At 63.0% G+C, this 57,671-nt stretch carries 50 protein-coding genes, 2 pseudogenes and 1 CRISPR repeat array (1 of these 53 running past the window's edge); of the genes and pseudogenes, 27 read left to right on the top strand and 25 right to left on the bottom strand.

Annotation, left to right across the window (positions count from 1 at the left end; all coding sequences use genetic code 11):
- From J7E80_RS07870 to J7E80_RS07845, 6 genes are all read right to left on the bottom strand, one after another.
- Positions 1-1,040, bottom strand: the 5' portion of a protein-coding gene (locus J7E80_RS07870) for a type IV secretory system conjugative DNA transfer family protein (RefSeq protein ID WP_215050921.1). Its footprint begins 730 nt before the window's first position; the window shows 1,040 of its 1,770 coding nt (coding positions 1-1,040); it begins with the start codon at positions 1,038-1,040; its stop codon lies beyond the left edge, outside the window.
- On the bottom strand, positions 1,037-2,647 hold the full coding sequence (locus tag J7E80_RS07865) for a helicase HerA domain-containing protein (protein WP_251036620.1): 1,611 nt from the start codon (positions 2,645-2,647) through the stop codon (positions 1,037-1,039). The genes J7E80_RS07870 and J7E80_RS07865 overlap by 4 nt, the downstream gene beginning before the upstream one ends.
- Positions 2,648-4,156, bottom strand: coding sequence for an SCO6880 family protein (locus tag J7E80_RS07860; protein WP_215050920.1), 1,509 nt, complete (start codon positions 4,154-4,156; stop codon positions 2,648-2,650). It lies immediately after the preceding gene.
- Positions 4,143-5,405, bottom strand: a complete 1,263-nt coding sequence (locus tag J7E80_RS07855; RefSeq protein ID WP_215050919.1) for a hypothetical protein — start codon at positions 5,403-5,405, stop codon at positions 4,143-4,145. The genes J7E80_RS07860 and J7E80_RS07855 overlap by 14 nt, the downstream gene beginning before the upstream one ends.
- A gap of 767 nt (positions 5,406-6,172) precedes the next feature.
- Entirely contained in the window at positions 6,173-6,445 is a 273-nt protein-coding gene (locus J7E80_RS07850) for a hypothetical protein (protein WP_215050918.1), read from the bottom strand.
- Between the two features lie 41 nt (positions 6,446-6,486).
- Complete coding sequence (locus J7E80_RS07845) at positions 6,487-7,080, bottom strand: DUF6668 family protein (protein ID WP_215050917.1); 594 nt, start codon at positions 7,078-7,080, stop codon at positions 6,487-6,489.
- Positions 7,081-7,212: 132 nt separating this feature from the next.
- On the opposite strand from J7E80_RS07845, the gene J7E80_RS07840 reads away from it, so the two are divergent.
- The 6 genes from J7E80_RS07840 to J7E80_RS07815 all read left to right on the top strand — a co-directional run bounded on the left by J7E80_RS07840 (position 7,213) and on the right by J7E80_RS07815 (position 13,084).
- Positions 7,213-7,482, top strand: a complete 270-nt coding sequence (locus tag J7E80_RS07840) for an AlpA family transcriptional regulator (RefSeq protein WP_215050916.1) — start codon at positions 7,213-7,215, stop codon at positions 7,480-7,482.
- 52 nt (positions 7,483-7,534) lie between these two features.
- Positions 7,535-8,605 carry a CHAP domain-containing protein gene (locus J7E80_RS07835; RefSeq protein WP_215050915.1) on the top strand — a complete coding sequence of 357 codons (1,071 nt, stop codon included), beginning with the start codon at positions 7,535-7,537 and terminating at the stop codon, positions 8,603-8,605.
- A complete protein-coding gene (locus tag J7E80_RS07830; protein WP_215050914.1) occupies positions 8,602-9,117 on the top strand; it encodes a hypothetical protein in 516 nt (171 codons plus the stop codon). The genes J7E80_RS07835 and J7E80_RS07830 overlap by 4 nt, the downstream gene beginning before the upstream one ends.
- 39 nt (positions 9,118-9,156) lie before the next feature.
- The gene (locus J7E80_RS07825; protein WP_215050913.1) at positions 9,157-10,611 is read left to right on the top strand and encodes a chromosome partitioning protein ParA; all 1,455 of its coding nucleotides are present in this window, start codon (positions 9,157-9,159) and stop codon (positions 10,609-10,611) included.
- A gap of 195 nt (positions 10,612-10,806) precedes the next feature.
- Positions 10,807-11,043: a hypothetical protein gene (locus tag J7E80_RS07820; protein ID WP_215050912.1), complete on the top strand. Its 237-nt coding sequence runs from the start codon at positions 10,807-10,809 to the stop codon at positions 11,041-11,043.
- A 301-nt stretch (positions 11,044-11,344) separates the two neighbouring features.
- Positions 11,345-13,084: a MarR family transcriptional regulator gene (locus J7E80_RS07815; protein ID WP_251036619.1), complete on the top strand. Its 1,740-nt coding sequence runs from the start codon at positions 11,345-11,347 to the stop codon at positions 13,082-13,084.
- 183 nt (positions 13,085-13,267) lie between these two features.
- Here the strand turns inward: J7E80_RS07815 and J7E80_RS07810 are convergent, their stop codons facing one another.
- The 4 genes from J7E80_RS07810 to J7E80_RS07795 all read right to left on the bottom strand — a co-directional run bounded on the left by J7E80_RS07810 (position 13,268) and on the right by J7E80_RS07795 (position 17,536).
- Complete coding sequence (locus J7E80_RS07810) at positions 13,268-13,900, bottom strand: ribbon-helix-helix domain-containing protein (RefSeq protein ID WP_251036618.1); 633 nt, start codon at positions 13,898-13,900, stop codon at positions 13,268-13,270.
- Positions 13,901-13,968: 68 nt separating this feature from the next.
- Entirely contained in the window at positions 13,969-14,910 is a 942-nt protein-coding gene (locus tag J7E80_RS07805; RefSeq protein WP_215050909.1) for a ParA family protein, read from the bottom strand.
- A gap of 1,797 nt (positions 14,911-16,707) precedes the next feature.
- Positions 16,708-17,217, bottom strand: coding sequence for a hypothetical protein (locus J7E80_RS07800; protein WP_215050908.1), 510 nt, complete (start codon positions 17,215-17,217; stop codon positions 16,708-16,710).
- Between the two features lie 49 nt (positions 17,218-17,266).
- Complete coding sequence (locus J7E80_RS07795) at positions 17,267-17,536, bottom strand: hypothetical protein (RefSeq protein WP_251036617.1); 270 nt, start codon at positions 17,534-17,536, stop codon at positions 17,267-17,269.
- Positions 17,537-17,689: 153 nt separating this feature from the next.
- On the opposite strand from J7E80_RS07795, the gene J7E80_RS07790 reads away from it, so the two are divergent.
- A complete protein-coding gene (locus J7E80_RS07790; protein ID WP_215050907.1) occupies positions 17,690-18,091 on the top strand; it encodes a response regulator transcription factor in 402 nt (133 codons plus the stop codon).
- Between the two features lie 113 nt (positions 18,092-18,204).
- Positions 18,205-18,954 (top strand): hypothetical protein, encoded by a 750-nt coding sequence (locus J7E80_RS07785; RefSeq protein WP_215050906.1) that lies wholly within the window; start codon positions 18,205-18,207, stop codon positions 18,952-18,954.
- 33 nt (positions 18,955-18,987) lie between these two features.
- On the opposite strand, the gene J7E80_RS07780 is transcribed toward J7E80_RS07785, so the two are convergent.
- The gene (locus J7E80_RS07780) at positions 18,988-19,191 is read right to left on the bottom strand and encodes a cold-shock protein (protein WP_214838723.1); all 204 of its coding nucleotides are present in this window, start codon (positions 19,189-19,191) and stop codon (positions 18,988-18,990) included.
- Between the two features lie 324 nt (positions 19,192-19,515).
- On the opposite strand from J7E80_RS07780, the pseudogene J7E80_RS23725 reads away from it, so the two are divergent.
- From J7E80_RS23725 to J7E80_RS07765, 4 genes and pseudogenes are all read left to right on the top strand, one after another.
- A pseudogene (locus J7E80_RS23725) lies at positions 19,516-19,665 on the top strand (recombinase family protein); the annotation flags it as partial.
- Between the two features lie 174 nt (positions 19,666-19,839).
- Positions 19,840-20,007 (top strand): hypothetical protein, encoded by a 168-nt coding sequence (locus J7E80_RS07775; RefSeq protein ID WP_215050905.1) that lies wholly within the window; start codon positions 19,840-19,842, stop codon positions 20,005-20,007.
- A 406-nt stretch (positions 20,008-20,413) separates the two neighbouring features.
- Complete coding sequence (locus J7E80_RS07770) at positions 20,414-20,998, top strand: recombinase family protein (protein ID WP_215050904.1); 585 nt, start codon at positions 20,414-20,416, stop codon at positions 20,996-20,998.
- A 561-nt stretch (positions 20,999-21,559) separates the two neighbouring features.
- Positions 21,560-22,794 (top strand): annotated as a pseudogene (locus tag J7E80_RS07765) (IS110 family transposase).
- Between the two features lie 375 nt (positions 22,795-23,169).
- Here the strand turns inward: J7E80_RS07765 and J7E80_RS07760 are convergent.
- Both J7E80_RS07760 and J7E80_RS07755 read right to left on the bottom strand, forming a co-directional pair.
- Complete coding sequence (locus J7E80_RS07760; RefSeq protein ID WP_215050903.1) at positions 23,170-23,577, bottom strand: DUF3618 domain-containing protein; 408 nt, start codon at positions 23,575-23,577, stop codon at positions 23,170-23,172.
- A gap of 858 nt (positions 23,578-24,435) precedes the next feature.
- Positions 24,436-25,230 carry a PRC and DUF2382 domain-containing protein gene (locus J7E80_RS07755; RefSeq protein ID WP_215050902.1) on the bottom strand — a complete coding sequence of 265 codons (795 nt, stop codon included), beginning with the start codon at positions 25,228-25,230 and terminating at the stop codon, positions 24,436-24,438.
- Between the two features lie 327 nt (positions 25,231-25,557).
- Between J7E80_RS07755 and J7E80_RS07750 the strand changes: the two genes are divergently transcribed.
- Positions 25,558-25,734 carry a CsbD family protein gene (locus tag J7E80_RS07750; protein WP_215050901.1) on the top strand — a complete coding sequence of 59 codons (177 nt, stop codon included), beginning with the start codon at positions 25,558-25,560 and terminating at the stop codon, positions 25,732-25,734.
- 198 nt (positions 25,735-25,932) lie between these two features.
- On the opposite strand, the gene J7E80_RS07745 is transcribed toward J7E80_RS07750, so the two are convergent.
- The 4 genes from J7E80_RS07745 to J7E80_RS07730 all read right to left on the bottom strand — a co-directional run bounded on the left by J7E80_RS07745 (position 25,933) and on the right by J7E80_RS07730 (position 28,975).
- Entirely contained in the window at positions 25,933-27,030 is a 1,098-nt protein-coding gene (locus tag J7E80_RS07745; protein ID WP_215050900.1) for a YihY/virulence factor BrkB family protein, read from the bottom strand.
- 75 nt (positions 27,031-27,105) lie between these two features.
- Positions 27,106-27,747 (bottom strand): DUF3618 domain-containing protein, encoded by a 642-nt coding sequence (locus tag J7E80_RS07740; RefSeq protein WP_215050899.1) that lies wholly within the window; start codon positions 27,745-27,747, stop codon positions 27,106-27,108.
- Entirely contained in the window at positions 27,744-28,175 is a 432-nt protein-coding gene (locus J7E80_RS07735) for a phage holin family protein (RefSeq protein ID WP_215050898.1), read from the bottom strand. The genes J7E80_RS07740 and J7E80_RS07735 overlap by 4 nt, the downstream gene beginning before the upstream one ends.
- Positions 28,172-28,975: a hypothetical protein gene (locus J7E80_RS07730; RefSeq protein WP_215050897.1), complete on the bottom strand. Its 804-nt coding sequence runs from the start codon at positions 28,973-28,975 to the stop codon at positions 28,172-28,174. Before J7E80_RS07730 ends, J7E80_RS07735 begins: the two co-directional genes overlap by 4 nt.
- A gap of 385 nt (positions 28,976-29,360) precedes the next feature.
- Between J7E80_RS07730 and J7E80_RS07725 the strand changes: the two genes are divergently transcribed.
- The 5 genes from J7E80_RS07725 (at position 29,361) to J7E80_RS24575 (ending at position 33,136) form a co-directional block, all read left to right on the top strand.
- Positions 29,361-29,981, top strand: coding sequence for a MarR family transcriptional regulator (locus tag J7E80_RS07725; RefSeq protein ID WP_311380780.1), 621 nt, complete (start codon positions 29,361-29,363; stop codon positions 29,979-29,981).
- A gap of 280 nt (positions 29,982-30,261) precedes the next feature.
- A complete protein-coding gene (locus tag J7E80_RS07720) occupies positions 30,262-30,672 on the top strand; it encodes a phosphatase PAP2 family protein (protein WP_311380779.1) in 411 nt (136 codons plus the stop codon).
- 584 nt (positions 30,673-31,256) lie between these two features.
- Positions 31,257-31,721 (top strand): hypothetical protein, encoded by a 465-nt coding sequence (locus J7E80_RS07715; RefSeq protein WP_215050896.1) that lies wholly within the window; start codon positions 31,257-31,259, stop codon positions 31,719-31,721.
- Positions 31,722-31,868: 147 nt separating this feature from the next.
- Positions 31,869-32,201 carry a hypothetical protein gene (locus J7E80_RS07710; RefSeq protein WP_215050895.1) on the top strand — a complete coding sequence of 111 codons (333 nt, stop codon included), beginning with the start codon at positions 31,869-31,871 and terminating at the stop codon, positions 32,199-32,201.
- 482 nt (positions 32,202-32,683) lie between these two features.
- Complete coding sequence (locus J7E80_RS24575; RefSeq protein WP_396020731.1) at positions 32,684-33,136, top strand: DUF6278 family protein; 453 nt, start codon at positions 32,684-32,686, stop codon at positions 33,134-33,136.
- A 640-nt stretch (positions 33,137-33,776) separates the two neighbouring features.
- Here the strand turns inward: J7E80_RS24575 and J7E80_RS07705 are convergent.
- The 3 genes from J7E80_RS07705 to J7E80_RS07695 form a co-directional block, all read right to left on the bottom strand.
- On the bottom strand, positions 33,777-34,346 hold the full coding sequence (locus tag J7E80_RS07705) for a hypothetical protein (protein ID WP_215050894.1): 570 nt from the start codon (positions 34,344-34,346) through the stop codon (positions 33,777-33,779).
- A gap of 1,676 nt (positions 34,347-36,022) precedes the next feature.
- Positions 36,023-36,601, bottom strand: a complete 579-nt coding sequence (locus tag J7E80_RS07700) for a hypothetical protein (protein ID WP_215050893.1) — start codon at positions 36,599-36,601, stop codon at positions 36,023-36,025.
- Positions 36,602-37,023: 422 nt separating this feature from the next.
- Positions 37,024-37,326 (bottom strand): hypothetical protein, encoded by a 303-nt coding sequence (locus J7E80_RS07695; RefSeq protein WP_215050892.1) that lies wholly within the window; start codon positions 37,324-37,326, stop codon positions 37,024-37,026.
- Between the two features lie 916 nt (positions 37,327-38,242).
- On the opposite strand from J7E80_RS07695, the gene J7E80_RS07690 reads away from it, so the two are divergent.
- Together J7E80_RS07690 and J7E80_RS07685 are read left to right on the top strand one after the other, a co-directional pair.
- A complete protein-coding gene (locus tag J7E80_RS07690) occupies positions 38,243-38,719 on the top strand; it encodes a hypothetical protein (RefSeq protein ID WP_215050891.1) in 477 nt (158 codons plus the stop codon).
- Positions 38,720-38,791: 72 nt separating this feature from the next.
- Positions 38,792-39,541 carry a hypothetical protein gene (locus J7E80_RS07685; RefSeq protein WP_215050890.1) on the top strand — a complete coding sequence of 250 codons (750 nt, stop codon included), beginning with the start codon at positions 38,792-38,794 and terminating at the stop codon, positions 39,539-39,541.
- Between the two features lie 378 nt (positions 39,542-39,919).
- Here J7E80_RS07685 and J7E80_RS07680 read toward each other — a convergent pair whose 3' ends face one another.
- Positions 39,920-42,979 carry an SNF2-related protein gene (locus J7E80_RS07680; protein WP_215050889.1) on the bottom strand — a complete coding sequence of 1,020 codons (3,060 nt, stop codon included), beginning with the start codon at positions 42,977-42,979 and terminating at the stop codon, positions 39,920-39,922.
- Between the two features lie 449 nt (positions 42,980-43,428).
- Between J7E80_RS07680 and J7E80_RS07675 the strand changes: the two genes are divergently transcribed.
- From J7E80_RS07675 to cas3, 7 genes are all read left to right on the top strand, one after another.
- Positions 43,429-44,514, top strand: coding sequence for a hypothetical protein (locus tag J7E80_RS07675; protein WP_215050888.1), 1,086 nt, complete (start codon positions 43,429-43,431; stop codon positions 44,512-44,514).
- Between the two features lie 243 nt (positions 44,515-44,757).
- Positions 44,758-46,248 (top strand): type I-E CRISPR-associated protein Cse1/CasA, encoded by a 1,491-nt coding sequence (locus tag J7E80_RS07670; RefSeq protein WP_311380782.1) that lies wholly within the window; start codon positions 44,758-44,760, stop codon positions 46,246-46,248.
- A 41-nt stretch (positions 46,249-46,289) separates the two neighbouring features.
- On the top strand, positions 46,290-46,850 hold the full coding sequence (casB, locus tag J7E80_RS07665) for a type I-E CRISPR-associated protein Cse2/CasB (protein ID WP_215050886.1): 561 nt from the start codon (positions 46,290-46,292) through the stop codon (positions 46,848-46,850).
- Between the two features lies 1 nt (position 46,851).
- On the top strand, positions 46,852-47,931 hold the full coding sequence (cas7e, locus tag J7E80_RS07660) for a type I-E CRISPR-associated protein Cas7/Cse4/CasC (RefSeq protein ID WP_215050885.1): 1,080 nt from the start codon (positions 46,852-46,854) through the stop codon (positions 47,929-47,931).
- Entirely contained in the window at positions 47,928-48,620 is a 693-nt protein-coding gene (gene cas5e / locus J7E80_RS07655; protein ID WP_215050884.1) for a type I-E CRISPR-associated protein Cas5/CasD, read from the top strand. Before cas7e ends, cas5e begins: the two co-directional genes overlap by 4 nt.
- 83 nt (positions 48,621-48,703) lie before the next feature.
- Positions 48,704-49,366 carry a type I-E CRISPR-associated protein Cas6/Cse3/CasE gene (locus J7E80_RS07650; protein ID WP_215050883.1) on the top strand — a complete coding sequence of 221 codons (663 nt, stop codon included), beginning with the start codon at positions 48,704-48,706 and terminating at the stop codon, positions 49,364-49,366.
- A 2-nt stretch (positions 49,367-49,368) separates the two neighbouring features.
- Positions 49,369-51,897, top strand: a complete 2,529-nt coding sequence (gene cas3, locus J7E80_RS07645; RefSeq protein ID WP_215050882.1) for a CRISPR-associated helicase Cas3' — start codon at positions 49,369-49,371, stop codon at positions 51,895-51,897.
- A 426-nt stretch (positions 51,898-52,323) separates the two neighbouring features.
- A CRISPR array of direct repeats spans positions 52,324-54,530; the repeat unit is 21 nt; unit sequence TTTTCCCCGCGCCCGCGGGGG.
- Positions 54,531-55,032: 502 nt separating this feature from the next.
- Here cas3 and J7E80_RS24235 read toward each other — a convergent pair.
- From J7E80_RS24235 to J7E80_RS07635, 4 genes are all read right to left on the bottom strand, one after another.
- Positions 55,033-55,155 (bottom strand): hypothetical protein, encoded by a 123-nt coding sequence (locus tag J7E80_RS24235; RefSeq protein WP_285291826.1) that lies wholly within the window; start codon positions 55,153-55,155, stop codon positions 55,033-55,035.
- A gap of 426 nt (positions 55,156-55,581) precedes the next feature.
- Entirely contained in the window at positions 55,582-55,716 is a 135-nt protein-coding gene (locus tag J7E80_RS24230) for a hypothetical protein (RefSeq protein WP_285291831.1), read from the bottom strand.
- 101 nt (positions 55,717-55,817) lie between these two features.
- The gene (locus J7E80_RS07640; RefSeq protein WP_215050881.1) at positions 55,818-56,102 is read right to left on the bottom strand and encodes a hypothetical protein; all 285 of its coding nucleotides are present in this window, start codon (positions 56,100-56,102) and stop codon (positions 55,818-55,820) included.
- Between the two features lie 376 nt (positions 56,103-56,478).
- Positions 56,479-57,671, bottom strand: a 1,193-nt coding sequence (locus J7E80_RS07635) for a Y-family DNA polymerase (protein ID WP_215050880.1), incomplete at its 5' end; no start/stop codon positions are given.

The raw sequence follows: 57,671 nt of genomic DNA, 5'->3' as shown, positions 1-57,671 counted from the left end.
CGGGGTGTCACCCACTGGCTGACGTCCCGGTCGGTCAGGCAGGACACCATCTGCCGGGACGTGCCGTACACGCCGGCGCGTTGTTTTTCGGGTTCGCGGATGTGCCCGATGACGGTGTCGGCGAGCAGGTCGTACCCGGCGGCGCGGAGGATGTCCGCCGGGGCCTCGTCGTGCGGGCGGGTGAGCCAGGTGTAGACCTGGGTGATCGGGGCGGAGCCCAGGGATGCGGCGAGCAGGAGGGCTTTGAGGAGGTTCTGCCCTGCCGGGTCGAAGTAGGCGTCGGGTTTGGTGCCTGGTTCCCGGGAGCCGGTGGCGAAATGCTGGGCCATGGTCCCTGCTGTCGCTTCGTTTTTTACATAGGACAGGGGGTTCCACCACCAGCCGGGCTGTTCCTCGGCGACGGCCTGGGGATCAAAAACCCAGATGGCACCGGCCTCGGACCGGATGGTGCGGGTGACATCGACGATGTCGCGCTTGTTGGAGGTGGCGATCACGGCCCCGGGGGCGTCCAGGATGGCCGGGACGGCGTAGGAGGTGGTTTTCATGGTGCGGGGCCCGGCGATGAGGATCAGCATGTCCTCCCAGGACGCCCACAGGGGCCGCTTGCCTGCGACGCTGCGGCCGAGCCGGACACCGGTCGAGTCCTTCACCCCCAGCCGCAGGGCGGTGGCGGTGGCGCCCTTGGTGCTCAGATGGTCAAGGTCCCTGCCCCTTCCCATGTGCACGGCGGCCTTATCCACCCGTGTGCGCCTGCCTGCTGTCCGGGCCCTGACCACGAACACCTTGATCGTCAGGGCGACCAGGAGCCCGGCAAGGGCACCGGCGATGATGGTGGACTGTTCGGGCCAGGGCACTTTGCCTTTGGCGAGCCCGGCGACCAGGTCGATCGGATGCGCCGGAGGGGCGGGCAGGCCCGCCATCCGCGAGCCGAGGTGGGCGGCGACCCAGGTCCCGCCGCCGAAGACGGTGGCGGCGCCGATGGCGGCCCAGATGCCCAGGGCGTCGCCGAGGCCGGTGCCTTTGCGGTTCGGGGCGCTCACGCCGCTCCCTCCTCCCCCGGCATTGGATCAGCGGCGGGTTCCGGGAGCGGTTCGGCCGCGAACTTCTCAACGGCTGGGTGCCAGCGTTTGTTGGTGTCGTTCAGGGAGACCTCGATGGAGGTCAGTCCGATCTGGACGGGGATGCCGGGGCGGCCGCCGACCTTGATCAGGAACCTGCCCCGGCCCGGCGGCTCGACGTCGCCGCCGCGGGAGTCCCAGGCGGGCGGGTCCTGCCAGGAGATGAGTTTTTGCTGTTCCTGCCGCGACAGCGGGATCGCGGCGGTGAGCAGGGGCATCTCGGAGGCGGGCAGGCCGCCGCAGATGACCATGCCGGAGCGTTCGACGAAACCGCGGGCCTTCATACGGTCCTCTTCGGCGGGGAGGGCCAGGAGGTCGGACATGGTGTGGGAGATCATGACCTGCCCGACCCCAACGGAGCGGTTGAGGCGGGTGAGTGCGTCCGCGCGGTCGACCATGCCCTTGCCGGAGCGCAGTGCCCGCCAGAGTTCGTCCAGGACGACGAAGTAGTTCCGGCGCGGTTCCAGTCCGGCGTCGGCGAGGGCGTTGGCGACGTTGACGGTGCCGAAGCCATAGGACCAGCAGGCCAGCAGCACCGCGGCCTGCAGGTCGGTCTCGGTTTCATCGATGCTGGAAACGTCGAACACGACCGCCCGGTTCCGGCGCATGGGGTTCGTGGTCTGCTTCGAAAAGATCTCCCCGAGCTTCCCGCCGCCGGTCAGGCCGAGCAGGGTGGCTTCCAGCGCCCGGGTCTCCTGCAGGTAGACGTTCTTGTCTCCCCGGTCGAGGGCGACCTGCCGCAGCTCGGCGGGGGCTGCAGTGACGACGTCGAGCAGGTCTTTCAGGACCGGGACGCCGTCAAAGGTCGCGTCGAGGACGCGCAGGGCACGGTCCAGGATGGTCTGTTCCTGGTCGGTGGGCGGGGAGTTGCGGCTGATCGTGATGAGGGAGACGACCATGTTCAACCGCCGACCGTGCGCGTCGGCGCGGACCCGGACCGCGGCGTCATGGTGGCCCTTCTCCTCCAGAAGCTGCGCGGCTTCCACGGCCTGGCCGGGGTCAAGGATGTTCAGGTAGCCCCGGCCCCGGCCGAGCCGGATGACCTGCCCGCCCAACGCCTGAACGGCGTCAACGTGTTCGCCCTTCAAATCCCCCAGCACGAGGGGGTGCACGCCCATCCCGGACAGGCCCAGCAGCATCCGCCGCACGAGCGTGGATTTGCCCAAGCCGGGTTTTCCGAGGATGAACGCGGACGGGTTGGAAATCAGCCGGGCCCTTTGGAACCAGCTGATCGGGTCGCAGCAGACCGTGGCCTGGGTTTCCTCGTGCCGTCCCAGGGGCACGCCGATCATGGGCGAGGACGTGCCGGAGCTGAACGGCCACAGCCCGCAGACCTGCACGGTGGTCCCCCGGTACTCCCGCACTGCCGGGACCAGCGCTGCGGAACCGCCGCCGCGTCCGGCCCAGCCCCGCGGCCCCGGCCCCCGGGTCCGGGCAGGACGATCACGCGCAGAGCCGCGTGTGCCGGTAGCCGTTTCCCCTGCTGCAGGGATTGGGTTGTCCTTTTTCCGTCCGAAGAGCCTGGGCATTTAGAGGGCCTCCCTGATTTCGCTGGGCAGCAGGATGTGCCGGGGCAGCACCAGGCCCAGCGGCAGCGACGCGGCGAACGCGGTGTCCTGCGACCCGTAGGCCCGGCGCAGCAGGACCCGGGCGGTGCCGGAAGTCTGCTCAATCGCGGCCACCGCGTCAGGCAGCCGGGCCGGGTCGGTGACGGTGGCGGTGACGACGAGGCCGAAGTTCACCAGCCCGGCGCCCTGGGCTTCCTCCGCGGCGGTCTGGGCGGCGGAGCGGGCGTCGACCAGGGCGCGGGCGGAGGGCCGGGTCCCGGAGGTGATGCGGACGTTGGCGTTGTTCTGGTCCCGCTCGACGACGGCGGCCGCCCGGGCCGAATCCATCGGACGGTACAACAGGGACACGCGTTTGCGGTCCACGTCCCCGTGCGGGGCCAGCAGCCGGGACAGCACCGAGGAGTTCACCGACCCGCGCGGGGCGCCGGTCATGGTCCAGGACGCGGAGAACGCCCCGTCGTGCCGGTAGGTGTCCCAGTTCGCCTGCGTCGCGGTGGGGCCGACGTCGCCCCAGGTCAGGGCGACGGGGGTGCCGGCGGAGTGGGCTTCGTCGATGATCAGTGCCGCGGGCGGGTCGTAGGCGATGCGGACGACTTCGCAGAGGTCCTGGGCGGACATGGGCCGGGCGATCCCTGCCCCGGTGGACTGCAGCCGGGCCCCGAGGCCGGGGATGCGGGAGGCCAGGTCGCGGGCGACGTCCTCCGGTTCGCGCTTGCGCGACCCGGCCCGGAGGGAGGCGGTGAATGTCAGGGACACCCAGGCCCGGACCGTGGCCGAGCCCTCGGGGTAGGTTCGGATGACTTCGCGGAGGATCGCCTCGGCCGCTTCCGGGGCGTTGTCGTCGATGTTCATCTCGACCTCGTTGCGCAGCCGGTACCCGGAGTCCGGTGCGGTCTCCACCGTCACGGCGGCGGCTTCGAGTCCTGCTTCGTCGCCGAGCGCGGCGAGCCAGCCGCCCCAGTTCGCGACCCACGCATCGATCTGCTCCGGATCCACCAGCGACGCCCCGTCGGGCTCCGTCGAGAAGACCACGGTGAAGTGGTTCGTCGTCGGCACATGGAGCATAGCGAACGGACGGTTGTAGGAGTCACGGAACTCATACAGCCGGGACTTCGCCGCCAGGCCCGGCAGCTGGTACATCCCCCACTCCGTGACCCCCAGCGGGCCGGAGCGGTAAAGGTTGGTGCCGGCCGAGCGGGAGAGCCGGAAATTCAGCCGGGTCGCGAACCGGTCCACGACGGACTGGCCGTGCTTGTCTTTCACCGACAGCAGCAGCACCAGAGCCCCGGCTGCGCCGAGGACGGCGAGGCCGGGCAGCAGCCCGAAGATCGCGAAGGTGATGATGCCCAGCAGCAGCCCGGCCATCACGATGCCGGTGCCGATCGCGCCCAGATCCCCCAGACCGGCGGAGCGCGGGACGCGCCAGTTGCCGTAGGACGGTTCCTTGTACTCGGTGTTAATTGCTGCCACTGGGGCCCTCCCCCGTTGAATCCTGCGCGGTTTTCTGTGCGGCCTCTCCGGCCCGAGTCGCCAGCTGCACTCCCGTGCTCGCGGCCAGGCCAACCGGCCCCGCAATTGCCCCCGATGAGCCCGCCGAGCCAGACGTTGCCGCGGCGGGTGACGCCGGGGCGCCGGGTCGTCCCGCTACGCCCGGCGTGGGCTTGGCGTTCGCGCCGCTGCTGCCGCCCGGCCCGGTCCGACTGGCTCCGGTGCTGCCCCTCTCCCTCGCTCCGGACGCCGAGGGCGAGCTGGGCGGAGTCGGTGATGCGTTACCGCGTCCACTCCCACTGCGTCCAAGAGAAACCGCCCCCGTCGCCACGGCACCCATCGCTGCTCCCGCAGCCACTCCCCCACCGGACCCGGCAGCAACAGCACCGACCATAGGCGTGACAAAACGCATCAAAGCCGGGAGCGCCAGGACGGCGACGATCATCAGGGAGAGGCCCGTGATCGCACCGAGCAAGGCATCTTTACCGGCGTTGAAGTCCATGAGTTTGAAAGCGGCAGCGTAGACGATGGCAGCTGCGGGCTTGTAGAGGATGAAGGCGATCGTCCATCCCACGGCCTTCTGGAACCACTGCCTGCCCATCTCCGTGTTCGTGAAGGCAGCTGTCGTCGGGAGAATACCGGCCAGGATCACGAGCATCCCACCCCGAACAATCATCAGAACGATCTGCACCAAGGAAGTCAGCAGGCCGATCAAACCTAGGACGATGAGAATGAAAACGGCGTCACTCTGGTGAATGACCGCGATCTTCTTGATGGCAGTAGCAAACCCCTGGCCATCAGTGGCAGCGTCGATGATCGCAGTCGAAAAGGCATCTGCTGCAGTCACGAGAATCGCGATCACGGCAAGACCCATCCCGGAGACCAGACTGAGCGTCAACAACGAGCGAAGCAGATCCTTAAGCGGCGCTCCCCGCTGCTCCCACACCATTCGGGTACCGCCAATGATCACTGACAGAACAGCGAGGGCGAGCGTCCAAGGGGCCAGCCCATTCTCAAGAAAGGCAACGGTTGGGCTGGGCGACGTTCCATCAGCAGTACTCAGGTTGGTAGTCGGCATGCTGACCCAAAAGGTCGAAAGGGTCGTCACCATCTGGCTCAAACCCTCCATAATCGCTTTCGCCAGGTTAGTGATCGCGTCGTCTGTTGCGTCGGCTATGAACTCGCCCGTCTTGCATCCGAAGTCGATCCAACCGCAGTCCTTTTCGGCCATGTCAGGTTCCAGACCACGGAATAAAGCCATTGAGGTCGCTGAGTTGGGCGACGTCATTTATCAGATCCCCGGAGTCCGCGAGCTCCACTTTCCAGTCACCGTTAAGCCAACGCAGCGGCAGAACGCCATGGCCTAAAGCGCCAGTTGATGTTTCGAATGCGAGGTCCACGTGAGCCTGAGAGGGCGAATATGCCTTTATGACAAACCCGCGGATTTGAATTGAGGACGATCCTCCTGCGGGGGTCTTTACATTTTTTAAGGCGGCGTCACGTCCAGGACCCGGAACGACGAGCTCTTCGATCAACTTCCTCTGTAGTGACGTGTCCTCCCGTGCACCTAGGGCGACGAGGTTGGCTGCGGCGTAAAGGGCTCCGGTCGGGGAGTGCGCAAAGCAAGACCTGAACCCTGCGGAATCGGTAACACCGGGCCCGAAGGTTCTTGGGTCTGTCGGCGCTGCGACGCGTCCCACCAATGTCCAGGTCGACTTCGGGGCAGTGCCCAAAGCCGTACTGTCACTGCTCGGAAGTCCGCAGATGCTTTCTTCAGGACCAGCTGTAGTACTAGAGGTGTTGGCTGGAGCTGGCGGTGTAGTGTTTGCGGCAGGCTCCGCTTGGGGAGTCCCTTTTGGTACTAGGAAGATGATCAGGGCCGCGGCGACGATCGCCAGGACGAGCGCCGCTGAGAGGATGAATCCAGGGCGGGTAAAGGAGTTTCGTTCGGTGTTCTCTTGGGTGGATTCGCTCATGGATGGTCTCCGTTAGTCGGTGTTAGACGAATGCGCGGACGATACCTGCGGCTCCGGTGATGATGATGCAGCCGGCCAGGACCCACCCGAGTTTGGCGATGGATTCGCCGCCTTCGCCGCGGCGGAGCTGGATGACCATGCCGATGCCGACGATGATGACGCCCAGGACGCCGAGGACGAGCCCGATCCCGGAGGCCCAGTTCAGGACGGTCAGCAACCCTTTTGCCTGCTCGGGGACGGTGGGTGTCGGGTCCGGGATGACGCTCAGGGGCAAGAGGGAGCCGAGGTTGTGCATGGTGGTGCCTTTCAAGGTTGAGACCGGGTAAAGCAGTTGGGTTAGTTGATGAGGGCCGAGATGTCGGTGAGGAACCGCTGGTACTCCCGCCCTGGCGGGTAGGAGGAGTCGTACCGCCATTCTTCGACCCAGGGCAGCAGCCAGTGACGGGGTGCGCCGCTTCCAACGATGGAAGCAAATTCTTTGAGCGGTTTAGGGAGCTTGCCGGGGGCGTCGGCCATGATGGCCATCCCGAGCAGTTCCACCCGCGGGGAGGTACCCGAGGCCCACTCGATGAGGGCGTTTTGGGCTGTGGTCAGTCCGCGCCTGTCTGAGCGGCAGACGAGGAGGACCAGGGGCGGGAGTCCCGCCTCTTCTTCCGACACGGGCCAGGCGTGCCCGGGCGTGCGGGCGCTTGGGATAAGTTCGGTCAGGCGGGTTTCGCCTGCTCCTCCGTGGGTGCCGATGATCCAGAGGGGTGAGGTGCCGGTGACAGCACGTCGGGGGAGCCTGTCTGTGGAGCCGGGTTCAGGTACGCCGGGCGAAGGGGCGGTGACGCCCGTTGCCGGCGGTGCCGCCTGTGCCGGTTCCGGAAGCGAGAGTGGTATTGACTCGCTGATGACGTCTTCGACCCACGGATTGGTCTGCTGATTCACTGGTCCCCCTCCGGGATCAGAGATGATTCTAATAACCCTTGATTAACCCAAGCACGGAACCTGCGACATTTGCAAACGTACTCGCATTTTCTGGGTGTTCTGATACTGTTGCGACAAATGGAGGTCCTTAGCTTGAGCAGAATCGACGAGATGTTCGAGAAGCTGCCCCGTGTTCTGAGTGTCAAGGACCTCACTGACATTTTGGGTAAGGACAGGGCCACCGTGTACCGGTGGCTGAAGAAGGGTGAGATTCCCGGTGTCCTGATCGACGGGACGACGTGGGTCATCTACCGAGACGAGGTCAGGGACTACCTGCTGAGCAGGCACAACCAGGCCGGCGCCGCTCCGCGGGAGAGCGCACCGGCCGGGGACGACGCCGGGGACGACGCCGAGCAGGGATAAATGCCCGTGCAGAGAAGGTATTGGGGGACATCAGGTGAAGCCGAAAGGTCTCATGACGGTGGCACTGGTCTTGGTGCCCGCCGTCTTCTTCGGCCTGATCTTCTCGATCCTGCTCCTGTTCGGCTCCAGCACCGCCGCTGACGCCAGCTGCGAACCGGCCGAAGCCAGCCTGGATGACGACGACCTTCCCAAAACCGTTGCCGGCTATTCCGGGAAGCAGCTGGCCAACGCCGCCCTGATCATCAATGCCGGCAAGGACCTGGGCCTCCCGCTGAAGGGCCAGATCATCGCGGTCATGACGGCCATGGGTGAATCCGGGCTCCGCGTCCTGGACCACGGAGATGCCGCAGGACCGGACTCCAGGGGACTGTTCCAGCAGCGGGACAACGGCGCCTGGGGCACCTACCAGGACCGGATGAACCCGACGACGAGCGCGGGCAACTTCATCAAGGCCTTGCAGAAGGTCGAGGGTTGGGAGCAGCTCGAACCGACACTCGCAGCCCACAAAGCCCAGCGCAACGCCGACCCGTACCACTACGAACGCCACTGGCCTGCAGCCGTGAAGGTCGTCAGCGCAGTGACCGCCGTAGAGGTTTCCTCGGATTCCGGCAGCTGCTCCCTCCCGGGCGCCTCGGGCGCCGGCGATGACTTGCCCTGGAAAAACGGTCCCACCTGGGTCGACGTCGGTACCGGAAACCCTGCCAGCCATTCACCCCTGGGAATGTTCAACCGCGAATGCACCGACTTCGCACTCTGGCGCATCAACCAGCAACTCGGCAGCACCGGCGCCCCATTCAAGGTCCACAACAGCACCTTCCGCCCCGACGGGCAGAACCTCGGATCAGCGGTGACATGGAAGGACGGCTGGAACACCAAAGGCTGGCCCACCGGCACCACCCCGCGTGTCGGCGCCGTTGTCTGGTACGCCCCCGGCATCGCCGGTTCCGATCCCAAACACGGCCACGTGGCCATCGTGAAAGCGGTCAATAAAGACGGGAGCTACCTCGAAGAGGGATACAACGGCAATCCCGCCCCCGAGGACCACAAGTACTACACCCGCAACGTCAGCAACAACGTGCCCAGCGCGTTCCTGTACCTGCCGGGCATGGAGGAAAAACCATGAAACTAGCCCTGACCGTCCTGGCCGCGGCCTTGCTCTGCACATCCTGCGCACCAGCGGCGGACACCCGGTCCACACCAGAAACGCCCGGAACACACACCGCCGCTGCGTCGGCGCCGGTTTCCCTGAGCGCCGGCGGCCAGCCCCAGGCGCCCGGCGGGACCGTCCCGCCCACCTTGGGCATCGCCTGGGATGAGGACAGCAAGAAAGCCGCCGCCGGCGTCGCATCGAGGGCGATGGCGGACTTTGCCCGCCCCGCATCCGAGGCGACCCGCTGGGCCAACGACTTCGCCCGCTGGCTTACACCTCAGGCCACCGCGGCGTACTCGGCAGTGGACCCCGCCAACATCCCGGCCGCCCGGGTCACAGGACCAGCCACGCTGGATGTGGATGAGACCAACGGGTACGGCGTGATCGCCACCGTCCCCACCGACGCAGGCCCCTACAGGGTTCACCTGCTGCGCACCTCTCGGGACTCCCCGTGGAAGGTCAACCGGCTCACCCCGCCGGCCTAAGACGCCAACCCTCGACACCATGAAGCAAAGGAAAAACGTATGGGTCTCACTCCAACAGACGTTCCGGCCTTCCCCAAGATCCAGGCCATCGTCCGCTCCAACGGCACCGCCGAGGTCATCGTCGCCGGGAACACCAAGTACGCCGGGGAATCCGGCAGCCTCGCTGAACTGCGTGAAAACGCCCTCGCCGCCGTCGTCGGTGAAGCCAAGACCCTCAGCCGGCCCGTCCGGGTCCAGATAGAAGACCCCGAGGGACACGGAGAACTCTTCGTCAGCCCCGACGGCAGCAAACAATCCGTCAGCTACACCGCCAGAAGCCGCGGCCGGACAAGCTGTGAAACAACACCCACTGCTGGCAACCCAGCCGGAGAACTCACTGCAGCTCCCCTGACGGCACCCGCTGTACAGCCTGCCCCGGCGAAGGCCCAGACCCTAATCATTCCTGCACCACCAACGGGAGTCCCGGGAGGGCACATGACACAGCAACAAACCCTGGAAGCCCCCGCCGCTCGAGACCAGGACCAAGCGGAACCCCAGGCGCGGCGGAGCCTGAAAGAAACGTCGTTCCTCGTCAGCGCGCCAGTGCTCGAACCCGCTACCCGAGGATGGAGGGGAACTTTGACCCGGATGGGGTTCCGCATGGATCCCTCCGCTGAAGAGCTGGCCGAGCGCGAAGACATCCGCACCGTGAGCCAGCACTGGCCCGGCCCCCGCACCGTCGCAGTGGTCAACCGCAAAGGCGGGGCGAACAAGACACCCACTGTCGTCATGCTCTCCGCCATCCTGGCCCGCTACAGCGGAGCGGCCACCGTCGCCTGGGACAACAACGAGTCCCAAGGCACCCTGGGCTGGCGCACGGAAAAGGGCTCACACGACAACAGCGTCCTGGACCTCATCGACTCATCCCAGGCACTCCTCTCCCCCAGCACCAACGCCGCAGAAATCGCTAAATTCGTCCATCACCAGACCGCAGACAAATTCGACGTCCTGCGCTCGGACGAAAACGAAGAAGGCGACCACGAAGTAACCGCCGAGGAAGTCGACATCGCCCACCAGGTCCTCACCCGCTACTACCGGCTCATCGTCATGGACTCCGGCAACACCGCCCGGGCAGCAAACTGGCGCCGGATGATCCACCACACCAACCAGCTCGTCGTCCCCGTGACAGCCATCGAAGACCGGGCAGAAGCCGCCAGGTTGACCCTGCAGACCCTCGAATCCCGCGGAGGCCACGACGCGGAACTCGCACGCAACGCCGTCGTGATCGTCTCCGAATCAACCGACGCCAAGCGCAGCATGAGCGGAGACGCACTCAAAAGGGCCAAAGACGAAGCCCAACGCATCGCCGACGGCTTCGCCCCCTACGTCCGGGCCGTCGTACGAATCCCCTACGACCCCGCCCTGGTCAACGGACCCATCCGCTACGAGGCCCTGCAGCCCGCCACCCAGCGGGCATGGCTGTCCGCAGCCGCAGCCGTAGCGAAGGGATTCTGACGGAAATGAAAATCGAGCTCAAAGTCACAAACGCGACACGCGGCCGTTTTCTGAAAACAAATCCCCGAAGGCCTAATTACACGGTGATAGTTTCGGAGCAGTCGCAATGACGTCTCAGTCAGTCTGAGCGGCTGGGCAACACAACTATGAAGCTGTAACCGCTATGGCGGGTACAAAGTTCAAAGGACACAGCACATGACGGCAGTAGCAGTAAATCGAGGCGGCGGGCGCCCCAGTAAAGGCCTGCGTAAGTTCATTGGTTTCCGCACACAGGAACACACTGCTGACGGTATCGCCAAGGTGGCAGCCCACAAGGGCCTGACCGTCACTGAATATGTGCTGTCCGTTGTAGAGCCAAAGCTGCAAGAGGACCTGGCCGCACTTGACCGGGATGACTACCAGCAGGAGCTGCCCATCCGCATTGCCTCATAACAAAAAAGAAGGCCCGCACTAGGCGGGCCTTCGAAGCTTGAGACTTACCCTCTGGATTGCTTGCCGGCGGATCAGATTGTAAGTCGTGGAGAGCCTAATAAGGCCATCCTTTGTGTTGCTATGAAACCGATCTGGCAGGATCGGCCCTTTTTCGTACTCAATCCTCGAAAGGATTACCCACATCGTACATCAGCACATCTCCGTGCTGCCAGCACGCCCGGCTACAGGCGTGTCACGGCAGCCAGACGACCCAGCAACCGTTTGGGCTGCGCTAGCACCACTGCTGGCCGGTCAACCCCGTATGCGAATCTCCCGCGACGCAGGCAAGACGTACCCCCAGAAGCACGAACGGAACCTCACCGAATCTCTTCCGTCCTTGCCTGCCGCCGTACGGATTTTCGGCAAAGACGGTACCTGCGCGGCCATTTTCCTTGACTTCGACTCCTCCGTCGGTGGCCCGGACTGGGTCGAGGCTGACGTCAGAGCCGTCCAAAAGTGGCTTCACACCTGTGGGGCACGGTGGATCGAGGACTTTTCCCCCAACGGAGGCCGGCACGTCTACGTTCCCTTAGAAAACCGGGTGACGTTCTCAGAAGCACGGGACCTCGTTGAAGCACTGGGCACTCGCCTCAGGACTCTCGACAAGACACCGCACCAAAACATACTCCACGGCTGCATGCGCACTCCTGGCTCCCCGCACAAACGCGGGGGCCACCAACAGCTAGCTATCAGCCTGACCACGGCGTATGACATCGCCCGCAGACCTAACAAGGCAGCAGTCTGGGCAGCGATGAAGGCCGATCTCAGAAGGGAGATCGAGGCTGTTCAAGCCCTCCGTCTCAATGCACCCTTTATCTCTACGAGCGAAGCCACGGCGTTCCATAGGCCAGCAGGCCGCATGTCCAGAGGCATGCAGCAGATTGCACTCACCGGTCTCTACGATGCCAACCGGTACGCCTCCGATTCCGACGCACGACAAGCAGTGATTACCGCAGCTGCAGCTGCCGGAATGGACCTTACTGATGTAGAGCGCCGAATCATGCAAGGCATTTGGCCAGGGCTCGCTTCCTTCTATGCCCGCTATGCCTCTCGACACCGTATGCCAGCGCTCAAGCGGGACTGGACGAAGGCAATCGAATACCTGCGAAAAAACAAGGGATCCGCAGCACAAAATAACAACGCACACAGATCCCCCACAAGCCAACCAAATACACAGCCCCCAGCACCAACTGGGAACCTCATCTCGTCGGATCCTCAAGCTGAGCATCGCTACATCCGAACCTGGCGTAACGCACTCGCCCTCAGGGAGCACTACTACACAGATTCTAGGAACGGCCTCGCACGAAGGATGGTTCTGAGGGCTCTTGGTGAGGCTGCGCATATGACTGCGTCCCGCTTCATTGAATTTGGAGACAGGTCCATTGCTGTAGCTACAGGGCTGGACCACACGACCGTCGGATCACACCTTAGAGCTCTCCGCACAGAGAGCGACCCTCTGGTCACCCTGGTTGAAGTCGGACGAGGGACCAAAGGTGACCTCTACATGCTGACTATTCCGCAAGATGTACGGGCAGCTGCTGAGGATCTCCCCTGGCGAAAGGGAAAAATTCATGCACTGAGACCGGTTTTCAGGGAATTAGGGTTGCCGGCGGCCTTCGTCTACGAGGCGCTTGAACGCTCCGCGGGTATGAACACCGCAGAGCTAGTGCGACTGACGAAGCTGTCTCGTACTGCTGTAAGTGAGAGTCTGGAGGTATTAGCTGCCTGGAACATGGTGGCGAGGGATACGGCACGCGTTTGGTCAGTGGTATCCGGAACATCTCTAAAGGAATTGGCAGAACATTTTGGAGTCCTGGAAGCTGTAGCGAGACAGCTCTACAAGTACCGCATCGAGAGGATCTTATGGCGGGAATGGCTACTGAAAAACGTGAATACCGTCGCTGAACTGCTCGCTCCCGATGAGGACTACCCTTGGGACGCCTACGAGGGCCCACCCGATGAGTGGGCCCTCGCGGACCTCGCGTTTACCAGCACAGCATGAATGTAGGCGCACGCTCGGCATCAGGGCGTTAGACGCAGCCCGATACAGGCGTCCCAATCGTAGATTGGACGGAGGCACGGAACGGCCAATCGCTTCATGCCATAACGGATGCCATATGTCCTATGGCATGTCCAATGTGATCCGAATGAGTTAAAGGCAGCAGAGCGGCCCCTCCCCCACCGCCTATTGGCTGGCTACGTGCAGTTTGAAGGCTGTCGAGACAAGAGCGCTACGTGAGGGCGCGCCGAACTCAACGACCTTCTCATCGAGCCAAGCGATCTGTTCATCATCCAGGCGCACTTGGATCTGAATCCCAGCTGACCCACGGCGACGTACCGTCCGGCGTGGCATGCCGGAGGCCGTTGGGACTGTCTCCGGCAGGAATTCACGGGCAATAGTGTCCGGATCCAAAGCGTCGAACGCATCCAAAAGGAGATCAGCGTAAGTAACACGCTGGAGGTGGACGGTCTCTTTCACCGTTAATAACAGGTCGGGAGCCAAGTACACACCCACGTTACGCGGCGCGCCCGCGACAGTCTTGGAAGCCTTTGCGGTTGATCCCTTTGGCTTCTTGCCGTTCTGCTGAGAGCTATTCTGGCTTGAAGATGCTGTCTTCGCAGCTGTCGGTTTTCCCGGGGACTCGACTGGCTTCGATCGGTCAGCCTGATTATCTTGCTCTCCGGATTTCAGTCCGTTGTCCTCCCCCTCCAGCTCCACGCGAGATTCCGGCGTAGCGGAGTGCCGCGCCGGTTCGACCGGAGACGCGTTCAGGTCGACGGGGTTCGTTTCTGTTCGTTTGCGCTTCGGGGCCAGCATGCCCTCTAACTTCCCTCCACGAGTCGTGGCAGGAGCGAAAGCGCCCGCTAGGCTGGGTCGGTTGCCGTTCACGCCAGCCCCTCGCTTTCGATTTCGTTTAGACGGGCCAGAATTTCGCCCGTTAGCTGCTCGAACTCCTCCGCGAGCCCTCCGGCATTGCGTGAAAAGAACCCATCTGTCGGCTTCTCCCCCGCCCTTAGGGCCTTAAGCCGATTCTTCTGCGCGTCTGTGACGGCGCCCTCGAGTTCGTGGAAAAGCAGTCCTTTTCTTCTGGCGTCAGCACTGGCGCTTTCGAGATTCCGGATTCTGGTTTCGAAGACCGGTGCAACCGCCCCCAACATCTCCGCCAGGGTCTCTCGGACACTACGTTCCAAACGTAGAGACCGTGGGCCCACACCAAAAAGGACGATGCCGGCAAGCTGCAGTGAAGGGTTCCGGTCCCTCACAGCCATGAACCGCCGGGCAATGCGCTCAACACCATCAATGCTCGCATCGTCTGACTTGGTCGGGATGACCACTGCACTAGAAATGGCAAATGCGCCCTCGACGAGGATCCTCTCCCCCGGCGGAGTGTCAATAAGGATGAGGTCGTAGTCGTCAGCCAGCGGTGCCAGGACCGTGTAGAGCATGTCACCAAAGTCGCTCGCATCAGAACGGCTTGATCGGGAGACCATGAGACCTTGAATGTCCTCGAGGTCCTGGCCGCCAGGGATGACGTCCAAATTCTCTCGCACATTGCGGAGGATCAACGGAGTGGTGCCTGCTACCAGCGCGTGGAACAGCTCACGGCCTGTCTGCCGCTCGTACCCTAAGTCTCTGGCGAGGTCACCCTGTGGATCGAGGTCTATCATCAGTACGCGTGAGCCCGCCAAGGCCACGTATCCCCCGATGTTCGCGGCGGTTGTTGTCTTACCTACTCCCCCTTTGCCGTTGGCAAAAGAAACGACGCGTTCGATGGCTCGTGCCTGGTTCGTCGTTGGGCTTGCTGGTGCTTGTAATGATCGTGCCATCGATAATGACCCCCTGGTCGTCTAGCGCTCTACGTTTCACCGTATGTGAGGTATCCCCGGAGTTCTGGCATCGACACGCGTGACACGGCAAGTTTGTTGTCTAACTGCAGTTTCAGCAGGTGCTTAAGTTTGGTTTCATATGGAGCGCACACCCTGCATGAGGGCATCACTCCTTGTTTGCAATCCAATTGCGTGCTTCATGGGAGCCGACATGGCGTATTCAACGTGAGTAACTGCTTGCGCGGGGATAGGAGCTGATATACGTTCTGTCGTTGATGCTCACATGTCGGCCGCTGTGGGACGGACGGTGTGCGTGTATGCTTGCCCGGATATTGTAGGATCAATGCGCGTTCACGCTATAGCTATGGTGTGGTTTATGGCGTGAAAGCTGACTGGAATCCCTGATTGTTCTCATGTTCTGACCAGCAGGTGCTTAAGTTTGGTTTCATATGGAGCGCACACCCTGCATTAGGGCATCACTCCTTGTTTGCAATCCAATTGCGTGCTTCATGGGAGCCGACATGGCGTATTCAACGTGAGTAACTGCTTGCGCGGGGATAGGAGCTGATATACGTTCTGTCGTTGATGCTCACATGTCGGCCGCTGTGGGACGGACGGTGTGGGTGTATGCTTGCCCGGATATTGTAGGATCAATGCGCGTTCACGCTATAGCTATGGTGTGGTTTATGGCGTGAAAGCTGACTGGAATCCCTGATTGCTCTCATGTTCTGACCGACGGGGCCAACCTGTGCGCTATGTGCCTACGCACATTACTCGAGTTCTGGCTGTCATTCACGTTATAGCTATGGCGTGATTTATGGCATGAATCCTATTGGAACTCCGACAATGCCATTAGGACAGCTGCCACAAAGTAGCTTTCCCGCAACAGTCACGGGTATGGCGGGCGAGGACTTCATCTTTTCCTTCCCGGGGCGGGTCCGGACCAAGCCGAGGCGATAGCAGGGGAGATAAGCCGCCGCTTCGCTGCCGGAGTCGTTCTGGAGGGCATCAGCTTTCCGACCGTCAGCTATGGCACCGCGACAAACGATTCCTGCGGCACCGACCTGCGAATCATGATCGCGTCGGCTGGCTAAGCCTTCTACCGGCGAAATCAATGGGACGAAACCGGCGCCGGGCAGGACAATTGAACGCCGTGAACGTCAAGCGCCTCGCAGGCACAGTACGGCACTGGTGAGTCCACGCGTGCCGGGACAAGTGAGGGGACGTGCGAGTGGAAAGGGAGCCCCGTGCCAGTTCACTGGCAACGTGCCGGGGCTCCCCGACAGTGCATGCAGCCATTGGGGGAAAGCTGCACTGCCTCAGAGAAACCTACCGTGGGTGGCAGGGCCGTCATCACCCTGGGACCCGGATCTAACCATTCTTGAGCCAATCTTGATCCAGCTTCTTCGATGGAGCTGGGGAAAATATCCAGAATGACGCTACACGCGATGCCCTGGCAACCAGGCCCGACGGGGCCGTCCACGACAGCGACGGCAGCGGCCTGCCTGGGACCTAGCGGCCCGATCAAACCGGACATACGGTGGAGGTTTCCTCCGCTAGGGAAACGGGGAGACCGGCAAGCAGCGCGGCCTCCCTTTCCCTTGCCCCTGGCGGCCGGCCGCGCAGGCGGGTCTGTGACAGTCCGATCTGTGCCGGCGGGGCGGGCTGGGATCCGCCCGGCGTGATCGGTACCCACCTTCACCGGTGATTCCATCAGATTGGAATCACTGTGCGGGAGGGCCGGATGAGGTCAACGTGGAGAGTGGAGTCCGTTCCTGGTATTCACCGGGGTTGTTGTCAGATGGCGTCCCTGGGAAGGTCCCCGGCTTGGGCTGCTTCGGGCTCTCCGCTTCCGGTTAGACCCCGCCAGCCAAGTACTATTGCGGCCACGGCCGCAACGAGAAGGCCTGCGGCCAGCCATGCCTTGCCGTGGCCGGGGCGGGTGGGCCTGAGTTTCCGCTCCGCGCGGCGGACCGCCTGTTCGGCAGCCTTCCGTGCCTGTTTCGCGGCCTTCTGATTCCCTGTCAGTGTCAGGACAACTGCGTGGACCACCTCGGGCATATTGGCGTCCTCAAGCCGGGACAGCGCCCAGCGCACAGCGGCGTCCACCTGGGGCGCGGGGTGAGCGGTGTGTCTGGTCCGGCCCGCCGCGCCGTGCTGAACATCATGGGGAATCCTGTTCAATCCGATCATGGTCATCTCCTCCGAACCGATGGCTGCCAGCACCAGACTACGCCGGGGGCCGCCGGCTGACTCCCGCGCCGCAACAACCGCCCGCCCCGCCTTCACTGTTCGGCTGGTTCGCATCCGCCGCCTTCACCCCGCGGCGCACAACGGGAAGGGCGCGGTGTCGGCTCTACGTGTTTTCTCCAGGCTGGGTTGCGTCGAAGAGCCGGTGCTCCGGCGGGGGTGTTTGGGTTTTTTCGGCCTTGGCGCGGATGAAGTCCAGGTCCTCCTGGGAGAGTATTGCCTGGCCGTGCTCGTCACGGTCAACCCTGACGCCGGTTTCCTGGCAGATCTCTTCCGTCATGGTGCGTGGCAGGATCAGGCATCCGGGATTGTCTGTGAGCCACCGCTGCGTTGCGGGGCTGAGTCGGTCCCAGTGGTCCTTGATTTTCATCTTCATTGATGATGCCTTTCTGAGTGAGCCCGCAGGGACGTGGTCGGTCCCGGCGTGTGCTCAGGGTACCTGACGATCTGGGAAGGACAGGGCGGCGATCAAGGGGCTTGAGGTTTCCGTCCTAGACTGTGAGGCACCTACTACAGGCCGGGGGGCACGTTGGGTTCACGGGGGCTTTGCCTGGTCATCGAGGATGACCAGGATATTCGGGATTTGCTCACGCTGATCCTGACGCGGATGGGGTTTGGTGTTCATGCGGTGGGCAACGGCGTTGAGGGGATCGCCGCGGCCTGGGAACACCACCCGGTCCTGGTGACGGTCGACCTGAATCTGCCGGACCTGGACGGTCTGGACGTCGCCCAGCTTATCCGGGCACGGTCCCAGGCGCCGATGCTGTTTATCACCGCGCGGTCCGAGGTCGACGACGAAATGGCCGGCATGGCCTCCGGAGCAGCGGCGTACCTGACAAAGCCCTTCCACCCCCGGCAACTCACCGAGGTAGTGAACCGGCTCTGCCCCGCAGGACCCCTGACCGCACACCAGCAGGACAGACGCGCCTGACGATATCCACTGAGGCTGGGACTGGCTGACGCGTTTGGGCAGGGGAAGCGTACCCCTGGCAGTGTCGGCCCTTTCGGCTGCTGCCTCAGGGTGCCGATGGGTAGACTCGCTGGATGCCCGTCACACGCAATGTCGCCTGGGACGAGGGACTGGAATCCTTTAAGGGCCGGGACACGACGCACTACGTGACCACGGCGGCAGCCATCGCCACGACATGCGCTGCCTGCCGGCAGCCGCTGCAGCCCGATGAACCGCTGTCCTTGAGTGTGGATATCATCGAAAGCACCGCGCCGGACGGAACGGAATACGTCACGTTCACCGACTATGTGTTCCACCGGCAGTGCAGCGAACCGGGCCTCACCGTGGGCACGGCCCCGTGGAGGCCGGCCGAGCTGACGCCTCTCGCGGCCCGGATGGTCCTGACCCAGGAAGCCGTCCCCGGCAGCCCCGGGACGGTTGTTGCCGCGCTGGCGTACACGCTGACGCCGGTAGTCTCCTTCCGTGAACGCGACGGAGAACTGACCTCCGCGCTGGTGTCGATCCTGCTGTCGCGCGGCTTCCAGCTGGCCATGAGCCCGGACTACACCGACATCCTCGACCAGGCCGCGGAGGTGGAGGGCAGCTGCTGCCTGAGAGTCACCGGGGACGGCCTCGTCACCCTGACCATCGGCGGGGAACCCATCTATTCCGAACAGCTCAACCCGGAGAATCCCGACGATGCCCGGTGGCTGGAGGCAGCAGCAAATGGCTCCGCCCTGATTATTGCCGGGGACAACCTGGTTATCACCGACACCATGCTCGACGTGAGCGCAGCCGCACACCTGGGCACGCTGGTCATCGGGTACATCCCGATCCAGACATGACAGGACGTACCCAATCGAACGGAAATTACACCCCTACATTGGGCGGATGTTCTCCGCCTGGGGACCTTTCGGACCCTGGGCTACCTCGAACTGAACTTTTTGGTTCTCTTCCAGGGAGCGGTAACCGCTGGAAGCAATCGCGGAGTAATGGGCAAAGACATCTGCGGACCCGTCGTCAGGGGCTATGAAGCCGAAGCCTTTTTCGGAGTTGAACCATTTCACTGTGCCTGTTGCCATGCCCGCTGCCCCTTGGAACTTTTCATCTCGGCCGCGGGCTTTACGGCACCGGCGGCGCGGAAGTGCTCTCCCGCTCGTCCCAAAACTACGGTTCCCTGCGTATCGGCGCAAGAGCCAGCGCAGTTGGGGGAGTTTGAGACCGGCGGCGGGCTGGGGTCCACTGAGATGGGGGAAACCAGTGGAGCTTCCGCCGTCGGCCTGTTCTAAGGGTACGCCGGGAGGGGCCTTCCCCCGCCGGAGCGGCCTCGGGCGGCCTCTATGTCTCACAACCTTCTGGATGAATCGCTGTACCACCGTTAGTTGAGAGACACATCGGCGCAGCTCATGACGAAACTGATCGGCTACGCACGCGTTTCGACGCGGCAGCAGTCCAATGACCGGCACTAGGCGGACCTTGTGGCCGCCGGCGTCCGACGCGATGACGTCTACGTTGGTCACGGTGTGTCGGAGGCGCGAGCCTCACTACCCCAGTTCGGCCTATCTCAATGCACAACTGGAACGTCGAGTTCTAAGAAAGCAATGGGCGCCTGCCTCCATGGCCAAGGCACCCGTTGGCTGGTGTTGCGCCTCATTTGCCCCTGAGGCAGAACCGCTCCGGGGAAACCCGGGGATCCGGTTGCCCCCAGGCCAGGCGCAAGTACATCCTTAATGATGACTAGGAAGTATCGGTGGCGGGTCGTGGTGACAAATGGCCTCGACCGCACCGCGGTCTGGTTCGGACTGGCCGCCAGCAAGGCGGAAGCCGAAGCGCTGGCCCTTTCCGATCATCCAGGATGGTTCGTCCAAGAAGCCGACCGTGCGGTCGCACCCTACTAGTAGTTGGGCAGGAAAGCGGGAGCCTGCTCGTCCATCGGATGCCCCGTAGTTCCGGCGGGCACCGGTCGGAATCGGGGACGAGCGAAAGCGGCCTCCTGAAAGCGCTGAGGTTGGGACTGGCTGACGCGTTGAGCAGGGGAAGCGTATCCCTTGGCAGTTTCAGCCCTTTCGGCTGCCGTCGCAGTTCATCCTGGCGGTTCCTTGAGGCTCTCGAGACCACCGTCAATAACGACCATTTCTGACTAGTCTTTTCGACTTGCCGGGATTGGTGCCGGAAACTGGCCATTCCAACCGATATTTGTAGTCAGAACCCGTTCCCGCTATCAAAGGTGGTCGGAACACGGGACGGAGGGTTTTTGACGCGTTTTCCGACGACGTGTCGCCCCGAGGATTGAAAGGCGGCCATGTGAGCCGAAACGTGATTGGCTACGCCCGAGTCAGTACCCGCGGGCAGTCCCTGGATGCGCAGGTCGATGCACTTGTGGGAGCCGGCGCCATCAAAGTCTTCATGGAGCACGCCTCCGGTGCGACACAGGCACGGGCGCGGTGGCAGGACTGCCTGGAACACCTGCAACCTGGCAACATCCTGGTGGTCACCGACCTAACCAGACTGGGGCGCAGCACTGCGGACTTATCCGATATCGTCACGGTACTCGGACGCCGGGGGATAGGCTTCCGGTCTTTGGCTGAACCCTGGCTAGATACGACCAGCGCGCATGGGAAGCTGATTTTCGACATGTTCGCGTCCTTGGCCGAATATGAACGTTCACGGCTGTCCGAACGCACGAGGGCAGGGTTAGCGGCCGCTAAAGCCAGGGGCCGGCGCGGAGGCCGTCCACCCGTGATGACCGCGGCAAAACTCGAGACGGCCAAAGACCTGCGGCGCCAGGGGAAGAAACTGCAGGAGATTGCGGAAACCCTCAGCGTGAGCATGTCCTCCTTAACGAGGGCTCTCGGCCCGCGAATGGGGCAAGTCGGCACCGGAGCGTGAGCCCGTCGTTCTGGATGTTGCCTAAGTCAGTTTCCGTACGCGGTCAATGAGAAGTTGCTTTTGGAACAACTTGTGAGACAAGCAGATTACGCAAACCGGGCGGACAGTTGACTCCGACCAGGACGGGTCGTGCGAATGGGTGCAGGGAATCCGGGGCAGCCCGGGGGTACAACGAAGGCCCGCCTATGGGGGACAGGCGGGCCTTCGCAACTAAACGCTACAACGCTCTTATATAGCTATCGAATGGACGAGAGCGGAAGCAGGCGTTCCACTTCTAAGCGGCTTAGTGGCGCTGCCGCGCCGTGAACTGTGAAAATTGGGGCCCGGTTGGCTTTCCCGGCTCTGGTTTTACCGTGGTGGACCGGTGCATGATGGCGGTGTCTATCGCGGATGACGCCGGATTTCCTTGGTGCCGAGTTTGAGCCCGCTTCCAAGCGTGGTGCGAAGGACTCCACGGGAACCGTGGATTGTTGCTTCGAGCACGAGTGCTAGATTCCTGAATTTTTCCCTGTCCTTCCCGCGGTGGGCGTTCCGCCACTGAATACCGGAAGGGACAAGCCAATGGATATTGTGCACGAGCGCGCCGCCGGCATGGATATCTCCAAGCACGACGCGAAGGTCTGCGTGCGGATTCCGGGACACCAGCGCGGCCGGTTTACTTCGACGGTCACCACATGGGGATCGACCACTAACCAGATCCTCCAGCTGCGCGCTTTTCTCGAAGAGCAGCACGTCACGACGGTGGTGATGGAAGCGACCAGTGATTATTGGAAGCGTTCTACTATTTGCTGGAATCGGCCCTGCCCGTGATGCTGGTCAATGCAAAGGCCGCCAGGAACATCCCAGGACGCAAGACCGATGTCTCTGACGCGTCCTGGCTGGCCCAGCTCGGAGCCCATGGCCTGTTGAGAGCCTCCTTCGTGCCGCCGGAACCTATCCGGGAACTGCGGGATCTGACCCGTGCCCGGGCCATCGCTGTGCAGGACAGGACCCGGGAGATCCACCGCCTGGAGAAGTTTCTGGAGGGCAGCGGCATCAAGCTCTCCAGTGTCGTCAGCAACCTGACCGGCGTCTCCTCCCGGGCGATGCTGGAGGCCCTGGTTGCCGGTGAGCGCGCCCCAGAAGTGCTGGCGCAGTACGCACGGCAAAGAATGAGGTCAAAGATTCCCCAGCTGGTCGAAGCGCTCACCGGCAGGTTCGGGGAACACCAGGCGTTCATGGTCCGGGTGCACCTGGACCAGATCGATCACCACACCAGCGCCATCACCGCCTACACCGACCGCATCGAGATGGCGATTGAGCCCTTTCGTGCAGCCCGCGAGGCACTGATCACGATCCCCGGAGTCTCGGTCCTGGTTGCCGACGTGATCATCGCCGAGACCGGCGCCGACATGAGCATCTTCCCCACCTCGGCACACCTGGCCTCGTGGGCCGGCGTCTGTCCGGGCTCAAACGAGTCCGCCGGGCACATCAAATCCACCAGAACCCGGCCGGGCAACAACCATCTGAAAGCAGCCCTAGGTACCACTGCGCTGACGGCAGCCCGGCTCAAGGACACCTTCCTCTCCCAGAAATACCGGCGCATCGCCGCCCGACGAGGTCCAAAGAAGGCTCTCGTCGCGATTGAACGCATCATTCTGACCGCAACATGGAACATGCTCACCAACGGTGAGATCTACACCGACCCCGGCGCCGACTACTACCTCCGACGCGATCCTGAACAAGCGAGGAGACGAGCCATCCGACAGCTCAAAACCCTCGGCTACGACGTCAGCCTGACTCCAGCAAGCGCATAACCCATCGTTAATTTACGTACTAGGAAGTGGGACACACCGTTTCATGGCTTCCATAGCTCCGTAAAGGGTCCAGCGGGGCTAACAGACTAGGGACAAGCGAGTAGATCCAAATCGGCAGCTGAGGGGATGTGGGCACCGGCTGGCCGGCAGGGTTAGGCCGCGTCCGTCCACGCCTTATCTGCAGTGAAGCCATCAGGAAAATGAAGGATAGCCGAAATCCAAGAACCTCGGTGCGGCGTCCGTTCAAGGCTTGAACAAGGCGATGTGCGGTCGGCGGTCGCGTCGTACTTCGTTAGTCACAGGACCCACCGCGGACCGGGCCGCTACCGATCACGGACACCTGCGGGACGCCGTTCCTCCGTCGTCGAACTTGTGTCAGGGGATTAGCGCATCGCCTGCAGCTGGTCTCCTGCGCGTGGTGCGCCAGATGATGGTGGAGATGAGCGCCCCGGCAACCGCGCATGCTCCGGTAATCAGGGCCTGGCTCTGCTGCCTGTTTTCCGCTTGGTAGGTTCTGGCCTGGCGGGCGAGCTGGTCCAGCCTGGCCCGGCTGGACGCCATAGCCGCTGCGGCCTGTTCTTTGCCCGAGGCGAGCCTGCTCGTGGCCTGGTTTTTCAGGGACGCGGCTTTCTTTTTGGCCTGTGCCTTGACGTCGAGTTTCGCGGTGAGGGCTTCGACGGTTTCGCCGAGCTCTTCGCGGGTCTGTTCGATGTCATGTTTGATGTCCTCGATACCGGCGTCCTTGTACGGTTCCGGGTTAGGAGGGGTGACGGAGGTGCTCATTGATGTCTGCTCCTTGACCTCTTGAATGTTTGGCGGCCAATAGGCTCCCGCCGGGCACCGGCGGCCGCAAGAACGTCAGCAGGTCCGCTGGTGTTCTTGCTGCTCTTCAAGGCCTGGTGTTCGGGTTGCGGTGCGTGGAGAACCTGTCGGGGACATTTCGCCCATCATCCAGGTCTGTGTCTGCGCGGGTAATGATGTGGTTCGTTTAGATGGCGGACTGGGTGGCGGCAGGATCGTTGGGGACCGCTCCGCTCTCAGGTGTCTGTCGTTGGAGGCTCGACTGAGGCTTCCCCGCCTGGGCGAAAGGCGCGCCAGAGGGTGGCACAAAGCGCCGCAGCTGCCGCGATTCCGGCAATCCACCACGGCTTCCGGGATGGCTTTTCAGACCGGGCCAACTCCGCGCCGAGGTCTGGAGCGGGAGGGGCAGCCTTCGCTGTGATCCGGGTTATCCGCTCATGGACTCGGGGAGTCACGACCCCAACTCCGCCGGCGAGTTCGTCGGCAATCGTGCGCAGGCTTGCTTGAATCCGCGGAGACGCTGCCTCGAGGCCGCTGTCGATCCCGGTCAATGCCCGGTGTAAGGCAGCTTCGATTCCGGGTGTAGCCCACTCCCTGCCCTTGGCCAGATGGGTGAGGAGATTTTCTTGGAGATGGTGGGCGCGAGCGGTGGGGACGGTTTTTTGTGACGTATGCACGGTTTCCTCCAGAGGGTGGGTGTTCAACGGAAAAGCTGATGTTTCCCTACAAAACAGTCTTGCTCTGCAGAGATGTGCGAGGCGCTGGAAGGGGTTTCCCTTTGCGGGCACCGGGGCCCCGGGCAGAGGCCCTGGCCCCGGTGCCCGCGATCGGGGGGGGCTGTTATCGGCGGGTTTCGCCGGTGTCGGTGTCGATGTTTTCCTTGCGGACTTCCTCCTGGACGGTGACGTCATCGGTCACGGTGTCCTTGTCGAGGCGGACGCGTTCGACCGGGACGGTTTCCTTCTCCACGACGGGGCGTTCCTCATGCAGGGTGACCTCGTGTTCGTCCTCGGTCATGTCCGGTCCGGACATCGCGGCGCCGCGGTTCTCCTCGGTGATGGGTTCGCGTTCGAGCCGGACTTCCTCACGTTCCACCGGGACGGTCTGGGTGACGTTTTCGGTGGTGACGTACTTGCGCAGCCGCGCCCTGCCCGTGGCCTGCTGCTCGGTGCCGACCCGGAGGCGCTCCTCCGAGCGGGTCATCGCATCATCGGTCCCGCCGGCAGAGGTGTCCCTGCCCATCGTTCCGGTCGTTTCCCTGGACGCGTACGTGTCGGTCCTGCCGGTGTCGCGGGTGGTGTCGGTGTAGGTGGTGCCTCCGCCGAGACCGTAGTGCTCGTAAAGGCGGTCTTCCTCGCCCGGTTCCAGGTGGCCGTCCTCGGCGACCCTGGGTGCGTCCTTGACCTGGTCCTTGGTGTACGGGACGAGGATGTCGTTGCCTTCGATGCGTGCGCCTTCGAGCGGGACGAACGATTCGGACGTGCCGAACAGCCCGGTCTTGACGGTCACGAAGGTGGGTTCGCCGCTGTTGTCGTCGGCGTAGACCTGGCCGATGGAACCGATCTTGTCCCCGTCGGTGGTCAGGACGTTACCGCCGGCGTTGAGCACACCGTCAATGTTTTCCCTGGTGAACATGATGTCTCTCCCTTGGATCTTGTTTTCGGTTCGTTGAACTTAGCTATGGGTTTCTTCGTATAGGGGGGGCCGTGCGGTGATGGCTGCGCCGTACCGGTGCGGGTGTCACCACCGGGGGTGTGATGTGAGGGCATTCTGGACTCCGTGAAAGGGGGGCTGCGGGCCGGACCCGCGGCGGAAGCCCTCTGACGGGCCTTCCATACTTATCCATAAGCATACTTACTATTCGGTGTCTGGCACCGGCGAATTTTCGGTGGTGGTCGCTAGGATGGAAGTGTCAGCCGCCGGCGGCAGGCCGGCGGGGCGCGAACCGTAGGGAGAAACACCATGGGTTTGGATGACAAGATTAAGAACGCCGCAGACGAGCTGAGCGGCAAGGGCAAAGAAACCGCTGGCGAAGCGACCGGCGATGAGGGTCTCAGGGCCGAGGGTAAGGGCGACCAGGCCAAGTCGGATCTGAAGCAGGCCGGCGAAAAGATCAAGGACGTCTTCAAGAAGGACTGACCGCAACAGCCAGTGAGATCAGTGAACGACACTCTGCATAAATGAATGGGTGCAGCCGCGCCGGGAGCTGCACCCATTTTTCTTCATCCTCCCGTACGGTTTTCCGAAGCCGTGGACCACACTGCCGTCCATGGATAGGGACGTCCAGCCGGGACGGTCGCGGTGCAGGTTGCAGGGGCCCGACTGTGCCGTGCGTGATCACTGTCGCCGGTTCCGGCCGTCTGGCATGTCCTTGTCCTGGCTGTGCTGCTCGCGGATTTCGCGGCCTTGCCGGATTTCTTCCTCTTCCTTCTCCTGGAGTTTGTCGCTCTTCTTGGTGTCGCGGGGCGGCAGCTGGATGGTTTCCTCCGCCTCGATACCGGCCTGGAGTTGGCGCCCACGCTCCATCTCGGCGTCGAACTCGGCACCAAACAACAGGGACATGTTCAGGATCCAGAGCCACAGGAGCATGACGATCACGCCGCCGATTGCCCCGTAGGTCTTGTTGTAGTTGCCGAAGTTGGCCACGTAGAAACCAAATCCCAGCGAGGCCAGCACGAAGATCATCAAGGCAATGAAGGAGCCGATGCTCATCCAGCGGAACTTGGGCTGTTGGACGTTGGGGGTGGCGTAGTAGAGGATCGCTATGACCGCGATGACCAGCAGGATGATGACCGGCCACTTTGCAATGTTCCAGACGGTCAGGAACACCCCGCCCAGTCCGAGGACGCCCCCCACGGCTTCGGCGACCGGGCCGCTGATAACCAGCATGGCCGCGAGCAACGCGACAATGACCACGGACAGGACCGTCACGCCGAGCATGGTTCCGCGGAGTTTGATGAAGCCGCGGCCCTCGTCGACTTCGTAAACCCGGTTCATGGCCCGGCCGAACCCATTCACGTAGCCGGAAGCGGACCACAGGGCTGTGGCGAGGCCTATGACCAGAGTGAAGCCGGCCGCCGGTGACGTGGTCAGTTCCCGGATGGGTTCGCGGATCATGTCCGTGGTGGTGCCGGGGGCGATTCCCTGCACGATGTCCAGGAGTGCCGCCGTCGTTTTTTCCGCCTGGCCAAAGATCCCCAGGAGCGAAACCAGTGCGAGCAACGCCGGGAAAAGCGAGAGGACAGCATAGTAGGTGAGGCCGGCGGCAAGGTCCGGGCAGTGGTCCTGGCTGAACTCCCGGAGCGTTTTCTTGGCGATGTACATCCAGGACGGTTTGGTGACATCCGTTGGGCTGCCGGGTTTGCGCTCATCGTCCGGGGCGGGCGCCCTGGACGCCTTGGCCGTGCTGGTTTCCGGGGCCTCCTTTTCGGACACGTGACCCATCCTTTCCGGGGCTGTGCAGCGGACCGGGCGTCCCTCCCCGGGAAGTTGCCCGCCCACACATTCGTGTCAGGTGTTCTGGACGTGGTCCTTCGCGTCCGCGGCGCTGGTCTTGACGTCGGAAACGGCGGCCTGGCCCTCTCCCTTGACGTGCTCCGCGGCGTCGGCGGCGGTGGTCTTGACGTTCTCCATGGCTTCCTGGGCGGGTTCCTTCAGGCCCTCGGCCATGTCTTTGGCGGCGTCGGTCAGCTGGGTGGTGACCGGTTCCGCGGCTGTCTTCAGGGCGTCGGCGGCTTCGCGCTCCTTCTCGCTCGGCGGGATCAGGGAGGAGACGAGCAAGCCGGTACCGAAGGCGATCAGTCCGGCGGCGAGGGGGTTGCCCTGGGTTTTGGCGGCGGCCTTATGCGGGGCTTCGGAGATCGCTTCGCCGGCGTCGTGCATGGTGGAACTGACTGCCGAGCCGGCATCGCTGATGGCGGATCCGGCGGTGCCGGTGGTTGAGTGGACCTTGGAGGTGGCGCGGTCCGCGGTGCCCATGACTTTCTCCTTCACTCCGAAGACGGCGTCCCTGACCTTGTGCTTGGCCTTGTCGGTCTGCCGGTGGACGACGTTGGACGGGGTTACCTTGTCGGCGACCGCGTCCACGTTGGTGCCCAGGCGTGCCCGGGTGGCTTCGATGTCGGCGCGGATGGCGTCCGGGTTTTCACTCATCGGTGGTCTCCATTGGGTTTCAGGGTGGGCGGGATTTCCTGGACGGTTTCGACGGTCTGGGGCATGCCCTTGATGGCTTTGAGTTCCTTGCGGCCCACCGATGCCAGGATGGCGGCGATGATGGCCCAGATCACGGCCACCACGACGGCGGACCAGCCCAGCCCGATCAGGGTGCCCAGCGCCCACCACAGGGCCACGGACAGGAAGGCCAGCACGAAGTGCCCGGCCACGCCGGCGCCAGCGAGCATGCCGCCGCCCTTGCCGGCCCTCGTCGCGGACTGTTTCGCTTCGGCCTTGGCAAGCTCCAGCTCCTGACGCATCAGCGTGGAAAGATCCCGGGTGACATCACCCAAGAGCTCCCCGAGGGAATTCGTGTCCGCCTTGGCATGCGCGGCCGTCGGAGGTGTCTCCGGTACCTGGCTGCTCACAGCTGACGTCCTTCACCCTCAACATACGGTTCATCGGGATCGCGCAGCGGCGCGCCCGCCGACCCGGGAGCGGCGAATCCGGGCCGCGCTGGCTCACCATAGACGGTCTCGCCGTAATCGGGAGCGCTGATCGTGGTTTCGTCGTAGAACGGCCCACCGGTTCCCGCTGCAAGGGTGCTTTCCGCCGCCAGCGGGGACTGGACGGGCTGCGCGGGCACGGTTGTGCCGGTTTCCGAAGTGGCGGCCGGGGCGCCTGCCTGAAGACTGCGGCCCAGCCGGCCGGCAAGTACGCCGGCACCGGCTGCGAGGAGCAGGAACGCGCCGGGACGTTGACGCGCGAAGGTCTTGACCTCGTCCAGCAGCGAGCCCGGATCCCTGTTCTCCAGCCAGGATGCGACGGACTGGGAGCGGTCCGCGGCCTGGCGGATCAGGTCGGAGGCGACACCTTGCTGGTCGGGTGCTTCCGCCATGGTGCGCAGCTGCGAGGAGATGTTGCGGATCCCTTCGGCGGCCTTCTGCTGCTGAATGCCTGCCTGGCTCGTCAGACCGGATTTTGCCTGATGAAGGAGATCCTCGGCGTTTGTCTTCACCTCGGAAGCGACGTTGGCAGCCTCGGCCTTGGCCGTCCCGGCCACGTTCTGAGCGGCGCCGGCGGCCTGGCCAGCCACATTCGCCGCTTCTTCCTTGGCGACGTCCTTTTTGGAACCCCCCGACTCAACGGAGAGTCCCGGCGTTCCTGCGCTCCGGTACTGGTCACTGGTGGTCGGCGGCGCAGCCTCGGGCCATTGGTTCTCAGTCATCGTTGCTCTCTTTCAGGAAGGGTCAGCTGGCGATCGAGAACCAGCAAACGGCCGGGTTCGATTAGTAAGCAGGATTACTAACTGAATCGTAAGCACACTTGCTATCTGGTGCGCAAGGACAAATTGGGAGGAAATGCCGCCGCAGTTCCCGCCAGGAGTTTCGGGAGGTGCCCGCGTGCAGTTTCCGAGCCGCCGGACAAGCGTTCATTCCCTTGACGCTTCAAGCTCAGGCGGGGAACCGGCAATCTGCGCAGGCGGGCGCCGGGCAGGCTTTTGGTCGAACCCGCACGGCTAGCTGCGACCAGGCGCGGATTACTAAGCATACTTGCCAACGGGATGCTAAGCAGGCTTATCGTAGTGGGAAGCAATCTCCGTCAGGGAGGCATTGTCCCGCGAAAGCGAACCGATCGCGGATGCCAAACCGCGGAACGGCATGACCGACGAAGTGACCGTTGATGAAGAAGTCGAAAAAGAACCCATCGAGACCGGTTGGGTCGAGGACAACCGACCGATGACCACCGAGCCCCAGCCGGACCTCCAGGCCAGCTACCGGCTGCTTTCCCTGGCAGCCCGTCTGGTCCAGCGCCGCCAGGACGACGCCTTGGCACCGCTTGGCCTGACGCGGGCCGCCGTCATAGCTCTCGATGGAATCGCTACCGGCCCGCGGAACCAGGAACAGCTTGCCGCCATAGTGCACGTGAAAAGCCAGACCCTCGGGAAGGTCCTGACCCGGCTCCAGGACCGAGGACTCCTCACAAGGACACGGCACCCTTCGGACCGGCGCCAACTCATTGTCGAGTTAACCAGTGCAGGGGAGGCGGCCTTGGCTGCTGCCCGCAAGGCAGAGATCGACGCCTTTCCGGCTGACATGGACCCCGAAAACTGGAGAATCCTTCAGGAAGAACTCGCCAAGTTCGTCGCCTCCCTTCACACTCCGCATGGGGCCTCCGAAACATCCTCGGAGCCAACCCGCCTACCTGGGGTGCCGGGAACCGGGACACCGTGAAAGCGCGCCGCGTCGCAGTCTCACAGGGGAAGAGCGTGCGACAACACACGACGTCAGACTCATGAGCCACCGTGCGCCGGTGACCTGAGGTCAACCGGCGAGGCGGGCCGTGATGAAACGTAAGCAGGCCGGTCACATGGCGGGAACCCTCCGGAAAGCCGGGAAAACTGTTTGGGCTGGACCGGGCGGTGGTCGACCGTGTCAGCCGTCTCCCAAGCCGGCGCCGCCGACGATGCGTTGCAGAGGTTGTCTTGGGCCGCAAATTACAGCAAGCTCTGGTTTGCGGCAGCAGCGGCGATGGCGCTGCGAAACGGCCGGCCACGCCGGCCTGGGCCTGATCGCGCTTGCTCTGGCTTCGGGCACGAACGCGGTGTTCAAGACGCTGCTGCCTTCGCGGCCGCGACCCGAGCAGCTGTCTTTCCTGCGATTCGGGCCTCCGGAATCCGGCAGTTCCTCCCTGCCGTCGGGGCATTCGGCGTCCGCGGCGGCTTTTGCCACGGGTGTCGCCCTGGTGAGTCCGGGACTGGGCGCCGCCGTCATTCCCGTCGCCGCGGGCGTCGGATATTCCCGCGTGCACATCGGCGCGCACTGGCCCTCCGATGTCGTCCTTGGGTCTGCACTGGGAATCGGCGCAGCGCTGCTGACCAAAAAGTTGTGGCCAGGCCTCCAGTCGTGCCCACGTGCCGATTGATGCTTTTGGCGGCAGCGGCTCCCGGACCTTTTGGAGGTTGACCGGCCAGAAGTCCAGCCGCACCCTAGGAGGCGTGCGGTGGGACGCCCCCGATGGCCTCCACCTCCAAGGAAATGGGACATCTGAAGGGCGTAGGGGTGGGCCAGTGCTGTGAGTGACGATGGCTACGGCGGTTCACACTCAACGCCCGCGGCCGAACGGGAAAATGACAGCGGGATCGGGGAGTGTCCCAATTGGACTGTCCCGGTTCCAAGGAAATGGAACAGGAACACTTAGCTCGCTGAGTGGGCCGTACAGTGTCCCTTCATCGGACGAGTCACCGGACCGGTCTTACGGGGCGTTATTTGGACTGACACTCCGACATGCAGGTCGGACGGGGCACTTCCCGATGCGGGACCCTCTTTCGGGACGCTATGCGGACAGGCCTCTTTCGGACTTTTTTGCATGGTGCGGCGCGAAAAAATCTTGCCCCTGCAGTCGCAAACAGGGTTTAGCCCTCTGCCCTTCTCCTGGGCAGAACCTGCAGTAGTACCCTGCACAGCGACACGGTAGTGCGCTGAAGCCCCGAGGTGAGACAGTGAAGCATGGCAGCCGCAAACGACAACTCAACCTCCCGTTATGCCCAGCGGCACCGCACTTGGGATGAGTTGCCGCCCAAGCGCAGACGCTTCTACTTCTGGCTGTTTTTGTTGCTCTTTCTTCTCGGTCCGGTAGGTCGCATACCACTCGAGATGGCCGGTGCATCTTCCTTCTTGGCGGCCATGATCATTCTCGGGTTGACCGTTGTGATCTTGATTCCCCTGGGCTGGCAGGCCTGGAAGGAATTGCAGCAGCGGCGCGCCAGCGGTGAGGAGCTTCCTCCACGGCCAGTAAAAGGGAGGACTGTGGCGGCGTGGCTGGTAGCCACACTTCTCTTCTGGGGTGCAGTGGCCTTCGTTGCCACTGGGTCAGGGGGCCCGTTCTTTCCACTTCTCCCCATATTGTGCACTCTTGTGGCCGGGAGAAGATTAATGCAATGGCGGCGCCAGAAGACTAATTCTGCCAACTGAAGCTCATGCCGCCGATCATGCGGCGCGGGTTCCAAACTTAGTCCGGTGATTGCCGGTCCGAATAATGAGGGAGTTGCTATGTCAGACCTGAGACCAAAGGGCAATGCGAACCCGCTATTTTCACGTTCGGAAACTTGGCTTACATCCATGAGCCCAGAGGACGTTAGAAGCAGGATTCTAAAAGCCTTCAGTGATAGGCGCTATAAGGTCACGACGAGTGGCTCCAAACTTGAAATCATGACCGGATCGAAGACGTTGTATAAGCTCTGGGGCGAGCTTATACCGTGGGGAAAGAATAACGTTCCGGTAGGTCTCATGCTGGCTGTTAGCCCAACTGCGCAAGGCGCCGAGGTGGAGGCATTCGCCTATGACAGATTCGGGTGGAGGATCACTGACAAAACGTTCTTCGGGGCGGACAAGAATTTCGAGGTGGAGATGGACCATCTGATCCAGATAGCTCGATCCGCTTCCAGAGCTTAGACCGGATCCTCACGTAGTCGGGTAGAGACGTCCGAGCGGGACCAACTGTTCGCTCCCGCCCTCAGGAGATGTCCCGCAGCACGTCGGTGTTGGTGCGGTCGCAGGGCTTCATCATGTGCCGATGAACTAATACGCGAACAGGAAGGCAGAGACAATGACATCTAATAGCCGGCATGCGCGGGACGGTATCAAGATTGTGTCTAGGTGGTTTCTGTACTCAACGCCAGTGTTTGTGGCCCTCCTCCTAATTCTGGCGCAGTGGATCGGTTGGGGGTATGCGGCGGCGATCGTCCTAGTGCTTGCTTTGACCATTGACATCCCGGTGGTGCTCTCCGCGCGAAAGCGGAGGGATGGCAACTGAGTATCCGGAATCCTGACTAGGTCCGGGCAGACAAAGGTTCTCTACACGACACGAGCCCGCTCAAGGTTCGGCTCCCGGCAATCCGACCAACGATAATGGGGTGTGTGCTTAGGATGACCACATGAGCATCCCTGAGGATCCCAACGAACCTCTGCAGAAATTGCCAGCGGGAATGCCGAGAAGGTACGCAGAATATAAGCCAGTCACGTCGGATGCCGTGGTACCCCCACCGACTAACGTCGGCGGATACGACGCACTCCTCAGCTATTTCCAAGAGCGAGGTCAAACGCTGCCACGCACAGCAGAAAGCCTCGCCACTCTTGATCAAGCCATCAATGATGGTTTAGCGGCCGAGCTTGCCCCCCCTATCGGCATGTTCTACGGAGACGTCCTAACGCACACAGTTCCGGGGGCCCACTGGGAAGTAGTCGAGGAGGGATACCCGCTGGTTCGTATCACCAGGAAGTCTGCCGTCGACGTCGTCCGAGTCGCGCTACGGCGCCTGGCTACGCCGATTCCCACCCTCGAACAAAACTATGCCCACGTTCTAGAACTCGTCAGGCAAGAACCGTAGAAGGTTCGGCCAAGGACCAGACAGCCCAGTTACGGCTAGATTCCAACCTGGAATCGGCCAGCGGTTGGGGAGCCCACTGAAGGCGAAGGAATCGCTTTATCTACCGCCGAGCATTCGTATGACCTCGACGGGCGGCTTGGGCGTGGGGCGGTCCTCGGAGACGGCCACCCAAACGATGCCGTGCTGATCTTGCCGATGCCTGGCGGTACCAATCGGCTCGGCGAGAGTGCCCGCCACGTCACGGGCGAAGCCCTCAATGGTGCCGTCTGCTGAGTTTGCATGAAACTCTAACCTGCAGCCAAGGGTCATCATGGGGTCGATACTCCGGCACTATACGACGCATGCGCTGGCCGGTCCGTCCTGCCATGCGCCGACGATTTGCACGTCCTCAGCCCAGTAAAGGTTGACTGCCTGGATGACGTATCGAGCTAGGTCCCCAACGGAATCGTTAGGATCAGCTCGGTGGTTACGCATAGGCCGAGCCTACGTGCCTGAACGAATTTGATGAAAGCCTCCGACTCAGTCAGCAGGCTATCGAATGTCGCAGAGGGTTCCCGCAGCGGGGACAGTGCTAGAGCCCAGGCTGGTTTCGTCTTCGAAGGAGTCTCGCAGCTGACCGGCTAGGGCAGGACCACTTCGACTAGCCCAGGCTGTACTCCCGGGCGAGACGGAAGGCCGGCGAGAACTCACTGTTAATCGGATCGCCGTTTGGCGCCGGCGAGGATGGAGCATGACGGAGAGCTCCACGAGAGCGGAGGTAATTCACGCGTTCTTCGACTATCCGAAGTAGGTCCGCTGCGTTGGCCAGATCGCTACTTTTCAACTCGATGTATGGGAGGTCGCCTTCCTCGTAGGAGTACTCGATGCCACGCGCGTCAACGACCAGAGTGAACTCGCCATGGATGAACATCTCAGCCACGCCTTCAAGTGTTTCCCGGTCATTGAAGAAGTGAACTGCTCCTTCCTCGTCGACGGCCAGTACGGGGTAGGAAATAAGCACCGGCACCGGGCTGTCCCCGGTCCGACGGCTCGTGATTCCTTGCCAGCGACTCAGCGCCTGTGCCAGGACTGATTCGTACTGGCTGCGGGCGAACGTGATGGTGCGAGGACCCGGAACTGGCTTGACGTCATCGGCGTCGCCGGTGTCATCCTGCCAGCCGGCTTCCGCCCAGATGACGGTGTTTTCTGTTCGGCGGACTTCAACGCTCAACGCTCCGCATCCTGCTTCCAGGCAGCCAGGACATACCAGCAATGCAACCCGCCCGCCCCTGAAATCGGGTTCCGCAAGTCCCAAGAGACGTTGTACCTTAGCCAGGGCATGATCGGGGTTGTCTGTTCTAAGGGCCGTTCCCTCCGCCGGTGGCATTGCTTGATCCAAGTCAAAGACATCCGACAGGATCTGTCCGTCAACCAGGATCTCCTGCACGGATGATGACCGCGGCTCGAGGTGCCAAAAACGTGGAAACTGACGGACAGACCAGTACCGGACCACGTCCCGGAGTTCTAGCGTCGAAAGAATACCATCCATGATCGCAATTATGGCCGCAAGCCTCTCAAAGGCTCGGCAGATGACCCGATAGACGTTCGGCTTCAGGGCATCGGGCCGGCCCCTGTAGGCCCGTCAGAACCAGCGCCAGACGTCCCTCATGAGCCAAACCAAGAAGGCGGCAACGGCGAAGGGTGGTATCAAGTACACCACCCAGTTGTCGCGCATACGCCGCTTCGCCATGTCTGCTCCCTTCCGCTACAAAATCAGTCTACGAGTCCAATAACTGCCCATGCAGTAGGGGGCTTCATCAGCGAAACCATGAAGGCCATCTAGCCACGATTTCTTGTCCCGTTCGAGGTTGGGTGGTTGGTGATGCAGCGGCATCGGTCTATGGATGTGTGGCGCCGTACATTTAGATAGCTTCCTCTCCCCAAAGGCGTAGGACGCTGCATTAATCTTCTATCGAAATGAGTCGAATAGGATGAAACCGAGCAGCCAAACATTAGTCATACTTGCTGCAGGAGTAGCTTTCCTCAGCGTGGGAATCTGGTGGCTCTATCTCCCTGGCATGTACAACGGCGCGATCGTCTTGTTGTTCGCCGGCGCGGCATTTATCATCGGCGGCCTCATAAAGCTCAGGAAAGACACCCGGAGATAAAGCTAGGTTTGGACATACAAGGAGCGCGCAAGGTTTTATGCCCTCGGCGGGTCGCTGCCACTTCTCGGCTTCCTGGGGGTGGTGCGGCTGCTTGTGAACGCTGTCAGCACACTGCAGGCTGTGTCATAGTGACCAGCTAGCGGCATCGAGCTGAAGGGGTGGGCAGCATTGCGCGGACAGTGGCGGGCGTTGCTGGTCTTTATGCTCATAGCGCTGCTCTGGTACGCGGCCGTCCGGCAATTCGATTACGGCATGATAATCCGAAATGCCGACGATTCGTTCCTGTGTTTGGCGGAACGCCCGGCAAGTTCTGTCTACACACCTGAAGGCGGCCGGTATGGTCTGCCGCGTAGTACCTATGCGTGGGTCCCGTTGGGTATTGAGTGTTCGTACAGGATGAATGACGGCAGCTCTTCTACGTCTTTTCACCTCAGATATGCCGCGTTTATCCTGGCGACGCCTCCCATGCTCATCGCCTTGGCCTGGTGCGTGTGGCTTTTCGTCAAAGAAATCCGAGACAGCCGGGAAGGACTGCCTGAGCAAGGGGGTTGGAGGGCTTAGATGAGGGGAAAGTATCAGCTGTGTCCCGATCAGGGGGAGCTGGGTCCCGATCAGGGTTCCTCCGTTGGACCCTCTTTTGGGACGTTATGCGGACGAGCCTCTTACGGGACGTGTGCGGAAGGAATCGTCACTTGGCCTGGGATCAGAGTTGAGGGTTATCCTCCGCCTGCGGCTACCGCTATTCAGGCGGGCTGTTTAGCAGTTGTGGTTCACTGCCGGCCGTGGCACCGGGTGGTCCCTGCCACATCTTTATGAAACGTGGCAGGCTCTTGCCTCGTTCTGATCGCGATGACAGGACAGACACCGGCGATGGTGGCTCCTTCCAGAACTGGACTAGGTGACGCTCAACTGGCGACTCCACGACATCATCAAAGGCGGTGTCGCGGCCGGTGGCGTGAAGCCGGACGCGGTATGTGCCCTTCTCCTCGCCCTCAATGGTCCCTACATCCCTCCTGGCCCGGCCCGTGGGCTCGTTGAAGTACGCCTTGCCTTCAGGGAACGTCAGGGACAACTCATGGATGTCCTCCCAGGCAGTCCCGTTAATCTCCGGTCTCTCGCTGAGGACCTCGATAACCAAGTCGACTGGCCCCACAGCGACGCCGGTGTAAATCAGTGGAACCATCAAGGGAGTTTCCTGCCTCTCACCACGCATCGCCGCCTGCAGGGCGGCTGCGGGATCTGGCGGAGGAAAGGGCTCCACGACGAAGTCCACGACATGCTCGAATGCCTTGATCACGAAAGTTGCTGATTCAATCAAACTGCCACTGCCTCTCATTGGATGTCGTTGAGACGACCTACTGAGGGTCCCCTGTGAACCCCTACCGGTGCGCTTCGCTTCTGCACGATAATTCGTCTATCCGGGCGAAGAGATCCATATTTCTCCGCCCGTGAGAGTCTCAGCGAGACATTCCGCGATGCGTACCGCATCCTTTTCTGTCGACCCAGGCACAAGCCTTATCCCAAGCTGCGAAGCTGGCAGATCATTGGAAACGACTGCTCTTTCAACGCGCGAGTCCTTATCGCAGGGACTCAGCGTGTCATATCTGGGGTGAGTTGCGCCGACGTTCCAGGAGCTGTCGCTGCTGGAGGTACGACGAAACGAATCTGACGGAGAACCAGCACAGCCCACCAGAACGAGAGCTAATACCGGGCAGATAATGTTCGGAAGCTTGCTCATAACTAGTGCATCGACGCGGGCGGGTTCTCTGCACGCTCCACTGGACCCGTGGACCTGGTGTCGAGATAGCGCATGACCAGCGCCGCTGCGACAAGGGCAGCTGAGAAGGGCATGCACGCCACGGTAGCGAGCAAGTACATCTGCGTGAGGACCACAAAGAATGCGTTGGACCCGTTGAAAGACACCACACCAAAGTTTTGCAGGAAGAGGTTCGAGAAAATCATGGCAAGCGCGCCAAACACACCCACGGCGATGCCGGCGCGGAGTGTTCTCGCGTACAGCGAAGGTTTACGTCTCTGCTCCATTTTGTCCCCCTGGCGTTCGATAGTGCCTGAAATTTCAGCTAAGCACGGAGTGAGCGGAGCCACAACAGTCGCGCCGGCCGCCTCATCCGAGCCGTTCTCGATTTCTTTGAATCCGTCTTCGTTCACATCCGGGGTCAGGGTCGCACTACTAACGAGTGCTTTCGTGGGCACCAGCGTAGCCCTCTAACAGACGGTCTGTGACGGCATCGCCGCACGCGGTCAACTCGTCTCGTCCCCTGCCACGTTCAGCGTTCCTCTGCCGTGCGTCCCCGTTAGCTACGGGATCGGCAATGAGCGATCCGGGCCGTTAACTCGAATTGCCCCTAGCGCCCAGTAATGAGGCCGTAAATAGCGAATCCGGCTCCAAGGAGAATCCAGGAAGCTGCGATCAAACGTACTCTTGGTATCTCACGTTGCGTCCACCACGCTATGTCCGCGCTTGAGGAGAACCATCTCCGTATGATCGCGGCCCTCCTTGCCAGAGGCCGCGATATTGCCACGAGGAACAACCCGGCGCCAACGAGAACCAAACCGAACAACGTTGCTGGTGCCATCCTGCATCTCCTGACTTTTTCAGGCTGCTTTCGTGGGCACCAGCGTAGCCCTCTAACAGACGGTCTGTGACGGCATCGCCGCACGCGGTCAACTCGTCTCGTCCCCTGCCCCGTTCAGCGTTCCCGAACGAAACGGGCCAAACCGCCAGTCCTAACTGTGAATTAACCGCCATTCCCAACTAACAGTCACAACATTGTGCCCAACCCGGGGTGTCCCGATTCCAAGGTTGTGACACGTCGCCATCTATCGCAGCATCACGGTCTCTGCAACTCAAGACGGGTTATAACCCCCCTTGACATTGGTTTTCGAGGAAGACACAGTAAGAGAGTCAACCCGTCTTGTAACCTATCTTGGAGTTCGTATGATTATTCCGATTACCGTCCATGTCCCCGAACATCGAGTTGAGGACTTCTACATCCGCTTCGGAGAGTTCATTGCCAATGTCCACGACCCTGAAGCGCCCACCCAGTTGCCATCCGGCACTGTCCCTTCTTGGGTCGAAACAGATGAAGCTCCGGCAATCGCCGCAGCCCTGTGGAGTGAGATCTCGTTGCCGGGGCGTAGGATCCTCCACTACCTGATAGAAGCGGTCCGAGAAGAGACCGTGTACCTCCTTCCAGAGGAGCTTGCCGATTTGACCGGGCATCCGAAAGGCAAATCGGGCGTCGCAGGCATCCTCGGGGGCGTTGGAAAGGCAATTCGCCGCGCCGGCCTTCCGCTGTACACCACCCCTAGAGGCACTTCCTGGCACTACATCTGGGGTTGGGACGGTGAGCGCTACTCCATGACCCCGGAGGTTGCTCGGCTCTTGAGCGTGGCTGAAAGCAATGAGCGTTGACGGCATGGGTGCCGCACCCAGCTCAGGACGTATTCCGCGCTTTTTGTCAGTGCCGCATGAGAACATGCCGGAATGACTGAACTTGCGTACATGATCCGGGAAGATTGGGCACAACGAGGTACGTCGATGGTGCCGCAAAGTGCTCTCATCAGAGATTGGCTAGGTGAACCTCCCTATCTGTTTGCTGCATGCGATCCCCAGAGGCTTCAGGAGCCAGGCAGCGCCGATACGGAATTCATTGACTACGTGGTTGCGGAGAAAGGATCTCGTAAGATCGTTTCCCTCACGCAGCTGAGGGATCTCGAAACCCAGGGCAAGCGCCTAAACCGGACTCTGGCGATTCTCCACCCCTATAAGCCGGACGATTGCGAAGTGATTAGGGAACTGGTCGAGCATGACTCGGTCGACCGCCTCTTTGTCATTGTCTGGTCACCGATGGATATGGTGAGAATTTGGCTTGAGGGGATGGGCGCCCGAGACCTGGCTAAAGGTATCGATCACGAAGCTCCCGACCCCGTACAGCTCGAGGCCGCTAAATGCATGGTTGATGAACAATACAACGGCCTATCGACGGGAAACGGCAAAGCTGCTGTCGTGCAGCTCGTCCGGGTTTTCACCGAGGGCGGCTATCCCCTTGAGAAGGAGCCTTGGCTGAAAGCGTTCTTTGCAGCAGGAGGGGAGTTCCGGCACGCTGAATCGATCAGCAAACTAATTACGGAAATGAAGAACGGAACGAAGCACCGGGTGCAACAGCGGTACCGTCCCAACATCCTTTCAGTGCTTCAAGGACGCACCGGCGCCTCTTCGGAACATTCCGGCTAAACCCCTGGCGTGCAGTCGCTGTGCTTCCTTGCAACCCACCTCTCGGCGGGCGAACTGGCGCCCTAAGAACACTTAGCTGCCAAGGCTTGTCCGTCCTCGTGCGCCAGGGCGTGTTTCACAGTTAAGGAAATGGGACAGCGTCGAGAAGCGCATGTGGCGGGTTCGAAGTAACGTCGTCGGTCACCGTCTCCTGGGTTCGGCATGAGGAATTGATTCGCCTAGGCTCTAGCCGTTGTCACGGCTGCGACTAGGGAGCGGCGGCCGGGACACCCAGGATGCAGGCCGTGACGCGTTTTGCCAGCGGCGCTGCCAGGGGAAGGCCTGTGAAGGCTTCCTCGACGCGTTCGATGGAAAATGGCTCTGCGAGGAGCTTCGGGGTTATTTGTCTGAGTCGAAGGTAGCGCTAGCGTCGGTTTTCTCGCTGAGTGGCGTCAAGGAGCGGCTGGACGAGCGCGAGCCATTGCTCAGCCACGAGGTATAGGTCAGCTGCGGCTCATCGCTGCTTGGGGCGGCGAGTGTGCCGATCTTTCTCCAACGCTCGCTGATCTCGTGGTCTCCTCGCCGGATAGCGTCGGTTGCCCACTGTCTGGTGACTTCGCTCATCTGGTCTAATGCTCTGAGTCTTCGGCGTGGAAGGAGCATCCGTTCCTGGTGTGTGGCGGCGGTGAGATAGCGGTTCAGCCACTCATCGCAGGTTGCGTCATAAGGAAGGCTGGGTGGGTTGTCGCTGAGTTTTTCTCGTAGCGGTTCAACTATGTTCTCAAGACCGATGATCGGTTGAGCGCCGGTCCCCTCGAGCATGATCCAGCGAGGGGCGCCGTGTCCAGCGCCGGTCACGGCAAGGAACGCCCAGGGCGTTGTGGACATGACCGGGCTGATCCGGGCGAGCACGCGGTGCGTGGTGGTGCGGTGCTCCTCGTACACTTGGCGAGAGATCAGCGCATCCGGTCCCTCAACCAGGCGGCGCACGGGGTCGAGTGCGTCGCGGATGCCATCCCAGGCTTCGTGGGACGCCTCCAGGGTGGTGATGTGTTTTTCGATCGTGACCACGTCGTCCCGGTCCGCTGCCAGGTTTGGCACGTTCAGATTTGCGCCCAACAGTGACGTACTTTCCTCTGCCCGTGCCGCAAGGAGGTCATTTGCGCGGGTGGCGAATGCTACGCCATCGCGGGGCCACCAGGCTTCGATCGCGTCGTAGGGGCTGTCCATCCGGTCGACGCGTCCGACTCGCTGCTCAGCAACGCGAAGGGTCGTTGGTACGTCGAGATGAACCATGGCCGCGGCACCTTGGAGGTTGAGTCCCTCGTTCATCGCATCGGAGCACAGTGCAATCGCGGGGACGTTGCTGTCGGGGGCGAAGACGCGCTCCACCTCCTTGCGGTTCTTCTTGTTGGCGCCGGTCGCAACGATTACCCGGGTCCCGCCTGCCTCAATGAGCGGTTCGATCGCCGCGAGCGTGATCAGGTGGCGGTCGAAGGCCAAGACTCGCTCGAGTTTCAGGCTCAGCTCTGTGAGCAGGTCGGCCTTTGCATGCTCCCGTGCCGTCGACAGTAGGAGCGCCGCGTCAAGGATCGCGCGGTATCGATGTGCTTCCTGCTCGCAGGCTGCGCGCCATTCATCGACGTCGGTGAGCCATCGCGGCACCTCGCACTCGAGTAGTATCTCCGGCGGTCCTTCATCAGCGAGCCTCAGGATAGCGTCCAGCATGTTGCCTGTCGGCTTTGGCTTGAACGCGGTCTGGATCGAGCATTGTTTGACCGCCTGCTCCGTTCCGGCCACGTGCTCGACGAGCGCTGCCTTCGATGACCGCATTGCGGTCAGCACATGGTGGTTTGCGAGTCCGCGGCTGGCAGCAAGGCGGCTTTCCAACCAGCGCGAGTCGCTGTACTCGTGAGCCAGCCCCGGTGGAACAGCGAGTTGGCGGCCGAGCAGCGCTACACCGGTCAACTCCGCCGATGCCTCACGCACCTTGCGTGCGGTTAGCTCATCTTCGCCAGTCTCACCGGTTGCGTAAATTCTGGTCTCGTGCCGCGGGTACCGGCATATCCGCTCCGTCACGGGGTGCCGATAGGACTCGGGATTCTCGTCGACCATCCCGTTCAGCATCGACTTTGTGCGCCGAACGGTGAAGCGTTGGATCTCGCGGCGAAGCTGCTCCTGCTGCTGGGATGACAGCTCGAGGTTCTGACCGCGGCGTCGTTCGAGCTGCTCCAAGACGTCTAAGGTCTCGTCCTCGAAGTTGTCCGGGCCCAGCAAGCCGACCAGCTGGAGTAGATCGGCGGGGCCCCTGTTAATCGGCGTGGCGGTGAACAGCAACACATGCTCCGCGAGACTCTCCCGGACCTGGCGAGTACGATTCGCATCTCTGCTCAGGAAGTTGTGGCATTCGTCGACGGCGAGAATCTGAGCGTGCCTGACCGCCAGCTCCTCCGTCCGTTGTCCATCCTCTGACGGCCGGCTGAGGAGGCCATGGGACACCGTGCTGATCGAAACGGCGCAATGCACCGCCTCGCGAGACCAAGCGTTCGCCACCGACGGCGGACAGACCAGCGCGGTAAGATCCCGCCTCACCCGACCTGTGCTCCACAACCGGTCGCGCACAGCGCGTACAAGGTGCGCCCCCATCCGCGTTTTACCGGATCCGGTGGCATCGGCGACGAGCACACTGCCGACATTCTCCGCGATCCAAAGCGCCTGCGCGATCCCGGACATCTGCGACGGCCAGAGCCGCGAGCCTGCACTGTCACTCGAAAGGTAGCGCTCGGCCCACGCCCCATCCAACAGGTCAGAACACGCCCTGGCCAGTGCCTCCTGCCAAGGGACGAACCGAAGCAAGGCGAGCAGCAACTCACGGAACTGGTCATTCCACGGCTGCCCGACACTCCAATAGTTCTCCGCTATCCGGACGAGGCCTCGGTAGCGTCCTTCATCGGTTCGCCGCTCGAACCTCGTGTTGGCTTCAGTTTGGGTGCTGAGGCCGGCATCTGTGAAGTTACTCGAACCAACCGTCGCCGCGTCCGACCCCACATAAATCTTCGCGTGCAGCCGCGTGGACCCATCGACGAAGCGAACCATCAGCCGACCCTCATCCAAAACTTTGAGAACCTGGAGAACCTTCGCCGACAGCCGCAGGGATACCCCCTCCTCCAGCCAGTAACGCCGAACCTCATCTGTGAACGTCACCTCAGCCGAGGCGAAGCTCGACCTCGACGACGTGAACGGCTCTGTGCCGAGTAGCACCGCCGCCTTCGATTGGGCGGCATGCGGCTCCCGATCCCAGTCTGCAATGAGATCTACCAGTTTGGCGATCGAGGAAAACCCGGCCACGATCAGTGGTGACTCCGACTTGATTAGATCGTTCCATACCACCGCCCGTACCCGTGCTCCCGTGTAGTTGACGGGAAACTCGTCAGCCGCAGGCCAATCAAGGCTCGCCAACTTCTCCGATACGAAGCCGTCCGGCTCAACCGAGGAGAACAGGTCTGCCTGCCCCTCCCACTCGTTACGACGTGGACGCCGGCTGACCCCTCGCTGAGTCACTGTCGACCCCGAAGGGACCGGTGCATCCGTCTGCCTGGCCGGCCGCTCTCGGCCACAAAGCCGGCGAGCCCAGCCCTTGACCAGCACTCGCCCATCCCTAAAAGGGGCATAGTCGTCCTCCTCTACGCGCTGCGCCGCAGGTGTACGACGACCAATGCGATGTGGGCGAAGACAAACTAGCAGCACGCACCGACAAAATAGACGATCGGTCCGCCGCCCCCTTGAACGGGGGTCTCTTTTACGCCCCATTCCACGACACGAAATCTGGTTTTCTTTTCGTATCGTGATTTGCGTATTTCGTTATGTTTCGTATTCCGTTTCACAACGAAAGACGATAAAATGAAGCCATGAGTGAAAACATCGTCGAAGAGCGCACCTGTCGGTACCCGGGGTGCCAGCGTCCCGCCATGGCGTCGGAGGGTGGCACCGGTCGGCCTCCGGAGTACTGCGACGACCCTTCCCATAACCGGGCTGCAGCTTGGCGGGCACGACAGAGGCTCAACGACACCGTGCATGCCGCGGAGGCCCGCCCGGTGGATGCCGCACGCCAGAGGGCTGGCGAGATCGCTGGGCAGGTGACCGGCATGATTGAGCACCTCGGGCAGCAGCTGACGGCGCTCGTTGACGAGCTGCGCACGGTTGGTGATCCTGAGGCCGCAGAGGCGCAGATCGAGTCGGTGGCAAGCGAGGCCGCCGAGCAAGTCGCAGGCGCGAATGCGCGGGCCACCCGTGCAGAACAGGCTCAGCGCCGGGCCGAGGCCGAAAAGGACGAGGCGGACGCTGCGGCCGAGGAAGCAACACGCAAGAGCGAAGAACTGGCCGAGGAACTGGCCGTACTCCAAGCCGAGCTGGAGACCGCACGCCAGAGCGGGGAGCAGCTTGCTTCGGAGCTCTCCCAGGTTCAGGCGGCTGCCGCGGCCGACCGGGAGCAGGCTCAGTCCGAAGCTGCGGAGCTGCGGGCCGGCGTTGAGTCCGCACGGGTGCAGCTGGGGCAGCTCCAGCAGGAGCGTGATGCAGTGGCGAAACGGGCAGAGGCGGAGGAGCAGGCCCGGGCCGAGGCGGAACGGCGTGCCGGCGCGGCCGAGAGCCGCGCCCAGGCAGAGGCGGAGCGTGCCGGCCGCGGTGAAGCCGCGATCGAGGAGATGCAGGGCCAGCTTGCGGCCGCCCGTGCCGGCCTGGACCGCGCTCGTGAGGGCGCTGCCGGCCTGCGCGGCAACCTGGCAACGCTGACCGCCGAGCGCGACGCAGCTCGAGCAACCGTGGAGCTTGAGCGCTCCCATGGGGAGCAGCGCGTCAAGGACCTCCACGACACCTACGGCCGCCAAATCGACCAACTGCGCAACGAAATAGCCCAGGCCCGTGAGACACCGACCAAGGAACGCCGAACCTCCCGCCCGCGAACAGCAGGAGAAGGACAAGACGCGACCCCATAATCAACCACGGATCGGCGTGTCTTACCACGCCGGATCTTCGGCCTTGCCGGATAAGCCCATCACAGCGGTTCATCGTGGTTGAGTTCTTGGTTATGGGAACCTCAGAGACTGGCTTGAAAGCGGTTACAATTCAGACCCTTTCGCGCGAGCGGAAGTAATACTGTCAGCGCCAGCTCGTAGGATTCGTGTCAGTTGCGGCAAAAGGGGGAAGCTTTGAAAGAACCATCATTACCGGAAGGCTGCGTGCTGAGGGCTGTCCCTTGGATACGGACCAGCGACGGACTGAGGACCGTCCGTGAGACGCTGCTGGGGGCCCACCGTATTGCAGGCCTGGAGCCCGGCTTGAACGGGATTGAGGTGGGGACGTTTCTCCGCGTCCTCACCTCAGTTGCGTCCCTGGTTCTTCGTCATCAGAGTTCGTCTGCCTGCAGCTTCCAAACGGAATCCGTGGACGCGGTGCTTGAGATGTTGTCTCCGGCGTCCAATCTCTTCGATCCCGAATGGCCCTTCATGCAGACAACCCATGACGGTTCGGGAATCACTTCCGGCCCGAAGGCGCCGGTGAAGAAGTTGTATCCGTGGATGCCGGGGGACCGGGCGGAAGAGTTTTGGACTGGAGGTTCCGTTGCCAAGGAATTCGATACGACCGCGGCCACGTTGGCCCTGGCCGTGCATTATCACTACTCTTTCGGCGGCAACAATCGCATCGACGGGCGGGCCTGTGTAAACGGATCTCCTGGCATCCGTTACCCGGGCGTTGGATATACGGCGACGGAAGTGCTGTGGCGCGGCGAGACCCTGTTTGAGACCCTCCTAATGAATACTCCGCGGTCCTGGGTGGGCGGAGACGGGCTGCCGGCCTGGGCCGATCCCGTGTGCGCCCGGTCCAAGGGAGGACCGGGAGAACCCGAGCACCCCCTCTGGCGGGCTACTTGGGGTTCCAACACCGCTCAATGCCTCTGGGATGGCGGCGTTCTTACCGCCGTGTCGACCGGGGGATCGGTGTACCTGCCGCCCACCATGGGGGCGGGTAAGGAAGCAGCCAAGGCGTGGTGGGACCACCGCAATACTGAAGACACTTTCTATCTCTACGCCGATATTGAAACCAAGAACGCTGCCGGCACGGTAACCTCCGTCCAGCGCAGGGCGCAGCGCCTGGACCTTGGACATCAGGAGACCGACCTCGCGGTGGAATGGAACGCCAAGGGTCTTTCGTCTGCAGTCCGCAGCCGTTCCAAAGGAACGGTGAGGACACCTGGCCGCGGCACCCAGCTTATGTTCCTGCGCCACCTTGTCGAAGGCAGTGCTTCGTCCCCGGTGGTCCGGCGCACGGAGGTCCTTATCTCTTCGGCGAAGAAATGGATGGTCGACGAAGACCGTGCCGACGCCGTTGCGGACGCAGCGTCCCTCGTAAAGGCAGTCTGCTCGGAGTTATCCAAGCCATTCACGGTCAAGGGCCGGCTCACAGCACTGCGCGACCGGAGGACTGATGCGGAGACTGCGTTCTGGTTAAAGGTCTCAGCACCGTTTGAAGACTTCATCATCAACGGGGCCGGTAGTGCCGTGGATCCTGCGATCTGGCCGCTGGTGCGTTCGGCCGCGATTCAGGCCTTTGATGAGGTGGTCTCCTCCGCCCCGGGAGCCAAGCTCGCTCCCTTCATCATGACGGCCAGGAACCGGGTGTCTTGGAACATCTCGCAGGTTCTCGGGCTCACTGGCCAGAGGGCCGCGTAATCGTGACAGGCACGACAACCCAATCCAAAGGAGGCTCGGGGATGACCGAAATCCGGGACAGCATGAAAGAGCTGGTGGGCGAAGTTCTCGCTCGCAGGGACACCGACGTCCGGTACCGCTCCGGCGTCGCCCGTGGCCTGGATAGGACCACGGAGCACTACGCCTATCCGTGGGTCCTGCGTTTCGTGGACCAGGAGAAAGACAAAACAGCATACCTCCGTGCAGCCGGCCTGTGCGCAACCTACCGGGACATCCCTCAGGCCAATAAACCGTTGGGGGCATCACTGCGGGCGCTCAGCCTGCACCGGTCCGGCGCGAAGAGCCTGGACCCGGCCGAACCCGACGTCATCGCCTCCAGGCTGGCCAGCCTGCAGGAGCAGGACCTTGAGCAGGCTGCGGCCACCATCCGCCGCTTCCTGGATTTGGCCCGAGGAACCGGAGTCGGCTTCGACTTCTACCGGATCGGACGGCTCCTCAGCCGCTGGGGCAACGGCTTCACCGAAGCCTCCCAGACGGTTCGTATCAAAACGATCGGTGACTACTACGGCGCATGGACCTTGACGCCGACGGAACCAGCAACGACAACCGCGCAGGAGAACTGAATTGAACAACCTCACCCTTCACATCCTGAACACCGTTCCGTGGAGCAACCTCAACCGTGACGACACCGGCACCCCCAAGCGCGCCGTCATCGGCGGTGTCCTCCGCGGGATGCTCTCCAGCCAGTCCATCAAGCGGGCCGCCCGCAGCGACTACGAGACCCGATCCCTGGATAAGAGCATCCGCTCCACCAACCTCTCCGGAATCATCACGGACCGGGCCCGGGAGATCAACCCGGATCTTGACCCGAAGACCTCAGCGGCAGCGGCGAAAAAGCTCGTCTCTGCCCTGGTCAAGAATGCCGGGGGAGAAGAAAAAGCAGGCAAGGAATCCGGCACGTCCTCCTGGCTGAGCCTGGAGGAAGTCGAAACCGCCGCGGCCGCCGTCGCCGCCGGAGCCACCACCATCACCAAGGACGGCAAGGAAGAAGCAGCCACGTTCGTCGATAGCGGCAAGACCGGCTCACTGTCCATCGCAGCGTTCGGCCGCATGTTCGCGGCCGCGCCCGAGGCCAACACCGCCGCAGCCATCGCCGTCAGCCCGGCGATGTCGGTCCACAAGGCCGTGATTGAAACGGACTACTTCTCCACCATGGACGAGGACCCGAAGGCATCCCATAAAGGGGCATCGTACCTGGGCGTCGCCTCCTACACCTCCGGCGTCTTCTACCGCACCGTCACCATCGACCGCGAACAACTCAAGCGCAGCTGGACCGGAATGAGCGCCGATACCGCACAGGATCAACTCGCGCTGATGGCCGAGGCACTCATCTACAAGCTGCCCTCCGGCAAGCGGAACGCCACCGCACCCTACGTCGCCCCGCTGGTAGTCCTCGCCGAAGAACAGTCCTACCGTCTGGCCTACGACTTCGAGACCCCGGTCCTTCCCGGCAACGACGGAGGCTACGGCGACCCCGCCGTCCGCCGCCTCGCCGAGCAGCGTGCGGCCGCCCTGGACTTCGACAAAGGCAACTTCGGCATCGCCCTCGCCGCCGGAACCGCAACAGGCCTGGACGTTTTCAACGCCGAGACCACTGGGGTGGACGGCGTTGTGGCAGCCGTCGTCGAATGGATCCTGGCGTGACAAGCCTCTACCTCCGCTTCGCCGCGCCCTACCAGTCCTGGGCCGGCCCGCGGGTCACGGGCAACCATGTGAACACGCAGCCGGTCCCGACGCGCACAGGCATCATCGGCCTGTGCGCAGCCGCCTTGGGCGCAAGGAACGGTGAATGGCCCGAGTGGCTGCAGGAGCTCGACATCGAGGTCAGGGTGGACATTCCCGGCACCATCGAAAAGGACTTCCAGACCATCAACCCGCGCCCTGAGGCTCAAAAATTCATCGAACGGATCTGGACGGCCGCGGGGCATAAGGGTAGCGCCCCGACCTCGTTCACCCCCGACGCGCAGAAAGGCACGTCCATCGTCCGGCGTACCTATCTGGCCGGGGCAGAATTCACTGTCCGGCTCAGCCACGAGACGAAAACCCAGGAGCTCGCCCAGGCTTTCGCTTCCCCGGGCTTCAGCCCATATCTGGGGCGCAGGGCCTTCGCTCCTTCATTCCCATTCCTCCTCGGGATCGGAGATGACGGACTGCTGGACACCGCACCAGGAAGGAAGAACCGGCCCTCGGGAATCCATGTCCTGGACGGACGTGACAACACCTACCCGGACAGGACCACCGTGGCCGGGAGCCACCCCCCCCAAGACCTGAGCTGGTGGTCGGAAAACACCACCATCACCGAACGCGCCCCTATACGGAAACAGGCCAGCTAGGTCCTCCCCGCACCAGAGGCTCCCTAGGGAACCGATGGTTCCCCGCCGTAGTCCAAGCCAAGCGTTACGAAACGGAGTCCGTTATGCAAAGTCCGTCCACCATCCTGACCCTGGTCCCGCTGCACAAGATGTTCACCGGCAGGGACGGGATGCCCGGACCCCGAAGCCTGGACAACCCGCTGGCACTGCACTCGACCGTGATGCGTCTCTTCGGCCCCGTGGACGGGGACAGCCCGCGCGCCGCAACGGGAGTCCTGTTCCGGGTTGAACCGGCAGGCCCGGGTAAACCGGGCGCCCTGCTCATCCGATCGGCCGTTCCTCCGGTAACCCATATTGACGGGATGCTGTCCCGCGCTGAAGCCAGCGCCCCCGCCGCGGGCACTCCGGTGGCGTTCCGGCTCAGCGTCAATGCCGTGCGCCGGTCCAGCACCCGTGGCCGCGACGCCACAACCGGGCCCCGTCCGGCGACATACAGTGTTCCCCGCGACGATGACCCGGACAATGATGGCCCCGGCATGACAGAGTGGGTCGCCGAACGGCTGGCGGGCGCCATCGGCGGCGTCGAGATCCTCAACCATGACCGGAACGTCGTCGGCCGGAAAACGTCACGGGTCGTCCAGACCGATCTCGTGGATGGGTTCGGCGTGGTCGAGGATCCCCAAAAACTCACCGGACTGCTGACTGCAGGGGTAGGACGCGCCAAGAACTACGGCTGCGGGCTCCTGACGATCAAGGCCATCGGCTGACCGTGCCGCTCTGGAGCAAACGGCAGGGCCTGGACGAACCCTACCCGCTGATCAGCCATCTGCTGGACACCGCCGCGTCGGCAACCGCCCTCTGGGACCGCTGGTTGCGTCCCGGACTTCGGGAGCTCATCGAGGACTCACTGTGTCCCGACGCACGTTCCTGGGTCGCGGCGGCAGCGGGTTTGCACGATGTCGGCAAGGCCAACCCGGTCTTCGCCGGCCAGCTGCTCGCCAGGACCGCAGAAGCATGGCACGAGGTGACCCGGAGGGACCTCGTCGCCGCCGGCTACAGTCTTGACGTACCGACCGAGCGGCTCGGTCACCTCCAGCGGCACGAAAAGGTCTCCGCCCTGACGCTGGCCAACACCGATCTGGACTACAGCGCCTCTGTCAGCGGTGACTGGCTGGCAGCATCAGCACTCGGCCACCACGGGAAGTTCGAGATCCCGGACAGCCCCGAATGTAAGGCGTTCGCCCGGTCGGCCGGGGGAACCTGGCGGGAGTCCCGTGACGACCTCAGAGCCGCTGTCATGGCCGCGTGTGGCTTCGACGCGGCAACCGACGTACCCGAGGCTTCACCGGCCGCTGCTGTCCTGATCGCCGGGCTAGTCGTTCTGGCGGACCGAACCGCATCCGAGTGGCACGCCGTGAAACGCGCCCAGGAAGAGCTGGCCTCAGGCGTCCTCGATCCTGACGACCACCCGGGATGGATGGAGCATCGGACCCGGTTCTTCGCGTCCCGCCTGGAGAAAACCCTGGGGCTGTACAAGGACTTCACGGACGCTCGTGCATCCATCGCGGGCGACTTCGAGCTGCGCCCCCTGCAGGAGTCGGCGCTGACGGCAGGCGGCGGGCTGTGGATCGCCATGGCCCCCACCGGCAATGGAAAGACCGAGGCGGCGTTGCTCCGGCACGCCCAGAGGAACGAACGTCTCATCTTTGCCTTGCCGACCCAGGCGACCACGAACGCGATGATGAAACGGGTCCAGCACGCCTACGAGGGCACGGGCAACGTCGCAGAACTCGCGCATCGCCTCGCTACCGTGGAGGACTTCTATACCCTGCCGGCCGAACACCGGACGGCCGGTGGCGATGGTTTGATTCCGTCCGAGTTCCTCCGTAACGGCACGGCCAGGCTCCTCGCTCCCGTGTCGGTGGCCACGATCGATCAGGTGCTGGCCGGGTCACTGCGAACCAAATGGGCACACCTGCGCCTGCTCACCCTCGCCAACGCACACGTCGTCATCGACGAGGCACACCTGATGGACCACTACCAAAGCGCCCTGGCCGGGCAGCTGATGACGTGGTGGGGCACCACCGGGACCCGTGTCACCATCCTGTCCGCAACCCTGCCCCAATGGCAACGTGACCGTTTCGCCCACGCCTACGACTCAACCTGGGTCCCTTCCAAGATCTGTTTCCCGTCTCACGAGTCGATCCCGGGGACCCCCGTACGTCTCACCCAGGCCAGCTACGGCATCTCCGTCACAACCATCCGGTCACACGCCCCGGTCCAGCACCACATTGACTGGGCGGTCGCCATGAAAAAGCAGGCACCGCGTGCCAGGCTCGGTGTCGTGGTCAACACGGTCGGCCGCGCCCAGCAGGTAGCGCTCGGTCTCAGCCGGTCAGGGATTGACCCGATCGTGCTGCATTCCCGGATGACCGCAGGGCACCGCCGCGACGCCGCTAACCGGCTCTTGGCCGAGATCGGCAAGGACGGTCAGGGAAGGGGAACGGTGGTTGTCGGGACTCAGGCGATCGAAGCCTCACTGGACATCGATCTGGACACGATGTCCACCGATCTGGCCCCGGCACCGTCACTGATCCAACGCGCCGGCCGCGTCTGGCGACACACCGACCCCCGGCGCGCCCTCCGCCTTCCAGGGGTGGCCGAACTGCCGTTGCAGATCATCGTCGGCGAGGGCAAACGGGGTGCGCTCCCGTATTTCTCCTCGGAACTGGCCAGGGTCGAGAAATACCTCACCGAACGGACCCGGCTGCTCATGCCCGACGACAGCCAGGGCTTTGTCGAAGCGTCCGCGCTCCGCCTCGACGAAGTCGACTGGACTGAGCAGGAAGAACTCACCGACTATGCCCGGCGATACGCCAAGGCCGGAGGCGTCGTCATTAACACAAACGATCTCACCGACCCGTACGCTGATCTGGAGTCCCTGATGCGGCTGACAGGTTATGACGTCGACGAAGAGACGGCGACCCGACTCATTGAAATGCCGAGCATCACCGCACTCACCATCGACCCCGACGGCCGCCACGGCGCACCCGGGGCATGGACAGGTAGTATCGGGGATCTGGAATCAATCAGCCCGCAGGGCCGCGCGGCCCTGCGCCAGGCGATGGAGGCAACCGCGCCGCTGAACGGCAACCTGGCACACCGCGCACTCGCCATCGGGAACCCGTGGAATCCACAATCCCGGGTCCTGGCAGCGATGGTCCCTGTCATCCTCGGCCAGGCCGGCATCGGTTACGACGCTCTCCTCGGGCTCGTCGACGACGGACCAGACTCTTGAGCTACTCCGTGAAGGCAATGGCATACACCACCATCCCTGCCGGCCACCAAGTCAGGCTCGAGGACCGCGTGTCGTTCCCCTATATCGACAGGGCCACCATCTACCAGAGCAGGACTGGCGTCTGGGCCATGCAAGACAACGAGGGAGAGCGGTCAAAAACTCACATCCAAAGTGTTCGCAGGCAATGGAGGATCGAACGCCTACACCGCAGCCACGCCCCTGACATCATCGGCCCGCTGGGCCATCGCCCAGGCGCGGCTGATCACAGACGACGAAGCCGTCAAACACGCCGCCATCCAGCTCTACAAGAGACAACTTGGGCGACGTACAAAGCGAGGACGCGGTAAACACGGGGCTGAATCTGCGCGGCGGCAGCATGCACCGCAATCGGTGTAAATCCGGCCCTTGGCATCATCCACCGCGGGCAACGTCCGCGCCCGCGGGGGTGTTTCCCACCTTCCCCAGGGCCAGGCGCTCCCTGAAGTCTTTTCCCCGCGCCCGCGGGGGTGTTTCCCAACGTGCCGGCGCTTCATAGACCGGCCATTCCTTTTCCCCGCGCCCGCGGGGGTGTTTCCCTGCGCTGCTACAGCGGGCTTGTCTTTTCCCCGCGCCCGCGGGGGTGTTCCCAGTGGAAAGCTTGTAGTCCCGTTTTCGATACTCTTTTCCCCGCGCCCGCGGGGGTGTTTCCACGACCGGCTGCGATATGTCGATCACGTTGAACTTTTCCCCGCGCCCGCGGGGGTGTTTCCTCCGCCGCGTGCTTGCCCTTGGGGGTGTTGGCCTTTTCCCCGCGCCCGCGGGGGTGTTTCCTGGGAGCCGGGAAGTCCGGGCTGGGTCATTGACTTTTCCCCGCGCCCGCGGGGGTGTTTCCCAGAACGGCGCCCAGGAGCCCAGGGCGGAGAGCCTTTTCCCCGCGCCCGCGGGGGTGATTCCCGGCGTCAGAGGTGGGGCCTGTTCATCCTGTCCTTTTCCCGCGCCCGCGGGGGTGTTTCCTGGGAACGCATCTTCACCCACTCGGACCCAACCTTTTCCCCGCGCCCGCGGGGGGTGTTTCCTCAATCCTGCACTTCTCCTGGATGCCGTCGGTCTTTTCCCCGCGCCCGCGGGGGTGTTTCCTTGTTATCGCGCTTGTCGAGCTCGCTGTAGGACTTTTCCCCGCGCCCGCGGGGGTGTTTCCTGGGCCTATCTGGACCCGACGAGATGAGGTGCCTTTTCCCCGCGCCCGCGGGGGTGTTTCCATCAATGTGGCGGGCGGCAAGTAGCAATGCACCTTTTCCCCGCGCCCGCGGGGGTGTTTCCCAAGTAAGGAAACCCGTCATGGGAGACAAGATCTTTTCCCCGCGCCCGCGGGGGTGTTTCCGAACGTGCATGTTCGTAACTGCCGGATGGCTGGCTTTTCCCCGCGCCCGCGGGGGTGTTTCCTTGTACAGCAGGGCGCGCGGGATGCGCTCATAGCTTTTCCCCGCGCCCGCGGGGTGTTTCCCACGACGACACGAACGTCTGGTTCAGCCTCGACTTTTCCCCGCGCCCGCGGGGGTGTTTCCTCTTTCATCTGCGCCTCGATGGCCTGGACCTTCTTTTCCCCGCGCCCGCGGGGGTGCTTCCCAGTTCCGCGACGCGGGCATCCCGGTGTTCGACTTTTCCCCGCGCCCGCGGGGGGTGTTTCCACGTGGGGTGTTGGCGGGTGGGGGCGTTGGGCCTTTTCCCCGCGCCCGCGGGGGTGTTTCCAGTGTGACCGCGCCCGTCCTGAAGGTGTTGACCTTTTCCCCGCGCCCGCGGGGGTGTTTCCCAAGGCACCGGCGACTCCGCTCTGACCACGGCCTTTTCCCCGCGCCCCGCGGGGGTGTTTCCTTCTTCCCCTTCCGTTTCCGTGCGAGCTTGCACCTTTCCCGCGCCCGCGGGGGTGTTTCCTATGGGGGTCGTCGCCAACCATTCAGCCCGTCTTTTCCCCGCGCCCGCGGGGGTGTTTCCAACGCCAACCAGGACAAGAAAGAACGGTTCGTCCTTTTCCTCGCGCCTGCGGGGGTGTTTCCGGCAAGGAATATCAGCACGTCGTGCCCGAACCCTTTCCCCGCTCCGGCGGGGGTGTTTCCATGGTGATCGGGCAGGACTGTCTGCTTTTTCCCCCACGCCCGCGGGGGTGTTTCCATGCCGCTGGTGTTCGGCGTCGCTATGGCTTTCTTTCCCCGTGCCCGCGGGGGTGTTTCCATGACCCATTTGGCAGCGTCCACGACATTCACCTTGTCCTCGCGCCTGCGGGGGTGTTTCCTCGGTGTACCAGCTGAACATCCGGGAAGTCTTCTTTTCCCCGCGCCCGCGGGGGTGTTTCCTGACCAACATGAAAGTGAGATAGCCCCATGGGCCTTTCCCCGCGCCCGCGGGGGTGTTTCCTTCATCGGGTTCTTCGTCGACGGCTGGGGCATCTTTTCCCCGCGCCCGCGGGGGTGTTTCCGCCGACAAACGGGCGGAGAACGCGGCCAATTTCTTTTCCCCGCGCCCGCGGGGGTGTTTCCTTGGCGGCGCCTCCTCACTTCGGTGAGGGAGTCTTTCCCCGCCCCCGCGGGGGTGTTTCCTTTGGTGTGTTCAACGGCGGCTGGCCCAACGACTTTTCCCGCGCCCGCGGGGGTGGTTCCCGGAACGTTACCGTTGTTCAGTTTCCCCGCCGTTTTCCCCGCGCCGGGCGATATCGTATTCACCGCGTACGGTTTTCCCCGTACCCGCGGGGGTGTTTCCATGGTGGACGGGCGCACGGTGTACCTGCGGGGCCTTCCCGCGCCCGCGGGGGTGTTTCCCTGATCCGGTACCAGGACCGGGTTGCCTGGCTCTTTTCCCCGCGCCCGCGGGGGGTGTTTCCTCATCCCGGTGCAGCAGCGCGGAGCGGTTGGGCTTTCCCTGCGCCCGCGGGGGTGTTTCCTCCTGGTCCATGGTCCGGCCGCGTTCGACCTGCTTTTCCCCGCGCCCGCGGGGTCTACACGTCGCCACGACAAACACGATGCTTTCCCCGCGCCGCAGGGACGTTTCATACCAGCACGAGGAGCGCGGCCACCGCCTCCTCTTTTCGCCGGCGCCCGCGAGGTGTTTCCGTCCGGTTCAACGACGGCCACTTCCTCGCAGGAAACGGGCAGCCTGGGCCCCTCACCTGAGCAGCAGCCATAGATCGATGGCTGCCCTGGCGGCAGCGATCAGCAGGGCAGCGGCGGAGATCCAGACACCGGCGATCTGCCAGCTGTTGGCGCGCGGCCGCGGTTGTTCCTCCATGGTTCTCCTGCCTTCCGCTCCGTGGGGGAGAACCATCGTAGGGGTACGGGTCGGACAACGGGGGAGGGGCAGGAAGCCCAGGATGTAGCCGTGCACAGGATCCCCACAGAGGCCGCGCCGCAGCAGCTGCCCGCTGTGGATGCGCGGACGGCAGCCGTCCACAGAAAAGTCACGGCGTGCCGTCAGCGCCCGGGCGCGCCGCCGACCCCCAAGGCAGGCCTTCGGCGAGGGTTACACCCAGTGCGGCAGCTTTGAGCTAATCCGTTCTGGCCCCCGCAAAGCGGCGGCGGGCACGGATTTGCTCCCGAGCTTTTCATAGGTCCACCGGCAACACTGGCTGTGGCCGGCGACGGCCAGAGCCCTCTGAGACCGCGGGCTTATCCCCCAAGCCGCCGCCGGCGCCACCCGACGCCGGACTGCGGCCGCTCACCTGTCAGTACGGATAACGATCAGCTTCGTTCCCTCGGGCATTGCAGCCTTAGCATCTTCGTAAGTGTCGCCCTGGGCGGAGATGTGATTGGTGCTGCCGTCCGGCATTTGGATCGTTCCTGTGATTTCCACCGGATAAGCCTAGTTGGACCGCCGCAGGCAACTGCACGGCGAGGCCCTGGTCCAGTCACCGTACCCATCCCATCAGGGTTCAAACATCCCCGACCTTCGGATCAGCTGTCGTCATCGAGGCCTTCCAGGGCCTCGATTTCCACCGAGTCCAGCAGCTCCGCTGTGTCGGTCCCGGTGGCGCGGGCGAGATCATCGAGGGCGGCGAACCGGGCGCGGGCCAGGACGATGGCCAGCTCCGCCAGGTAGCCGGTCCCGTTGCGCTGCACCAGGTCATCCAGGATTGCGTGCATCCGCCCTGTCATTGCGCTGGGGCCTTCGGATTCCTCGGCTGCAAGGCGCGTCAGCGTCAGCGCGGCCAGCTGCGGGTCGTCGTAGATGAGTCCCATGGACCCACGCTACGCACGGCTGCCTCAGTTGTCAGTGATGGACTCCAGAAGCCACTGCTGTGCCAGGGGATCGCGGCGCAGGTCAAAGGTCCGCAGCGCGGGGCAGAGGATCCGGAGCGGACCTGTACCCGCCAGTACTCGATGTCTACTACGTTCCCGACGCCTGGCGGGGCCGTACGCCGGGTGTCCCACCAGGAGTCCCGAGTGAACCAGTGGGCGGTGTCGACGTCGGGGTCAACGACCCAGATCTGGCCATCATGGCGGACGGCCAAGGGTGTTCCGTCCGGGCTAAAGCGGACGGCGACCGCTTCGAGGGCGTGAGGTGCTTCTGGTGCCAGGGTCATCCTGGGTTCCTTTCGGTGCGAGACTGGCCGGGTTAGGCGGCTTTGACGAGGGGGAGTTCGTCCCAGTGGGTGGTGTATCTGGGGGAGAGCATGTCGCGTTTCATGGTCCAGTCCGGGCCGCCTTTGATGCCGGCATGGCCCAGGCCGATGGAGCCGCGGCCGTAGCGCTTGCTGACGTCTTCCAGGAGCGTGCCAATGCGGCGCTCTTCATGGGGGTTCTCGAAGATCTCCAGGGGTTTTTGGTTTCCGCTGGGGCGCAGGTCGGTGACCATGATCCCGGCCCGGACGTACTTGACTCCTTCATAGAGCAGGGGGAGCAGGGTGTGAGCTGCCTTGGTCAAGAGCACAGGATCCGCGGTGGGCATGGGTAGTGCGATGCAAACTGAGGGGAAGGATTTCTCGTTGGGGTTGTAGTGCGAGGTTGCAGCGAACGCGGTCAGAACCTTTGCCTGGAGGTCGTGTTTGGCCAGGCGTGCGCTGGCCATTTGGGCGTAGACGCTCATGACCTGGTGCAGGCCCGCGGCCGTGGTGATGGGTGTGGCGAAGGAGCGGGAGAAGATCAGTTGCTCCCGGCCGATCCGTTCTTCTTCCATCGGGATGCAGGGTGTTCCCTGCAGTTCCAGGACGGTACGCATCATGACGATGGAGAACTTGTCCCGGATGGCCACAGCGTCAGCCCTGGTGAGGTCCAGGATGGAGTGGATGCCCATGGCGTTCAGGCGTTTGGTGAGCCGCGTGGCCACGCCCCAGATCTCGATCACTGACAGGCGGCCCATCAGTGCTTCACGTTCGGCCGCGGGAACGGATTCCCACCGGCACACCCCGTTGAAGGCGGGGTTGTTCTTCGCCCATTTATTGGCCAGCTTCGCCAAGGTCTTAGTCGGGGCGATGCCCACGCACACGGGAACACCGACGTGGCGCCGGCAGGCTTCCTTCATCGTTCTGCCCAGGGCCAGCAGCTCGTTCGGGCTGCCCTTCACGCCCAGGAACGCCTCATCGATGGAGTAGACCTCCAACCAGGCGGAATACCGGCCCAGCAGCTCCATGACGCGCGCGGAGACGTCCCCGTACAGCTCGTAGTTGCTCGAGAGCGCCACGAGGCCCCACTCCCTGGCGCGTGGCCGGAGCTTGAACCACGGATCACCCAGGCCGATGCCCAGACGTTTGGCCTCGGGGGAACGTGTCACGGCGCAGCCGTCATTGTTGGACTTCTGTGGCCAGCCTG

It is taken from the genome of Arthrobacter sp. ISL-28 (assembly GCF_018613875.1).
Taxonomy (GTDB): domain Bacteria; phylum Actinomycetota; class Actinomycetes; order Actinomycetales; family Micrococcaceae; genus Arthrobacter.
This window is presented reverse-complemented; position numbering and strand designations above follow the sequence as displayed.

What these genes read in the sequence shown, in the direction of transcription:
- J7E80_RS07775 (WP_215050905.1), top strand. Translation starts at nt 19,840, where the DNA reads ATGATGACTAGGAAGTATCGGTGGCGGGTCGTGGTGACAAATGGCCTC.
- J7E80_RS07690 (WP_215050891.1), top strand. Translation starts at nt 38,243, where the DNA reads ATGATTATTCCGATTACCGTCCATGTCCCCGAACATCGAGTTGAGGAC.
- casB (WP_215050886.1), top strand. Translation starts at nt 46,290, where the DNA reads ATGACCGAAATCCGGGACAGCATGAAAGAGCTGGTGGGCGAAGTTCTC.
- J7E80_RS24575 (WP_396020731.1), top strand. Translation starts at nt 32,684, where the DNA reads ATGAGCATCCCTGAGGATCCCAACGAACCTCTGCAGAAATTGCCAGCG.
- J7E80_RS07865 (WP_251036620.1), bottom strand. Translation starts at nt 2,647, where the DNA reads ATGCCCAGGCTCTTCGGACGGAAAAAGGACAACCCAATCCCTGCAGCA.
- J7E80_RS07800 (WP_215050908.1), bottom strand. Translation starts at nt 17,217, where the DNA reads ATGCGAACCAGCCGAACAGTGAAGGCGGGGCGGGCGGTTGTTGCGGCG.
- J7E80_RS07750 (WP_215050901.1), top strand. Translation starts at nt 25,558, where the DNA reads ATGGGTTTGGATGACAAGATTAAGAACGCCGCAGACGAGCTGAGCGGC.
- J7E80_RS24235 (WP_285291826.1), bottom strand. Translation starts at nt 55,155, where the DNA reads ATGGAGGAACAACCGCGGCCGCGCGCCAACAGCTGGCAGATCGCCGGT.
- J7E80_RS07830 (WP_215050914.1), top strand. Translation starts at nt 8,602, where the DNA reads ATGAAACTAGCCCTGACCGTCCTGGCCGCGGCCTTGCTCTGCACATCC.
- J7E80_RS07695 (WP_215050892.1), bottom strand. Translation starts at nt 37,326, where the DNA reads ATGGAGCAGAGACGTAAACCTTCGCTGTACGCGAGAACACTCCGCGCC.
- J7E80_RS07650 (WP_215050883.1), top strand. Translation starts at nt 48,704, where the DNA reads ATGCAAAGTCCGTCCACCATCCTGACCCTGGTCCCGCTGCACAAGATG.
- J7E80_RS07640 (WP_215050881.1), bottom strand. Translation starts at nt 56,102, where the DNA reads ATGGGACTCATCTACGACGACCCGCAGCTGGCCGCGCTGACGCTGACG.
- J7E80_RS07760 (WP_215050903.1), bottom strand. Translation starts at nt 23,577, where the DNA reads ATGAGCACCTCCGTCACCCCTCCTAACCCGGAACCGTACAAGGACGCC.
- J7E80_RS07795 (WP_251036617.1), bottom strand. Translation starts at nt 17,536, where the DNA reads ATGAAGATGAAAATCAAGGACCACTGGGACCGACTCAGCCCCGCAACG.
- J7E80_RS07685 (WP_215050890.1), top strand. Translation starts at nt 38,792, where the DNA reads ATGACTGAACTTGCGTACATGATCCGGGAAGATTGGGCACAACGAGGT.
- J7E80_RS07715 (WP_215050896.1), top strand. Translation starts at nt 31,257, where the DNA reads ATGGCAGCCGCAAACGACAACTCAACCTCCCGTTATGCCCAGCGGCAC.
- J7E80_RS07810 (WP_251036618.1), bottom strand. Translation starts at nt 13,900, where the DNA reads ATGCTGGCCCCGAAGCGCAAACGAACAGAAACGAACCCCGTCGACCTG.
- J7E80_RS07820 (WP_215050912.1), top strand. Translation starts at nt 10,807, where the DNA reads ATGACGGCAGTAGCAGTAAATCGAGGCGGCGGGCGCCCCAGTAAAGGC.
- J7E80_RS07675 (WP_215050888.1), top strand. Translation starts at nt 43,429, where the DNA reads ATGAGTGAAAACATCGTCGAAGAGCGCACCTGTCGGTACCCGGGGTGC.
- J7E80_RS07825 (WP_215050913.1), top strand. Translation starts at nt 9,157, where the DNA reads ATGGGTCTCACTCCAACAGACGTTCCGGCCTTCCCCAAGATCCAGGCC.
- J7E80_RS07835 (WP_215050915.1), top strand. Translation starts at nt 7,535, where the DNA reads ATGACGGTGGCACTGGTCTTGGTGCCCGCCGTCTTCTTCGGCCTGATC.
- J7E80_RS07785 (WP_215050906.1), top strand. Translation starts at nt 18,205, where the DNA reads ATGCCCGTCACACGCAATGTCGCCTGGGACGAGGGACTGGAATCCTTT.
- J7E80_RS07710 (WP_215050895.1), top strand. Translation starts at nt 31,869, where the DNA reads ATGAGCCCAGAGGACGTTAGAAGCAGGATTCTAAAAGCCTTCAGTGAT.
- J7E80_RS07805 (WP_215050909.1), bottom strand. Translation starts at nt 14,910, where the DNA reads ATGGCACGATCATTACAAGCACCAGCAAGCCCAACGACGAACCAGGCA.
- J7E80_RS07755 (WP_215050902.1), bottom strand. Translation starts at nt 25,230, where the DNA reads ATGTTCACCAGGGAAAACATTGACGGTGTGCTCAACGCCGGCGGTAAC.
- J7E80_RS07730 (WP_215050897.1), bottom strand. Translation starts at nt 28,975, where the DNA reads ATGACTGAGAACCAATGGCCCGAGGCTGCGCCGCCGACCACCAGTGAC.
- J7E80_RS07855 (WP_215050919.1), bottom strand. Translation starts at nt 5,405, where the DNA reads ATGGCCGAAAAGGACTGCGGTTGGATCGACTTCGGATGCAAGACGGGC.
- J7E80_RS07740 (WP_215050899.1), bottom strand. Translation starts at nt 27,747, where the DNA reads ATGAGTGAAAACCCGGACGCCATCCGCGCCGACATCGAAGCCACCCGG.
- J7E80_RS07850 (WP_215050918.1), bottom strand. Translation starts at nt 6,445, where the DNA reads ATGCACAACCTCGGCTCCCTCTTGCCCCTGAGCGTCATCCCGGACCCG.
- J7E80_RS07815 (WP_251036619.1), top strand. Translation starts at nt 11,345, where the DNA reads ATGCGAATCTCCCGCGACGCAGGCAAGACGTACCCCCAGAAGCACGAA.
- J7E80_RS07780 (WP_214838723.1), bottom strand. Translation starts at nt 19,191, where the DNA reads ATGGCAACAGGCACAGTGAAATGGTTCAACTCCGAAAAAGGCTTCGGC.